Source organism: Streptomyces seoulensis (assembly GCF_022846655.1).
GTDB lineage: Bacteria > Actinomycetota > Actinomycetes > Streptomycetales > Streptomycetaceae > Streptomyces.
Genome location: NZ_AP025667.1, coordinates 6,182,989 through 6,240,192, shown reverse-complemented (window position 1 = coordinate 6,240,192; position 57,204 = coordinate 6,182,989). Strand labels below are relative to the sequence as shown.

The window sequence follows — 57,204 nt, the reverse complement described above, 5'->3', positions numbered from 1 at the left end:
AACGCGAAAGCGAGAACCTGGAAAGCACCGAGGAAATCGGATCGGAAAACGATCTGATAGAGTCGGAAACACCGAAGGGAAGCCCGGAGGAAAGCCCGAGAGGGTGAGTACAAAGGAAGCGACCGTTCCTTGAGAACTCAACAGCGTGCCAAAAATCAACGCCAGATATGTTGATACCCCGTCTCCGGTCATCACGACCGGGACGAGGTTCCTTTGAAATAAACACAGCGAGGACGCTGTGAACCATCGGACTATTCCTCCGATGGTTCCGCTCTCGTGTGTGTGCACCGGATTACCGGTAAACATTCACGGAGAGTTTGATCCTGGCTCAGGACGAACGCTGGCGGCGTGCTTAACACATGCAAGTCGAACGATGAACCACTTCGGTGGGGATTAGTGGCGAACGGGTGAGTAACACGTGGGCAATCTGCCCTTCACTCTGGGACAAGCCCTGGAAACGGGGTCTAATACCGGATAACACTGCGGATCGCATGGTCTGCGGTTAAAAGCTCCGGCGGTGAAGGATGAGCCCGCGGCCTATCAGCTTGTTGGTGAGGTAATGGCTCACCAAGGCGACGACGGGTAGCCGGCCTGAGAGGGCGACCGGCCACACTGGGACTGAGACACGGCCCAGACTCCTACGGGAGGCAGCAGTGGGGAATATTGCACAATGGGCGAAAGCCTGATGCAGCGACGCCGCGTGAGGGATGACGGCCTTCGGGTTGTAAACCTCTTTCAGCAGGGAAGAAGCGAAAGTGACGGTACCTGCAGAAGAAGCGCCGGCTAACTACGTGCCAGCAGCCGCGGTAATACGTAGGGCGCAAGCGTTGTCCGGAATTATTGGGCGTAAAGAGCTCGTAGGCGGCTTGTCACGTCGATTGTGAAAGCCCGAGGCTTAACCTCGGGTCTGCAGTCGATACGGGCTAGCTAGAGTGTGGTAGGGGAGATCGGAATTCCTGGTGTAGCGGTGAAATGCGCAGATATCAGGAGGAACACCGGTGGCGAAGGCGGATCTCTGGGCCATTACTGACGCTGAGGAGCGAAAGCGTGGGGAGCGAACAGGATTAGATACCCTGGTAGTCCACGCCGTAAACGGTGGGAACTAGGTGTTGGCGACATTCCACGTCGTCGGTGCCGCAGCTAACGCATTAAGTTCCCCGCCTGGGGAGTACGGCCGCAAGGCTAAAACTCAAAGGAATTGACGGGGGCCCGCACAAGCAGCGGAGCATGTGGCTTAATTCGACGCAACGCGAAGAACCTTACCAAGGCTTGACATACACCGGAAAGCATCAGAGATGGTGCCCCCCTTGTGGTCGGTGTACAGGTGGTGCATGGCTGTCGTCAGCTCGTGTCGTGAGATGTTGGGTTAAGTCCCGCAACGAGCGCAACCCTTGTTCTGTGTTGCCAGCATGCCCTTCGGGGTGATGGGGACTCACAGGAGACTGCCGGGGTCAACTCGGAGGAAGGTGGGGACGACGTCAAGTCATCATGCCCCTTATGTCTTGGGCTGCACACGTGCTACAATGGCAGGTACAATGAGCTGCGAAACCGTGAGGTAGAGCGAATCTCAAAAAGCCTGTCTCAGTTCGGATTGGGGTCTGCAACTCGACCCCATGAAGTCGGAGTTGCTAGTAATCGCAGATCAGCATTGCTGCGGTGAATACGTTCCCGGGCCTTGTACACACCGCCCGTCACGTCACGAAAGTCGGTAACACCCGAAGCCGGTGGCCCAACCCCTTGTGGGAGGGAGCTGTCGAAGGTGGGACTGGCGATTGGGACGAAGTCGTAACAAGGTAGCCGTACCGGAAGGTGCGGCTGGATCACCTCCTTTCTAAGGAGCACTTCTTACCAGCCACGGTTGGTCAGAGGCCAGTACATCGGCGAATGTTCGATGCTGGTTGCTCATGGGTGGAACGTTGATTATTCGGCACACTTCACTGACTTTCTCCTAGTACTGCTTCGGCGTGGAACGGAAAGGGCAGGGGGAGTGCCGGGCACGCTGTTGGGTGTCTGAGGGAATGGATTTCCTCAGTCGCCGGCCCCAGTGCACTCGAACCGTAAGGGTTCGGGGTGATGGGTGGCTGGTCGTTGTTTGAGAACTGCACAGTGGACGCGAGCATCTGTGGCCAAGTTTTTAAGGGCGCACGGTGGATGCCTTGGCACCAGGAACCGATGAAGGACGTGGGAGGCCACGATAGTCCCCGGGGAGCCGTCAACCAGGCTTTGATCCGGGGGTTTCCGAATGGGGAAACCCGGCAGTCGTCATGGGCTGTCACCCACTGCTGAACACATAGGCAGTGTGGAGGGAACGAGGGGAAGTGAAACATCTCAGTACCCTCAGGAAGAGAAAACAACCGTGATTCCGGGAGTAGTGGCGAGCGAAACCGGATGAGGCCAAACCGTATACGTGTGAGACCCGGCAGGGGTTGCGTGTACGGGGTTGTGGGATCTCTCTTCTGTCGTCTGCCGGCGACAGGACGAGTCAGAAACCGTTGATGTAGGCGAAGGACATGCGAAAGGTCCGGCGTAGAGGGTAAGACCCCCGTAGTCGAAACATCAGCGGCTCGTTTGAGAGACACCCAAGTAGCACGGGGCCCGAGAAATCCCGTGTGAATCTGGCGGGACCACCCGCTAAGCCTAAATATTCCCTGGTGACCGATAGCGGATAGTACCGTGAGGGAATGGTGAAAAGTACCGCGGGAGCGGAGTGAAATAGTACCTGAAACCGTGTGCCTACAAGCCGTGGGAGCGTCGGATATGTGCTTGCACATATCTCGTGACTGCGTGCCTTTTGAAGAATGAGCCTGCGAGTTTGCGGTGTGTTGCGAGGTTAACCCGTGTGGGGAAGCCGTAGCGAAAGCGAGTCCGAATAGGGCGATTCAGTAGCACGCTCAAGACCCGAAGCGGAGTGATCTAGCCATGGGCAGGTTGAAGCGGAGGTAAGACTTCGTGGAGGACCGAACCCACCAGGGTTGAAAACCTGGGGGATGACCTGTGGTTAGGGGTGAAAGGCCAATCAAACTCCGTGATAGCTGGTTCTCCCCGAAATGCATTTAGGTGCAGCGTCGTGTGTTTCTTGCCGGAGGTAGAGCACTGGATAGGCGATGGGCCCTACCGGGTTACTGACCTTAGCCAAACTCCGAATGCCGGTAAGTGAGAGCACGGCAGTGAGACTGTGGGGGATAAGCTCCATGGTCGAGAGGGAAACAGCCCAGAGCATCGACTAAGGCCCCTAAGCGTACGCTAAGTGGGAAAGGATGTGGAGTCGCAGAGACAACCAGGAGGTTGGCTTAGAAGCAGCCACCCTTGAAAGAGTGCGTAATAGCTCACTGGTCTAGTGATTCCGCGCCGACAATGTAGCGGGGCTCAAGCGTACCGCCGAAGTCGTGTCATTGCAGCAATAAGCCCCAACGGGTGCTGTGATGGGTAGGGGAGCGTCGTGTGCCGGGTGAAGCAGCCGCGGAAGCGAGTTGTGGACGGTTCACGAGTGAGAATGCAGGCATGAGTAGCGATACACACGTGAGAAACGTGTGCGCCGATTGACTAAGGGTTCCTGGGTCAAGCTGATCTGCCCAGGGTAAGTCGGGACCTAAGGCGAGGCCGACAGGCGTAGTCGATGGATAACCGGTTGATATTCCGGTACCCGCTGTGAAGCGTCAAACATCGAGCATCGTGATGCTAAGGCCGTGAAGCCGTTCCGGACCCTTCGGGGAAAGGAAAGTGGTGGAGCCGCCGGCCCAAGCGGTTAGTAGGTGAGTGATGGGGTGACGCAGGAAGGTAGTCCAGCCCAGGCGATGGTAGTCCTGGGGTAAGGGTGTAGCCCGAGTGGTAGGCAAATCCGCCACTCATTAAGGGTGAGACCTGATGCCGAGCCGATTGTGGTGAAGTGGATGATCCTATGCTGTCGAGAAAAGCCTCTAGCGAGTTTCATGGCGGCCCGTACCCTAAACCGACTCAGGTGGTCAGGTAGAGAATACCGAGGCGTTCGGGTGAACTATGGTTAAGGAACTCGGCAAAATGCCCCCGTAACTTCGGGAGAAGGGGGGCCATCACTGGTGATCCGATTTACTCGGTGAGCTGGGGGTGGCCGCAGAGACCAGCGAGAAGCGACTGTTTACTAAAAACACAGGTCCGTGCGAAGCCGTAAGGCGATGTATACGGACTGACGCCTGCCCGGTGCTGGAACGTTAAGGGGACCGGTTAGCTCTGTTTCGACAGGGCGAAGCTGAGAACTTAAGCGCCAGTAAACGGCGGTGGTAACTATAACCATCCTAAGGTAGCGAAATTCCTTGTCGGGTAAGTTCCGACCTGCACGAATGGCGTAACGACTTCTCGACTGTCTCAACCATAGGCCCGGTGAAATTGCACTACGAGTAAAGATGCTCGTTTCGCGCAGCAGGACGGAAAGACCCCGGGACCTTTACTACAGTTTGATATTGGTGTTCGGTTCGGCTTGTGTAGGATAGCTGGGAGACTGTGAACTCTGGACGCCAGTTCAGGGGGAGTCGTCGTTGAAATACCAGTCTGGTCGTGCTGGATGTCTAACCTGGGTCCGTGATCCGGATCAGGGACAGTGTCTGATGGGTAGTTTAACTGGGGCGGTTGCCTCCTAAAGAGTAACGGAGGCGCCCAAAGGTTCCCTCAGCCTGGTTGGCAATCAGGTGTTGAGTGTAAGTGCACAAGGGAGCTTGACTGTGAGACCGACGGGTCGAGCAGGGACGAAAGTCGGGACTAGTGATCCGGCGGTGGCTTGTGGAAGCGCCGTCGCTCAACGGATAAAAGGTACCCCGGGGATAACAGGCTGATCTTCCCCAAGAGTCCATATCGACGGGATGGTTTGGCACCTCGATGTCGGCTCGTCGCATCCTGGGGCTGGAGTCGGTCCCAAGGGTTGGGCTGTTCGCCCATTAAAGCGGTACGCGAGCTGGGTTTAGAACGTCGTGAGACAGTTCGGTCCCTATCCGCTGTGCGCGTAGGAATATTGAGAAGGGCTGTCCCTAGTACGAGAGGACCGGGACGGACGAACCTCTGGTGTGCCAGTTGTCCTGCCAAGGGCATGGCTGGTTGGCTACGTTCGGGAGGGATAACCGCTGAAAGCATCTAAGCGGGAAGCCTGCTTCGAGATGAGTATTCCCACCTCCTTGAGAGGGTAAGGCTCCCAGTAGACGACTGGGTTGATAGGCCAGATATGGAAGCCTGGTAACGGGTGAAGTTGACTGGTACTAATAGGCCGAGGGCTTGTCCTCAGTTGCTCGCGTCCACTGTGTTGGTTCTGAAACCACGAACAGCATCCATGTGCCACACATGGGTTTTGGCTGAAACAGTTTCATAGTGTTTCGGTGGTCATAGCGTGAGGGAAACGCCCGGTTACATTCCGAACCCGGAAGCTAAGCCTCACAGCGCCGATGGTACTGCAGGGGGGACCCTGTGGGAGAGTAGGACGCCGCCGAACAAATTTTATGGGAAACCCCCGCACCATTTGGTGCGGGGGTTTTCTGCGTTCAGGGTCATTTAGGGTCGGGGATATGCGCTATGACCTCATCCTCTTCGACAACGACGGCGTCCTGGTCGACAGCGAGCCGATCTCCAATCGGCATCTCGCCGCCTATCTGACCGAGCTGGGGCACCCGACGACGTACGACGACTCCATCCGGGACTACATGGGTGCCGCCATGCACCGGGTGCACGACCTGGTGCTGGAGCGGACGGGGGAGCGGTTGCCCGCGGACTTCGACGACGTCTTCCACGCGCGGGTGTTCGCGGCCTTCGAGCGGGAGCTGCGGCCCGTGGCCGGCGTCGAAGGGGTGCTGGAGAAGCTGGCCGCCGACGGGGTGCCGTACTGCGTGGCCTCCTCCGGGAGTCATGAGCGGATTCGCGTCGGACACCGGGCGACCGGGCTCGACCGGTGGTTCGGGGACGACCGCATCTTCAGCTCGCAGGACGTCGGCCGGGGCAAGCCCGACCCCGACCTCTTCCTGTACGCCGCCGAGCGGATGGGCGTCGCCCCCGAGCGGTGCCTCGTCGTGGAGGACTCCCCGCTGGGCGTGCGGGCGGCCGTGGCGGCCGGGATGGACGTGTACGGCTTCACCGCGATGACCCCGCCGGAGAAGCTCGCCGGTGCCACGCAACTCTTCTCCACCATGGGCGAGTTGGCTGACCTGCTGGTGTGACCGCCGCCACCGGGCGGACCTGACGGATGTCATGCCGAGCTCCGGACGATCGTTTCTGTCGGTGGGACCCCCTCGAGCGCGAAGCTGAGGGCATGACGAAGAACACGGGGAACCAGGGCCAGGACCAGCGGCGCCGGCCGGGCGCGCTGGACAACTTCAAGCCGCTGCTCATCGATGTGGCGCTGCCGCTCGGCTCGTACTACGTCTTCAAGGAAGCCTTCGGGATGAGCACCTTCGCGGCGCTCGCCTGGAGCAGCGTCGCGCCCGCCCTGCGGACCGTGTGGAGTCTGGTGCGGCAGCGGTCGGCAGGCGGGCTCGCGCTGCTCATCCTGACGGTGAACGTGGCCGGGCTGGGGCTCAGTTTCGTCTCCGGGGACCCGCGGCTGATGCTCGCCAAGGACGGGGCGGTCAGCAGCACGGTCGCCATCGGCATCCTGGTCTCCGTGGCGCTCGGGCGCCCGATGATGACCGAGGGGATGAAGCCCTTCCTGGTGAAGGGGGACGCTGCCAAGGAGGCCGCCTGGCGGCGGCTGTCCGACGGGACCGCGGCCGGGTCGGCCGACTTCCGTGGCAGGGAGCGGGTGTTCTCCCTGGTGTGGGGTGTGGCGCTGCTCGTCGAGTGCGTGGCTCGGGTGGTGGGGGCGTACACCGTTCCCGTCGACACCATGGTGTGGCTGGGCGGGGTGCTGATGGCCGTGGTGATGGTGGTGACCTTCGTCGTGAGCGGTGCCTTCGGGGCCGGGCCGATGGGACGGCTGCTGAGCGCCGAGGTCGCGGCCGAGGACTGCGGGCGGACCGGGGCCGGTTGCCGGGAACTCGCGGCCGCCGCCTGACCCGTCCCCCGGCCGAAGATGAGCCCAACTCATCTTTGGCCGGATCTGTTCAGCGCACCGCCGGGGCCCTACGCTCGCCGCCATGACTGAAGTGCTGCGGCGCGGCAGGGCCTCGTTGGCGTTCGGTTTCTTCACGCAGGGTGTCGCCTTCGCCCTGCTGGTGACGCGCATCCCGGCCGTGCAGGAGCGGTACGGGGTGTCCGACGCGTTGCTACCCGTCTTCCTGGCCGCGGTGCCGGTCCTGGCCGGGGTCGGGAGCGTGGCCACCGAGCGGCTGGTGCGGCGGGTACGGCCCAGCCGGCTGCTGCGCTGGTCCCAGCCCGTGGTGCTGCTGGCGCTGCTCGGAGTCGGCGCCGGGGATCAAGTGGCCGGGTTGGCTCTGGCGTTGGGGATCTTCGGGCTGTCCGTGGGGATGCTGGACGCCTCGATGAACATGCTCGGGGTGAGCCTCCAGCGGGCGTACGGGCGCAGCATCATGCTCAGCTTCCACGCGGCCTACAGCCTCGGCGGAATCCTCGGTGCCTCGCTCGCCTGGGTGGGCGCGCACGGGGAGTTGGCGCTGTGGGTGTCGTATCTCCCGGTCGTGGTCGTGCTGTTGCCGGTCGTGCTGGTGGCGAGCCGCTGGTACGTGGACGGGGAAGGTGAGCCGGAGGAGGCGGGCGAGGCCCAGGGGGTCGCGTTCCGGCTGCTGTTGCCGCTGTGTCTGGTGATGACGTTCGCGTACATCGGGGATTCGACGGTCTCCAACTGGAGCGCGAAGTACGTGAAGGACGTGCTGGGCGGGTCGGAGCAACTGGCGACTGTTCCCTACAACGTGTACATGGTGACCACGCTGGTGGGCCGGGCCGTGGGGGACGTCGGGGTGCGGCGGTTCGGGGCCGTGGCGGTGGTGCGGCTGGGGGCGCTGGTGGCGGCCTGCGGGTTCGCGGTGGTGGCGGTGGCGCCGGGGGCCTGGGTGGGGATGCTCGGGTTCACGCTGCTGGGGATCGGGCTGTGCGTGCTGGTGCCGCAGACGTTCGCGGCGGCGGGGCGGTTGTTCCCGGGGGCTTCCGATGCGGCCGTGGCGCGGCTCAACATCTTCAACTACGTGGGTTTCCTGGTCGGTTCGCCGCTCGTGGGGGCGCTCGGGGACGCCTGGAGCTATCGGGGCGCGATGCTCGTGCCGATGGCACTCGTGCTGGTGACGACGGTGTACGCCCGGTCGTTCGCGTCCGGGGCCGACCGATACGGTGGCGGGCATGAGCGGCCGCGCACAGTTGATGTGGGACGAGGCAGTAACGGGCTATGACTTCGGCCCGGACCATCCGATGGCTCCGGTGCGGCTGGAGCTGACCCGGAAGCTGGTGGCGGCTTTCGGTCTCGACCGTGAGCTGGAGATCGTCGCGGCCAAGGCGGCGGGGGAGTCGACGCTGCGGCTGGTGCACCGGGAGGACTACATCGACGCGGTGCGGGCCGCGTCGGCCGATCCGCGCGCGGCGGACGGCTCGTACGGGCTGGGTACGGTCGATGATCCGGCGTTCGCCGGGATGCACGAGGTGTCGGCGCTGATCGCGGGGCAGTCGGTGGCGGCGGCCGAGGCGGTGTGGCGGGGGGACGCCGACCACGCGGTGAACTTCGCGGGCGGCCTGCATCACGCGATGCCGGGCGGGGCGGCCGGGTTCTGTGTGTACAACGACGCCGCGCTGGCGATCGCGCGGCTGCTGGAGCTGGGCGTGGAGCGGGTCGCCTACGTGGACGTGGACGTGCATCACGGGGACGGGGTGCAGGCGGCGTTCTGGGAGGACCCGCGGGTGCTGACGATCTCGTTGCACGAGCATCCCCGGACGCTGTTCCCGGCGACCGGGTGGCCGCAGGAGACGGGCGCCGGTGCGGGCGAGGGCGCGGCGGTGAACGTGGCGCTGCCGGCCGGTACCGGGGACGCGGGGTGGCTGCGGGCGTTCCACGCGGTGGTGCCGGAGCTGCTGGCGGAGTTCCGGCCGCAGGTGCTGGTGTCGCAGCACGGTGCCGACACGCACTTCGAGGACCCGCTGGCGCATCTCGCGGTCTCGCTGGACGCGCAGCGGGCGGTGCAGGTGGCCTGCCACGAGTTCGCGCACGCCTACGCGGACGGCAAGTGGCTGGCGCTGGGCGGCGGCGGGTACGCGGTGGTGGACGTGGTGCCGAGGTCGTGGACGCATCTGGTGGGGATCGCGGCCGGGCGGGAGATCGCGCCGGAGACGGTGATCCCCGAGGGCTGGCGGCAGGAAGTGTACGCGCGGACCAGGCAGTTGGGGCCGCAGCGGATGACGGACGGGCGGTGGCCGGTGGGGTACGCGGCCTGGGAGTCGGGGTACGACCCGGCCGACCGGCTGGACCAGGCGGTGCTGGCCACCCGGCGCTCGGCGTTCCCGCTGCGGGGCCTGCTGGCCTGAGCGGGCGGCCGGTAAGCGCTACGCCAACCGTGCGGTCTTTGCCCGTTCCGCTTCCGGGCGGGCGAGGGATGGGCCACGATCGCAGCCGTGTCGGACACCGGTGCCCTGCGCTCGCACCTGCTGGCGGCCCGTCTCGCCGGGGAGGTCGCCACCACGCGGGAGGACAGCCTCCGCAACTACCGGCTGTTCGCCGCGCGTGACCCCCGCGCGCTGATCGGGATCGATCCCGAGCGGTCCTGGGGACAGCGTGAACTGCTCGATCTGATGGCGGACCGGTGCGGTGTCTCGGCCGATCCGTCGCATACTTCGGGCCGGGACGTGATCGACCCGGAGCGGACCCTCGCCGCGCTGGACGCGTTCGCGGGGGTGATCGCCGGCGCGGCCCGGCGGGGGGTGCCGGTGCTGTTCGGTACCGGGCATCCGCGGCAGCTCCTCGGTTTCTACGCCGCGCTCGCGGACGCGGTGTCGGCGGCGGGATGTGAGGTTCTCACCCCGGCGCAGGGTCGTTGTGTCGACATATTGACCCGGTTCGGTCTACGCACGCACCACCTCGACTACGTACGAGGGGTTGCCCTGGTGCGGGAACCGGCGAGCGGGCGCCGGGGTGGTGAGCCGGGTGCGCACAGCCATTCCCCGCTCCCGGTTCGGCTCGCGCTGGCTGCCGCCGCGGAGTCCGGCGGGCCCTTGCCCGGGCTGGTGGTCGGGGATCACGGCTGGGTCTGCGGCGCAGGTCAGTTGGGGTTCGAGGCGATCGGTCTGGCCGACTCCGACGACCCGGCGCCCTTCGTCGGCCAGGCCGAGGGGACGGTGTCCGTCGTCGTTCCGCTTGATGACGCCGTGCGGTCTGGTCACTACCGCCCGCTCACCCGCTACGTACTCAAACGAGCGTGTCTGTCACAGTAGGACGCCGATGGGGACACCTCTTCCCCATTCGCATCACCCGCCCCTAGTCTGGGGAGTGAGCACGCAACGACGAAGAGTCACCGGAAGGGGAAGCCGGTGGCCGTCGAGTGCGGAAGGTTCAGGTGTGTCATGGCTGCTGGCGAAAGGCCTCTGAACGAGGTTCAGTTCCTTACCGTGGCGGAAGTCGCCTCGGTGATGCGAGTCTCGAAGATGACCGTGTACCGGCTGGTGCACAGCGGTCATCTGCCCGCGATCCGGGTGGGGCGGTCCTTCCGCGTCCCCGAGCAAGCGGTCCACGAGTATCTGCGCGAGAGCTACGTGGGGGTGGAAACGGCCTGACGGCGGTCCGGAAGATCCCGGAACAACCCCTCGATTACGACCACGGCGCTCGGGCGGGTAGGCTGACCCCTCGTAGGTCGTATGGGCCCATGGCGCCCAGCAACCGAGTCATGAGAAGTGAGCGAGGGTAGTCGTGGGCTCTGTTATCAAGAAGCGGCGCAAGCGGATGGCCAAGAAGAAGCACCGCAAGCTGCTGAAGCGCACGCGCGTTCAGCGCCGCAACAAGAAGTAAGCGGCACCGCGCGAAGACGCGTCACCGGTGGCCTCCCGTCCGATCAGGGCGGGGGGCCATCGGCATGTCCGGACCCGGGCCGGGCCGGCCGGTGTCTTCCGACCGGGCAGTTTCCGCCACTTCGGGCCTCGGCGGGACACCTCCCCGTGACCCCGACCCGATAGGTTGGCCGCACACGGGGAACGCGGACGAGGACGCGGTCCTGGTGCGCGCTCGCGCGAGGTCGGAAGGAAGGCGCTGGTCTTGGGAAAGGTCGTGCTCGTCACCGGAGTCGCCCGGCAGCTCGGCGGCCGGTTCGTGCGGCGCGTCCAGCGGGACCCGGAGGTGGACCGGGTGATCGCCGTGGACGCCGTACCGCCCGCGCACGACCTGGGGGGCGCGGAGTTCATCCAGGCCGACATCCGCCAGCCGACCGTCGCCCGTGTGCTCGCCGAGACCGGCGCCGACACGGTCGTCCACATGGACGTGACCGGCACCGCCCTCGGCGGCGGCAGCCGGGCCACGGTCAAGGAGACCAACGTCATCGGCACCATGCAGTTGCTCGGCGCGTGCCAGAAGTCGCCGACGGTCAAACGGCTGGTGGTGAAGTCCAGCACCAACGTCTACGGCTCCGCCCCGCGCGATCCGGCCGTCTTCACCGAGACCACCCCCGCCAAGTCGCTGCCCAGCGGCGGCTTCGCCAAGGACGCCGTCGAGGTCGAGGGGTACGTGCGCGGGTTCGCCCGGCGCCGCCCGGACGTCGCCGTGTGCGTGCTGCGGTTCGCCAACATCCTCGGCCCCACCGCGGACACCCCGCTCGCCTCCTACTTCGCGCTGCCCGTGCTGCCGACCGTGTTCGGCTACGACCCCCGGCTGCAGTTCGTGCACGAGGACGATGTGATCGAGGTGCTGCGGATCGCCTCGCACGAGCCGCGCCGGGGCACGCTCAACAGCGGCACCTTCAACATCGCCGGGGACGGTGTGCTGCTGCTCTCGCAGGCCTCGCGCCGGCTCGGCCGGCCCACCGTGCCGCTGCTGCTGCCCGCGGTCACCTGGGCCGGGTCGCTGGTGCGTACCCTCGGTATGACGGACTTCTCACCCGAGCAGATCCGGCTGCTCACCCATGGCCGGGTGGTCGACACCGGCCAGATGCGCGAGACCCTCGGGTTCGTGCCCACGTACACGACGGCTCAGACGTTCGCGGACTTCGCGCGCGGCCAGGGTCCGGGGCTGCTGCCGCCCGGGACCCTCGCGGAGGCCGTCGACCGGGTCGCCGCGCTGACCGCTGGGGGCGGCGCCCACATCCCGCAGCCCGGCGCCAATTGAGGAGCGCAGCAACCATGGCGGACGCCAAGGTCATTCCGTTCGACGACGACCGCTCCCGCGGGAGCGCGGGGCAGCGGCCGCAGCGCCGCCGGAGCACGGGTGACCGGCCCGGCGCGGTCCAGCCGCTGCCCATCAGAGGCGGGGCCCGCGACGACGAGCCGGTGACCGGGGAGGAGCCCGCGGCGGGCGACGCCCTGGAGCAGCGCGTCGCCCGCGGCCTCGCCTTCCTGCGCCGCAGGCTCACCGGGGACTACGACGTCGACGACTTCGGGTACGACGAGGAGCTGACCGACCAGGTCCTGATGTCCCTGCTGCGCCCGGTGTACGAGAAGTACTTCCGGGTCGAGGTGAAGGGCATCGAGAACATCCCGGCGGAGGGCGGCGCGCTGATCGTCGCCAACCACTCCGGGACGCTGCCGCTGGACGGGCTGATGATGCAGGTCGCCGTGCACGACCGGCATCCGGCCGGCCGGCATCTGCGGCTGCTCGCGGCCGACCTCGTCTTCGTGCTGCCGGTGGTGAACGAGCTGGCCCGCAAGCTGGGTCACACCCTCGCCTGCACCGAGGACGCCGAACGGCTGCTCGGCCAGGGCGAGCTGGTCGGGGTGATGCCGGAGGGGTTCAAGGGGATCGGCAAGCCGTTCGGGGAGCGGTACAAGCTCCAGCGGTTCGGCCGGGGCGGGTTCGTCTCCACCGCGCTCAGGCAGGGGGCGCCGATCATCCCGTGCTCGATCGTGGGCGCCGAGGAGATCTATCCGATGATCGGCAACTCCAAGACGCTCGCGCGGCTGCTGGGCTTCCCGTACTTCCCGCTGACGCCGACCTTCCCCTGGCTCGGCCCGCTCGGCGCGATCCCGCTGCCGACGAAGTGGACCATCCAGTTCGGCGAGCCGATCCCGACGGACGGCTATCCGCCGGAGGCGGCCGAGGACCCGATGCTGATGTTCAACCTGACCGACCAGGTCCGCGAACAGATCCAGCACACGCTGTACAAGCTGCTGGTGCAGCGGCGTTCGGTGTTCTTCTGAGCCAGCGCGTACGACGACGGGGCGCCCCTGCTCGGAGAGGGGCGCCCCGTCGTTCTTGTCGTACGGGCTACTCGGCGTCCTTGCTGTCGATGCCCAGGCCGGGCAGCAGGCCCGGCAGGAGCGGCGGCAGGGTGACGTCCGGCTTGCCCGGCGGGGTGGACGACTTGCCCGCGGAGGGTGAACCGCCCTCGGAGCCGGTCTTCGGCGGGTCGAGCAGGCCGCCCGTGCTGCCGCCGAGCAGTCCGTCACCGCTGTCACCGGTGGCCGAGCCGCTGGGGGTGCCGGGGCTGCTGTCCTTCTTGGCCGACGGGGTGCCACCGGTGCTCGGGGAGCCGGACCGGTGGCTGCGGGCGGAGCCGGTCGGGGCCACGCCGGGACGCTCGCCGCTGTGGCCGTCGTCGCCCTTGGTGGCGGGCGGCTTCGGCAGCAGCGACTCCAGCGGGGCGACCTCTTCGTCTATGGCGTCGAAGACCGAGGAGACCTCGTCCTTCACATCGCCGAGCTGGAGCGGGAGGCGGTCGCTCAGTGTGCTCCACACCTCGCGGTGCGAGCGGGAGAAGGCGGAGAGGGCCTGGATCGGGCCGAGGGAGCCGGGGTCCGCCTCGTAGGCAGCGTGGAGCAGGCGGTGGCCCTCGGTGACGTCGTTGCGCATGCCGGAGAGGGTGCGGCGGATCTCGCCGATGGACTCGTGGTCCAACTGGCCGCTCCGGTCGCGCTCCATCAGCCTGCGGGCCTCGTTGAGGCGGGTGGAGGCGTGGTCCAGATACGCCTGGCCGCGCTCGCCGTCGCCCTCGCTGAGGTAGTTGAGCTGGAAGTCCTCGATGCCGCGCTTGAGTCCGTACAGCGAATCGCCGGGCAGGGCCTCGGAGCTGGCGGCGGCCACTCCGCCGAAGGCACTGGCGGCCACGCCCACGCTGAGCCCGCCCGCGGTCAGTCCCTTGGCCAGCCGGGACCTCGGGCGCAGCTTGCTCAGCGGGCTCGCCCGGTGCGCGCCCCGGCCGGGGGAGCGCTGTTCGGGCACCGATGCAGCGGCCGCGCCGCCCAGGGTGCCCTCCTGGAGCATGGCCTCCATCGCGGCCACCAGTTGGGCCCGCTGGACGACCTTGACCTCCGGGTCGAGCTGCGGCTTGGGCAGCTCGGCGAGGCCGTCGGCCAGGGCCAGCAGCTCACCCTGCTCGGATCTGCCCTCGGTGGGCGGTGGTCCCGCCGGGTGCGCGTGCTCGGCCGCCGTGTCCCGGTCGGACTGCTCCTCCAGGGCCTGGGCGAAGGCGTTCGCCCGCCGGTGCGCCGATACGTTCGCAATCACTGGCGGCACCTCCTCTCGTCATGACGGTCGACTCCCCAGGGGGTCTCCTGAGGGTTGCACGCCCATGGCCACATCCACCCGATCGAGGGATCAAGATGGGCCAGGACGTGACCACAGGGAGCCTGTATCCCGCACAACGAGTGGCTCGGCACTTGGGTTACGGACGGCGGCCCGCCGGATCGCAAAACCAACTCACTTTCACCAAGCGTGAGTTGGTCATCGCTCTGCGTCGCGGGGCGGCGGCCCTCAGCGGGCGTCCTCGGGCAGGAGCCGGGCGAGGGTGCGCACGGCCCGGTACTGGAGGGTCTTGATGGCGCCCTCGTTCTTGCCCATCACCCGCGCGGTCTCGGCGACCGACAGTCCCTGGAGGAAGCGGAGCGTCACGCACTCCTGCTGCTGGGGGTTGAGCCGGCGCACCGCGTCGAGCAGTGCGGCGTTGGAGAGCGACTCCAGTACGGAGTCCTCGGGGGAGCGCGCGACCTCGTTGGCGTCGAGCATCTCCCCGGTGGTGACCTCCAGCCGGAAGCGGCTGGACTTGAAGTGGTCGGCGACGAGGTTGCGGGCGATCGTCACCAGCCAGGCGCCGAAGTCGCGGCCCTGCCAGGTGAAGGTGCCGATCCGGCGCAGGGCGCGCAGGAAGGTCTCGCTCGTCAGGTCCTCGGCGGTGGCCTTGCCGCCCACCCGGTAGTAGATGTACCGGTACACGGTGTCGCTGTACTGGTCGTAGAGGCGTCCGAAGGCGTCCGCCTCTCCTGCCTGGGCGCGTTCGACCAGGTCCATCATGCGGGCGCTGTCACTGTCCGCCGCCGGCCGTCGGGCGGCGGGCGCGCCCGTGGAACGGGCTCGTCTGCCGACCGCGGCGCTGCGTTCGGCCAGTGCGTAGCACGGACCGAGGGGCGCGGCGCCGGCGAAGGCGGGGACGGTGTGCGCGGTGGGGACAAGGCCGCGCAGCGTGTCTTTGACCGTTGCGACAGTTGCGCGCAGCGTAGCCAGGCCCGAGGCGTCAACCCCGACGTGTGGGTACACGGGACTCCCAGAGGCAGAGCTTCCATCACGTGCAGTACGGGCCCTTTCACCCGTCGTAGCGACGGAGGGGTACCGGTTTGCGTCTGAGGAGAATAACGCTTCGTGTAGACCCTGCTACACCCAGTTGCTCAAATCGTCGATTAGGTCGCCTGTGTTAGCGATTGACGACAGTTCAACTTGCCGAATGTGACCGGTTGTTGATCGAAACTGGGCTGATTTCTGTGAAAGCTGAGGCGTGTTCGAAGTCGAGATGCATAATTCGGGCGCGCGGGAGCCGTGCGGGGAGCCCGTGACCTTGCGGGGAGCCCGTGACCTCAGCGGCGGCGACGACTCAGAGCGATCGCCGCGGCCGTACCCCCGGCCACCGCGCCGACCCCGGCGGCCGCGGGGATGCCGACCTTCGCGGCCTTGCGGCCGGTGCGGTAATCGCGCAGCCGCCAGTCCTTCTCGCGGGCGTGCCGGCGCAGTTTGGCGTCCGGGTTGATCGCGTAGGGGTGGCCGACCAGGGAGAGCATCGGGATGTCGTTGTGGCTGTCGCTGTACGCGGCGCAGCGGGAGAGGTCCAGCCCCTCCGCGGCGGCCAGTGCCCGTACCGCCTCCGCCTTGGCCGGGCCGTGCAGCGGCTCGCCGACCAGCCGGCCGGTGTAGACGCCGTCGACCGACTCCGCGACCGTGCCCAGCGCGCCGGTGAGGCCGAGGCGGCGGGCGATGACCTGGGCGATCTCCACCGGGGCCGCCGTCACCAGCCACACCTTCTGGCCCGCGTCCAGGTGGGCCTGGGCGAGCGCGCGGGTGCCGGGCCAGATGCGGTCGGCCATGTACTCGTCGTAGATCTCCTCGCCGATCGTCTCCAGCTCGGCCACGCGGTGGCCCTTGACGATGGAGAGCGCCGAGTCGCGGGCGTCCTGCATGTGCTCGGGGTCCTCGACCCCGGCCAGCCGGAACCACGCCTGCTGCCAGGCGAACTTGGCGAGGTCGCGGGTCTCGAAGAACTTCCGCTTGTACAGACCGCGCCCGAAGTGGAACAGTGCGGCGCCCTGCATCACGGTGTTGTCGAGATCGAAGAAGGCGGCGGCCCGGTCGTCGCCGAGCACGGGGAACTCCGGTTCCCGCCCGGCGCCCTCGGGTTCCGGGTGTTCCTGCGAGGACTTGCGGGCGGCCTCCGCAGAAGCCTCGCCTGCCAACACGCTCCGCGCCGTGGCGGAGCGCCTACGGGGGGTGAGCCATCCAAGAGCGGCCATGGCGTGAGCATAGCCAGTCCGTTCGGTGGTTCCGGAGCCGAGAGGTTCGGAGGATGTGAACTCTCGGCGGCCGTGTCGCCACGGGTAAGGGGAGAGGCGTGGTGGCGGGGCGGGAGAATGGCCCGCATGAGTCCCCTCTTCCGGCGCAAGGCCGCCCCCCAGGAGCGGCAGGTCACCCTGATCCGCAAGCCCGGCTGCCATCTGTGCGACGACGCGCAGGCGGTGATCGAGAAGGTCTGCGGCGAACTCGGCGTGCCGTGGGAGGGCAAGGACATCACCGAGGACCGCGAGCTCCACGACCGGTACTGGGAGCAGATCCCGGTCGTCCTGGTCGACGGCGAGCAGCACACCTTCTGGCGGGTGGACGAGGGGCGGCTGCGCCGCGCGCTCATCGGCGGATGAGGGGTACGAAAGGGGCCTCAGGGGCGGGATTCGCGGGGAGTGTGTAGCTTTGCCCCCAGGTAGGGCCCCGCAACGGGCATGCGTGACCCCGGTCACGTTGGCCGGGCAAATCGGACACCATCTTTGTGCACACGTTCACAAAGACATAGCCTTCTTGTCGACGGGGCGGTCCGGGGAAGCATGACCGCTCGCAGCCCCGCTCTACCCGCAGGAGCACCGTGGCAACTGGCCGAACTCACCGACCGGCGACCCGCAGCCGAGGGATTCCCGAGGCCACCGTCGCCCGGCTTCCGCTGTACCTCCGAGCCCTGACGGCCCTGTCGGAGCGCTCGGTCCCCACGGTCTCCTCCGAGGAACTGGCCGCGGCGGCGGGAGTCAACTCCGCCAAGCTGCGCAAGGACTTCTCCTACCTGGGCTCCTACGGCACCCGCGGTGTCGGGTACGACGTGGAGTACCTCGTCTACCAGATCTCCCGCGAGCTGGGCCTCACCCAGGACTGGCCCGTCGTCATCGTCGGTATCGGAAACCTCGGCGCGGCCCTCGCCAACTACGGCGGCTTCGCCTCGCGCGGGTTCCGGGTCGCGGCGCTGATAGACGCCGATCCCGCGATGGCCGGCAAGCCGGTCGCGGGCATCCCGGTGCGGCACACCGACGAGCTCGAGAAGATCATCGAGGACAACGGGGTCTCCATCGGCGTCATCGCCACCCCCGCCGGTGCCGCCCAGCAGGTCTGCGACCGGCTCGTGGCCGCCGGGGTGACCTCCATCCTGAACTTCGCGCCGACCGTGCTGTCCGTCCCGGACGGCGTCGACGTGCGCAAGGTCGACCTCTCCATCGAGCTGCAGATCCTCGCCTTCCACGAGCAGCGCAAGGCCGGTGAGGAGACCGCCTCCGGCGACGGCGCCGTACCCGCGGCCGCCCCCGCCCGCACGGGCGCCGCCGACCAGGGACCCGACGGGGACGTGCCCGCCGTGATGCCGGCATGAGCCTCCTCGTCGTAGGGCTGAGCCACCGCAGTGCCCCCGTGAGCGTGCTGGAGCGGGCCGCGCTGAGCGCGGACGCCCAGGTCAAGCTGCTCCAGGACACCGTGGCCGCCGACCCGGCCACCGAGGCGGCGGTGCTCGCCACCTGCAACCGCATCGAGCTGTACGCCGACGTCGACAAGTTCCACGCCGGTGTCGCCGAGCTGTCCACGCTGCTCGCCCAGCACAGCGGGGTGGGCCTGGAGGAACTGACGCCGTTCCTCTACGTCCACTACGAGGACCGGGCCGTCCACCACCTGTTCTCGGTGGCCTGCGGGCTGGACTCCATGGTCGTCGGCGAGGGCCAGATCCTCGGCCAGATCAAGGACGCCCTCGCCCGCGCCCAGGAGCTGCACACCGCCGGACGGCTGCTGAACGATCTCTTCCAGCAGGCCCTCAGGGTCGGCAAGCGCGCCCACTCCGAGACCGGCATCGACCGTGCCGGGCAGTCCCTGGTCACCTTCGGCCTGGAGCAGCTCGCCGCGGGTGCGGACGTGCCGGGCTGGGCCAAGGGCCGTACCGCGCTGGTGATCGGCGCCGGGTCGATGTCCTCGCTGGCCGCCGCCACGCTGGCGCGGGCCGGGGTCACCGAGATCGTCGTCGCCAACCGCACCTTCGAGCGCGCCGAGCGGCTCGCGCAGATCCTCACCGAGGCCGAGGGCGGCACGACCACCGCCCGGGCGGTCCGGATGGACGCCGTGGCGGCGGAACTTACACGTGCCGACGTCGTCGTCTCCTGTACCGGTGCGACCGGGCTCGTGCTGACGGCCGACGCCGTCGCCGAGGCCGTCGCGGGCCGTACCGGCGAGAAGGCTGCCGACCTGGCGGACAGTGCCGCGGCTCCGGCCGCGCTGCCCCCGACCAGCGTCGGAACCGACGAGAACTGCCCGCTGGACCTGGCCGCCGTACAGGGCACGCCCGGCTTCTCCGTGCACGGCGAGGCCGCCGTCGCCGGGATGGACGCCGCGACCCTGGAGCAGCACGCCGCCTGGGTCGGTGAGGGCACCTCCCTGCTGGAGCAGGGCCGCGAGCACGACGCGGGCCGCTCCGGCCCCGAGGCCGACACCGAGCTGATCGCCGCGCTCGCGCAGGCCGTCGCCACCGCCGGACGCGTCCCCGAGTACCGCAGGCCCGAACCGGTCGCCGAGATCCCGCGCCCGGCCCCGGCCGTCTTCCTCCTCGACCTCGCCATGCCCCGCGACATCGACGCGGCCGTGCACCGGCTGGCCGGGGTGCGCCTGGTGGACATCGAGTCGCTGGCCGACGCCTCCGCCGACGCCCCGATGGCGTCCGACGTGGACCAGGTTCGGCGTATCGTCTCCGACGAGGTCGCGGCGTTCGGCGCGGCACTGCGCGCGGCGCACATCACGCCCACCGTGGTCGCGCTGCGCACCATGGCCGCCGATGTCGTCGCCGCCGAGATCGCGCGGCTCGACGGGCGCCTGCCCGGCCTGGACGACCGCCAGCGCGGCGAGATCCGGCAGACCGTGCACCGTGTCGTGGACAAGCTCCTGCACGCGCCGACCGTACGGGTCAAGCAGCTCGCGGCCGAGCCCGGAGGCACCGGGTACGCGGACGCGCTGCGGACCCTGTTCGACCTCGACCCGGAGACGGTCGCCGCCGTCTCGCGGGCCGTGGACAACACAGACGAGAAGGACCGACCGGCATGACTGAGAAGGCACTGCGACTGGGGACCAGGCGGAGCAAGCTCGCCATGGCCCAGTCCGGGCAGGTGGCGGACGCCGTGAGCCGGGTGACCGGCCGGCCCGTCGAGCTGGTCGAGATCACCACGTACGGCGACGTCTCCCGCGAGGCGCTGGCGCAGATCGGCGGCACCGGGGTGTTCGTCACGGCGCTGCGGGACGCGCTGGTGCGGGGCGAGGTGGACTTCGCGGTTCATTCGCTCAAGGACCTGCCGACCACGCAGCCCGAGGAACTGGCGCTCGCCGCCGTACCGGTGCGCGAGGACCCGCGGGACGTGATCGTCGCCCGCGACGCCCTGAAGTTCACCGACCTCCCGCGCGGCGCGCGCATCGGCACCGGTTCGCCGCGCCGCATGGCCCAGCTCAACGCGTACGCGCGGACCCACGGGCTGGACATCGAGACGGTGGCGATCCGCGGCAACGTGGACACCCGCATCGGGTACGTCCACGAGGGACGGCTCGACGCCGTCGTGCTCGCGGCCGCCGGACTCAACCGGATCGGCCGGATCGACGAGGTGACCGACTTCCTGTCGGTCGACACGGTCCTGCCCGCCCCCGGCCAGGGGGCCCTGGCGATCGAGTGCGCCGCCTTCGACGCGGACCTCGTCGCCGCCCTCGGCGAACTCGACGACCCGCACACGCGGGCCGCCGTCACCGCCGAGCGGTCACTGCTCGCCGCGCTGGAAGCCGGCTGCAGCGCCCCTGTGGGTGCGCTGGCCGACCTTCTGGTCGACGGGCCTGTTGTCAAGGAAATGCGCCTGCGTGGCGTCGTCGGCACGACCGACGGCTCGCGCACGGTGCAGCAGTCCACCACCGGTTCCGTGCCCCTGACGCACGACGGGGCGATGGCACTCGGGCGCGAACTCGCCGCCGAGATGCTCGCCCAGGGCGCGGCCGGTCTGATGGGGGAGCGAGCACATTGAGCCCCACCGCCTTTCCCGCCGGTCCCGAACACGGGCACGTCACCTTCCTGGGTGCCGGACCCGGAGATCCGGGACTGCTGACTCTGCGCGCCGTGGAGGCGCTGTCCCACGCGGACGTCCTGGTCGCCGAGCACGAGGTGCTCGACGTGATCCGGCCGCACGCACGGCAGGGCGTCTCCGTCGTGCCGACGGCGGCGGTCTCCTCCCCGGACGCGCTTCCGGGCGCACCGCAGCTCACGGTCGTTGACGGTGCGTCAACTCCCGCTGTGGCCCCGGCCGCTGCCCAGGATGCGGCTCATCTTGTCATGGAGGCCGCACGGGGCGGCAGGCGGGTGGTCCGTGCGGTCGCCGGTGATCCGGGACTGGACACGGACGCCGCCGACGAGATGCTGGCCTGCGCCGCGGCCGGGGTGCCCTTCGAGGTCGTCCCCGGTGTGGCGGCCGCGACCGGTGTGCCCGCGTACGCCGGTGTGCCGCTCCGGGACGCGCGGGGCGCGGACGTGCGTTTCGTGGACGCGCGTACCGCCTCCGACCGCTGCTGGACGGAGGTGGGCGCCTCGGACGGCACGGTGGTCGTCTCCACCTCGCTGGACTCCGTCGCGGCGGCCGCCGCCGAGCTGGTGTCCGCGGGCCGCAAGCCCGACACCCCGCTGACGGTGACGATCGCCGGTACGACGACCCGCCAGCGCACCTGGACGGCGACGCTGGGCACGATCGCGCAGACGCTGAAGCAGGCCAAGGTGCTGCCGTCCCCGGACGGCGGCCGCCCGGTCATAGCCGTGGTCGGTGAGCGGTCCGCCGCCGCCCGCCGCGACCAGCTCTCGTGGTTCGAGTCCAAGCCGCTGTTCGGCTGGAAGGTGCTCGTGCCGCGCACCAAGGAGCAGGCCGCCTCGCTCTCCGACCAGCTCCGCTCCTACGGCGCGGTGCCGCACGAGGTCCCGACGATCGCCGTCGAGCCGCCGCGCACCCCGCAGCAGATGGAGCGCGCGGTCAAGGGCCTGGTCACCGGCCGCTACGAGTGGATCGCCTTCACCTCGGTCAACGCGGTCAAGGCGGTGCGCGAGAAGTTCGAGGAGTACGGGCTCGACGCGCGTGCCTTCGCGGGCATCAAGGTGGCCGCGGTGGGCGAGCAGACCGCGAACGCTCTGATCGCCTTCGGTGTGAAGCCGGACCTGGTGCCGAGCGGTGAGCAGTCGGCCGCGGGTCTGCTGGAGGACTGGCCGCCCTACGACCCGGTCTTCGACCCGATCGACCGTGTCTTCCTGCCGCGTGCCGACATCGCCACCGAGACGCTGGTGGCCGGCCTGATCGAGCTGGGCTGGGAGGTGGACGACGTCACCGCGTACCGCACGGTCCGCGCCTCGCCGCCCCCGGCGGACACCCGTGAGGCGATCAAGGGCGGTGGCTTCGACGCCGTGCTCTTCACCTCGTCCTCCACGGTCCGTAACCTGGTCGGTATCGCGGGCAAGCCGCACAACGTGACGGTCATCGCCTGCATCGGCCCCGCCACGGCCAAGACGGCCGAGGAGCACGGGCTGCGCGTGGACGTGATGGCTCCGGAGCCGTCCGTGCACAAGCTGGCGGAGGCCCTGGCCGCGTTCGGCATGAAGCGGCGCGCGTCCGCGGTGGAGGCGGGCGACCCGGTGACCCGGCCGAGCGAGCGGCGGCCGGGGGCGCGCAGGCGTCGTACGACGACCTGAGGTCTGCCGAGGTGTGTGTGAGCGGGGTGTCCCTTCCGGGGGCACCCCGCTTCTCGTCCCCGGGGGCTTCACCGGCGTCCGGGATCACGTGTTCCGGTGGGATGAGGACCGGGGCCGCGGGACGTAAAAGAACCAAAGAACCGGGTGAAAGAACCTGCCTACCGGCCAAACCCCGAGTCGATCACTCGGCCGGGTGAAAAGGCGTGAACCGGCTGGCGCGGCGCAGCCGTTGGGGTGCACTCTCACACCGAGGCGTTGACGCGCCTCGACAACCCCACACATGCATCGGCCCCCGCCGGGACGGCAATCCCAGTGCGAGGGCCTGACCAACGAGGAAGAAAGACCCTTCCCCATGGCTGAGATGAAGCCTAACCCCGTCCCGCGCCGGATTCACGAGGTTCGCCGCACGGACACCCCGTCCGGTGTCACTCACGTACGGGCCCAGCAGCCGGACCGGTTCACGGTCGTCGGCAACCACCTCCTCCAGCACCCCGTGCTGTCGCTGACCGCCATCGGGCTGGCCGCGCACATCCTGTCGCTGCCCGAGGGCGCCCCCGTCGACATCCGCAGCCTCGCCGAGCGGTTCCCCGAGGGGCGGGACCGGATCGCCTTCGCCCTGCGGGAGCTGGAGACGCACGGGTATCTGCGCAGGGTGCGGGAGCGTACGGAGTCCGGGCGCATCGTCACCCGTACCTACGCACACCACCTCCCGCACCGGGTGCCCGCCGTGCCCGGCACCGGAGCGGCGCCGCGAGCCCGCAGGCCGGTGCCCCGGCCCTCACGCAACGCCCAGGCCGCGCCGCAGGAGGACGACCGGGGCGAGAACTGGGCTGAACCGGCGCCCCCGGCACCGCGGGTGTCCGAGGCACCCGCCGCCCCGGCGCGGGCGGACCAGCCCGACCCACCCGCCGACGACACCGCACCCCACCCCCGCGACGACCGGGCCGTCACGCTGCTCGCGGGCCTGCGCCGCACCGACGCCCGGCTCACGCTGTCCCGCCGGGACGTGCACCGGCTCGCGCCCGCCGTCACCGCCTGGTTCGACGTCGGCGCGGGCGCCTCCACCGTGATCCACACGCTGACGGCGGGCCTGCCCGCGGTCCTGGAGAGCCCGGCGGCGCTGATCTCCTACCGCCTGCGGAACCAGCTCCCGCCACCCCTGCCCGCGCCCACCGCGCCGCCCGCCCCGTCCGCCAGGGCCGCCCATCCCATGCGGAACTGCGACGGCTGCGACCGGGGATTCCGGGCGGCCGAGCCGGGGCGGTGCAGGGACTGCCGGTCCGCTCCCGCGCAGGTGTACGCGGCCTGACGCCGACCCAGCGGGCCGACTGCGCGTCGGTAAAGGCACGGGATGAGCGGGCGTAGCGTAGAAGGCATGTCGAAGTACGGTTCCTTTCCCGGTACGCGTCCGCGGCGGTTGCGGACCTCGCCCGTCATGCGGCGGATGGTCGCGGAGACGCGGCTGCATCCGGCCGACTTCATCCTTCCGGCGTTCGTCCGGGAGGGCGTGAGCGAGCCGGTGCCGGTCGCCGCGATGCCCGGTGTCGTGCAGCACACCCGCGACAGCCTGAAGAAGGCCGCGCTGGAGGCCGTCGAGGCGGGCGTCTCGGGGATCATGCTGTTCGGGGTGCCGGAGGAGTCGAAGAAGGACGGGCTCGGCACGCCGGGCACCGACCCGGACGGCATCCTCCAGGTCGCCCTGCGCGATGTGCGCGCCGAGGTCGGCGACGACCTGCTGATCATGTCCGACCTGTGCCTGGACGAGTTCACCGACCACGGGCACTGCGGTGTGCTGGACGCCGAGGGCCGCGTCGACAACGACGCCACCCTGGAGCGGTACGCCGAGATGGCCCAGGTCCAGGCCGACGCGGGCGCCCATGTGGTGGGCCCGAGCGGCATGATGGACGGCCAGATCGGTGTCGTCCGGGACGCGCTGGACCAGATCGGCCGCGAGGACGTGGCGATCCTCGCGTACACCGTGAAGTACTCCTCCGCCTTCTACGGCCCCTTCCGCGAGGCCGTCGGCTCCTCGCTGCAGGGTGACCGCAAGACGTACCAGCAGGACCCGGCCAACCTCCGCGAGTCCCTGCGGGAACTGGAGCTGGACCTCGCCGAGGGTGCGGACATGGTCATGGTGAAGCCGGCCGGGCCCTACCTGGACATCCTGGCGCGTGTCTCCGACGCGGTGGACGTGCCCGTGGCCGCCTACCAGATCTCCGGTGAGTACTCGATGATCGAGGCCGCCGCCGAGAAGGGCTGGATCGACCGCGACCGGGCCATCCTGGAGTCCCTGACGGGGATCAAGCGGGCCGGGGCGCGGAACATCCTCACGTACTGGGCGACCGAGGTGGCGCAGAAGCTGCGCTGAGGGGCGTCGGCGCCGCATGACGACGGGGCCGGTACCGCGGTGATCACCGCGGTACCGGCCCCGTTCCGTGGGCCCTCGGCTCAGCGCTTGATGTTGATGACGACGGTCTTGGTCTTCTCGTGGTTCTGGGCGTAGTCCACCGAACGGAACTTCAGCACGTGCTTGCCCTTGCCGTGCACCGTGATCTCCGACCTGTACTTCTTCCACCCGGCGCCGTCGAGCTTGTACTCGGTCCTGGCCACGCCGGACACGCGGTCCTTGGCGGTCAGGGTGACGCACACGTCCGAGTGGTGGTCGCCGTGCTTGTCGGGGCGCGGGGCGACATGGGCCTTGGTGACCGGCGGCTTGGTGTCCAGCGGGAGGTTCAGCGCGGCGTCGCTCGGGGTCAGCTCGTCCTCCCGGGTCGGGGGCGGCACATCGCCCGAGGCGCTGGTGCGGCCGACGGAGCCGACGCGCAGCAGCAGGTTGGCCCAGTCGTCGAAGCCGGTGAGCGTCGTGCGCTGTCCGTCGTTGTTGACGTCGAAGGTGACCGGCGTCTCCTCGATCAGGCCGTTGCAGTTCCAGTCGACCTGGCCCTGTGAGGCGGCCACGTCGACGAAGGAGCCGCCGTTGCTGCCCGGGCACCAGTGCCGGATGTCGTAGTTCCCGCTGCTGGCGGGGTACGACCGCTCGTTCAGGCTGTTCTCGTTCAGCGAGGTGTTCTGGCGGGAGAGGTCCGTGTTCCCGGTGCTGGTCCCGGTCGTCAGACCGAACTGGTACAGGTAGTTCATCACGCTGAAGTACTGCGGCTTGTTGTTGACGTTCTGGTCGCCGCCGTGCTCCAGGTTGAGGTTGTGGCCCAGCTCGTGCATGAACGTGCCGGCCTGCTCGGCGACCGTCCCCACCTGGCCCGTGAAGCTGCCCAGGCTGACGATGAGGTCACTGCCCGGGGTGGGGGCGATGCCGCTGGAGGGGGTGCCGGCCTGGAGGTTGTGGGCCGAGATGGCGTAGTGGAAGATCGGCGCCCGGCCGGTGCTGGTGAAGCCGCCGGTGTCGTTCTTGATCGTGTTGAAGGCGTTCCACTGGTACATGCCGTTGACCGCGGTGCCCAGGTTGGTCTGCTCCGTGAGCGGCCGGGCCTTGCTCAGGGTGCCCCACGTCGCGTTGGTAGCGAAGTTCATGATGCTGTTCGGCCCGGCGTCCACGTGCAGATTGATGCCGGTGGTCGGCGAGTGCCGTGAGTAGGGCGAGTTCGCGAAGGCGTCGACCACCTGCTTGATGGCCGCGGGGGCGAGCGCGTGGCTGTGGTTGTCGTTCGCCATCCAGTCGAGCTGGACGAAGACGTCCGGCTTGTTGACCGTGGCCCCCATCGCGGGCAGGTTGACGAACTGCAGACCCGGCGCGGGCGCGGTGTGGGCGCTGCCGTCGGCCGGGTTGATGTAGATGCCGTTCCGCTTCCAGCTGTCGGGGATGCCGTCGCAGGTCGTGGAGTTGCAGTCGAAGGTGAAGTCGACGGTCGGGTTGACGCCCTGGCCGCCGCTGCGGCTGATCACATAGCCGGCCGGGGCCGTCTGCGTGTAGGTGGCGTCGCCGACGACGGGTGCGTCCCAGCTGATCTGGGTCCGGTTGGGCTCCCGGTAGATGTTGAAGCTGACGGTCCCGAAGTTGCCGCGGGGGTCGCCGCAGGCGTCGAGGTTCCAGGTGGCGGTGGCGCCCGCGTTGATGCGCTCCGGCAGCGCTGCGGGGCATCCGTTGTAGCTGTTGGGCCCCAGGGTCAGGTCGCGGTCGCTGTTGTTGATGAACCTCACCGTCAGCAGCGTGCCGGCGCGCTGGGCGGCGGCCGACGCTCCGGCCGCCGCCAGGGTGAGCAGGGCCACGGCCAGGGCCAGGACGCCCAGTGCCGTGTTCCTGCCCGGTCGTGTGCGGGCTGCGGGGCCGCGCCCGCCCACCGCAGCACCGTGGTAACGCAGTGTGTTCATAACCGCACGGTAGGGCTACGCTCAGTGTCCGCCCGGTGCGGCTCGTCGCACTGTCACTCCGTCGGCCGTCCGCTGTCCGGCGCGGACGGTGCCGTGCGTGTGCGGGGCCCAAAGGCGGCTACTTCTCCTCGCCGGTCTTCCGCTCCGGTGCGGCCGGACCCTGGAGCTCCAGCCGGCCGTTGCTCTTCTCGGGGTGGTCGGCCGGCTGGGCGCCGCCCTGGCCGCCGAGGTTGTTGCGGACCGAGTCCAGGATCGTCAGTCCCTGGGCGACCAGGCCGGCCGCTATCTCGCCGAGGCCGTCCGCGCCGTTCAGGACATTGACGTTGGCCCCCTTGAGGCCGCCCGCGGCCTCCTTCACGATCAGCGGGAGCTGGTCGATCAGCATCCGGTCCAGGGCGACCCGGTCGTGCGAGGCCGCGGCCTCGGCCTGGATCTTCATCCGCTCGGCGTCCGCGATGGCGAGGACCCGGACCCGCTCGGCCTCGGCCTCCGCGGGCTTCACGATCTCCGCCACCAACTGCTGCTGGCGCAACTTGGCCTGACGCAGGGCGAGTTCGGTCTGCGCGGCCAGCACCTCCTGCTGCGCGTGCGCCTGCGCCAGCGGACCGGCCTGCGCGGCCTCGGCCTGGGCGCGGTCGACCTGCGCCGAGTACTCCGCCTGGACCACCGCGGTCTGCCGGGCGTACTCCGCCTGCTTGCGGGCCGCGACCTGCTCCGCCTCGGCGGCGGCCTGGTTGGCCTGGGCCTGGGCGATCTGGGCCTGCCGCCGGATGGCCGCCTTGTGCGGGGCGGACATCGCGTCGATGTAACCGGTGTTGCCGTCGTCGATCGACTGGATCTGGAGCGAGTCCACGGTCAGGCCGATCTTCGCCATCTCCGTCTTCGACGTGTCCAGCACCTCGGCCGCCAGCTTCTGCCGCTCGGTGACGATCTCCTCGACCGTCATGGAGCCGATGATCGCGCGCAGGTGGCCCGCGAAGATCCGGCCGGTCAGGACCGACATCTGTTCCTGGTCGGAGAGGAAGCGCTGGCCCGCGTTGATGATGCTCTCGGGGTCGTTGCCGACCTTGAACGCGATCACGGCGCGGACGTGCAGCGCGATGCCCTGCCTGGTCACACAGGTCTCGGTGACCTCGGCCTCGCACATCGACAGCGTGAGGAAGCGGACCTTGCGGAAGACGGGGAGTACGAACTTGCCGTGCCCCGTCACCACCCGGAACGGTGCGCCCCCCAGTCCCCGCCGGCCTCCCGAGATCAGCATCGCCTCGTCGGGGGCGGGAACGCGGTAACCGAACATACTGCTCGTCTCCTCAGTCGACGCCGGCGGACAGCCCGCCCAGCGTGTCCAATGGATCGCCCCACGCGATGACATCGACCTCACGGAACCCTCGTGACTCGATCACGAGCACGGTCGCCCCGCGCGGCAGCGGCTCCTGCGACCAGGCGAGGAAGGTCTCGGAGCCGCCTCTGACCCGCACCAGGATCTCGCCGGGACCGGCGGAGCCTCGCGTGCCGATGAGCAGTTCCCCCGTGCAGCCGATCACGGCTTCGTCCTGTGCCATCGCCCGGCTGCCTCCCGTCGTTTCTGGTCCTCCGGTCCGACGATAGACCCGCGGATGACGGGCGTACACCAAGGGTTTCTCTGGCTTTTGAAGGGCCGCCGGGATGCGGAACGGCCCGGTCCGCACATGGCGGGCCGGGCCGTTCTCACGTCGTACGGGTCAGAGCTTCCCGGGCGTCCTGATGCCCAGCAGCGCCATGCCCTCGTGCAGGGTGCGCGCGGTCAGGTCGACCAGGAAGAGGCGGTTCTCCACCTGCGCGGGGGAGTCGGCCTTCAGCACCGGGCACTGGTCGTAGAAGGTCGTCAGGAGCGAGGCGAGCTGGTAGAGGTAGGCGGCCATCTTGTGGGGCTCGCGGGCCGCCGCGACCTCCAGGACCGTCTCCGCGAACTGGTCCAGGTGCAGGCCCAGCGCGCGCTCGGCCGGGGCCAGCGCCAGCTCCGGGTGGGCGGCGGGGCGGGCCTCGCCGGCCTTGCGGAGGATGGACTGGACACGGGCGTACGCGTACTGGAGGTACACCGAGGTGTCGCCGTTGAGCGAGACCATCTGGTCCAGGTCGAACTTGTAGTCCCGCACGGCCGAGGTGGAGAGGTCCGCGTACTTCACGGCGCCGACGCCGACGTACCGGCCGTTCTCGACGATCTCGTCCTCGGTCAGGCCCACCTTCTCGGCCTTCTCCCGGACCACGGCGGTGGCCCGCTCGACGGCCTCGTCCAGCAGGTTCTCCAGCTTGACCGTCTCGCCCTCACGCGTCTTGAACGGCTTGCCGTCCTTGCCGAGGACCGTGCCGAAGGCCAGCTGGATCGCGGTCACGTCGTCGTTCAGCCAGCCCGCCCGGCGCGCGGTCTCGAAGACCATCCGGAAGTGCAGGGCCTGCCGGGCGTCCACCACGTACAGCAGGGTGGTCGCCTTGAGGTTGAAGACGCGGTCGCGGATCGCGGAGAGGTCGGTGGCCGCGTAGCCGTAGCCGCCGTCGGACTTCTGGACGATCAGCGGGACCGGGTTGCCCTCCGGGCCCTTGATGTCGTCGAAGAACACGCACAGCGCGCCCTCGGAGCGCACGGCGACGCCGGACTCCTCCAGGAGGCGGCAGGTCTCCGCGAGCATGTCGTTGTAGCCGGACTCGCCGACGATGTCGGGGTCGCGGACCTCCATGTCCAGCTTGTCGAAGACGGAGAAGAAGTAGATCTTCGACTCGTCCACGAACTTCTGCCAGATGGCGAGGGTCTTCTCGTCGCCCGCCTGGAGGTCGACCACCCGGCGCCGGGCGCGGGTCTTGAACTCCTCGTCGGAGTCGAACAGCCTGCGCGCGGTCTTGTAGAGGCGGTCCAGGTTGGACATCGCCTCCTCGCCGGACACCTCGGACTCCTTGTGGTCCAGCTCGTGCGGGTGCTCGTCCAGGTACTGGATGAGCATGCCGAACTGGGTGCCCCAGTCGCCGATGTGGTGCCGGCGGACCACGTTCTCGCCGGTGAACTCCAGCAGCCGCACCATCGCGTCGCCGATGACCGCCGAGCGCAGGTGGCCGACGTGCATCTCCTTGGCCACGTTCGGCTGCGCGTAGTCGATCACCGTGGTGCCGGGGTGCGCGGCGAACGGCACGCCGAGGCGGCCGGTGTCGTCCGCGTACCGGGCGGCCAGGTTCTCGGTGATCGCCTTGTCCGCGACGGTGATGTTGAGGAAGCCGGGGCCGGAGACCTCGACGTCCGCGATCACCTCGCCGGTGACGATGCCGGAGACGACCTGCGTGGCCAGCTCGCGCGGGTTGGCCTTGGCCTTCTTGGCGAGCGCGAGGATGCCGTTGGCCTGGTAGTCGGCCCGGTCACTTCGTCGCAGCAGCGGGTCCGCGTCCGCGGCCTGGGGCAGGGCGGCCGTGAGGGCGGAGGCGAGGTGCTGCTGGACGGAGTCGCGGAGGGACGTGACCGAGGCCATAGGTAAGGGTGCCGTTCTCCTCGTGGGAATGGATGGTCCCGGCCAGTATCCCACGGGGGGTAAAGCCGTTTTTTCCCGCGCGGGAGTGTCTGGGATTATGGGTGGAGGCCGACGGAGGACAACCGCCGGACCGGCACCCCGAACTGAAGGAGCACCGATCGTGGCTCAGAGCCCCGACACCGCCGACTGGGTCTCCCGTTTCGCGGATGACGTCATCCAGGAGTCGGAGCGTCGGGCTCCGGGCAAACCGGTCGTCGTCGCCTCGGGGCTCTCCCCGTCCGGCCCGATCCACCTCGGCAACCTGCGCGAGGTCATGACCCCGCACCTGGTCGCGGACGAGATCCGGCGGCGCGGGCACCAGGTCCGGCACCTGATCTCCTGGGACGACTACGACCGCTACCGCAAGGTCCCGGCCGGGATCGCGGGCGTCGACGAGTCCTGGGCCGAGCACATCGGCAAGCCGCTGACCTCGGTCCCGGCGCCGGAGGGCTCCTCGTACCCGAACTGGGCCGAGCACTTCAAGGCCGCCATGGTCGAGGCGCTGGCCGAGCTCGGTGTGGAGTTCGACGGGATCAGCCAGACCGCGCAGTACACGTCGGGCGTGTATCGCGAGCAGATCCTGCACGCGATGAAGCACCGCGGTGACATCGACGCGATCCTCGCCCAGTACCGGACCAAGAAGGCACCGGGGAAGAAGCCGCAGCAGAAGGCGGTGGACGAGGCCGAGCTGGAGGCCGAGGAGGGTTCCGGCGCGGCCGCCGAGGACGACGGCAGCTCCTCCGCCGGGTACTTCCCGTACAAGCCGTACTGCGGCGACTGCGGCAAGGACCTCACCACCGTCACCTCCTACGACGACGACTCCACCGAGCTGGCCTACACCTGCACCGCGTGCGGCTTCGGCGAGACGGTCCGGCTCAGCGAGTTCAACCGCGGCAAGCTGGTCTGGAAGGTCGACTGGCCGATGCGCTGGGCCTACGAGGGCGTGATCTTCGAGCCGTCCGGCGTCGACCACTCCTCGCCGGGCTCCTCCTTCCAGGTGGGCGGCCAGATCGTCGGCATCTTCGAGGGCGAGCAGCCCATCGGCCCGATGTACGCCTTCGTCGGCATCTCCGGCATGGCCAAGATGTCGTCCTCGCGCGGTGGCGTGCCCACCCCGGCCGACGCGCTGAAGATCATGGAGCCGCAGCTCCTGCGCTGGCTGTACGCCCGCCGCCGCCCCAACCAGTCCTTCAAGATCGCCTTCGACCAGGAGATCCAGCGGCTCTACGACGAGTGGGACAAGCTCGCCGGCAAGGTCGAGGACGGCTCGGCGCTTCCCGGTGACGTCGCCGCGTACACCCGTGCCGTCGGCACCGCCGCCGGTGAGCTGCCGAAGACCGCGCACCCGCTGCCGTACCGCACGCTGGCGTCGGTCGCGGACATCACCGCCGGCCACCAGGACCAGGCGCTGCGCATCCTGTCCGAGCTGGACCCGGCGAACCCGATCACCGACCTCGCCGACGCGCGCCCCCGGTACGACAAGGCCGAGGCGTGGATCAACACCTACGTCCCCGCCGACCAGCGCACCATCGTGCGCGAGGAGCCGGACGCGGAGCTGCTGAAGTCGCTGGACGACGAGGCCCGCGAGTCGCTGCGTCTGCTGGTCGACGGGCTCGCCGGCAACTGGTCGCTGGACGGCCTGACCCACCTCGTGTACGGCGTGCCGAAGGTGCGGGCGGGCTTCTCCGCCGACGCCACGGCCAAGGAGCTGCCGCCGGAGATCAAGACGGCCCAGCGGACCTTCTTCGCCCTGCTGTACCACCTGCTCGTCGGCCGGGACACCGGCCCGCGTCTGCCCACGCTGCTGCTGGCGGTCGGTCAGGACCGGGTGCGGGCCCTGCTCGGGGAGTAGGCCGCGCATACGAGGAGGGGGCGCCCGGTGTCATACCGGGCGCCCCCTCTTCCGTGGGTCAGTCTTCCGCGGGTCAGGCGGTGTGTTCCATCTCGGCGTTGTGGCGCTCCTGGAAGTGCTCCACGAGCTTCTTCGCGGAGTCCTTGTCCAGCGTGATGCCGTACGTCGCCCGGACGTCGTCGGTGAAGACGAGGGGCGTCGGGTAACTGCCGTCTATCGACTGCCGGAAGACCTGGTAGAGGTCCTCCTCGTCCGGCTCGGCGGGCCCGCCGCCCTCGCCCAGCTCGCGGGTGCGGCCCGGGCCGACGGGGATGGGGAAGCTGCCGGTCTCCTCCGGGGAGGGCTGCTGGAACTGCTCCGGGAGCTGCTCGTCGTACCAGTCCCCGTACTGCTCCTCGGGGAAGTACTGGGGGTCGGGGCCGGGGTCGAAGGCCGGGTCGTAGCCGCCGTGGTAGTCGACGTCACGCGGGGGCGTCTGGAACCACGGGCTGTTCTCGTCCTCGGTCTCCGGCGCCTGCGGGGGCGGCTGTTCGCCGGGGGTCCGCCGGGCCGGGGGCGCCTCGGCGGGAGCCGGCGCGGGCGCGGCCTGGAGCGCGGCGGGAGCCGGCTGGGGGAGTCCTGGTGCCGGTTCGGGTGCCGGGGGCAGCAGTACCGGCTCGATGCCCGCCGCCGCGAGGCCGGCCGGGGCGGTCTCGGCGAGCGGGACGCCGTAGCGGGCCAGGCGCAGCGGCATCAGGGACTCCACCGGGGCCTTGCGGCGCCAGGCGCGGCCGAAGCGGGAGCGCAGGCGGGCCTGGTAGACGAGACGTTCCTGCTCCAGCTTGATGACCTGCTCGTAGGAGCGCAGCTCCCACAGCTTCATGCGGCGCCACAGCAGGAACGTGGGCAGCGGGGAGAGCATCCAGCGGGTGAGCCGGACGCCCTCCATGTGCTTGTCGGCGGTGATGTCCGCGATCCGGCCGACCGCGTGCCGGGCCGCCTCGACGGAGACGACGAACAGGATCGGGATCACCGCGTGCATGCCGGTGCCCAGCGGGTCCGGCCAGGCGGCGGCGCCGTTGAAGGCGATCGTCGCGGCCGTGAGCAGCCAGGCCGTCTGGCGCAGCATCGGGAAGGGGATGCGCATCCAGGTCAGCAGCAGGTCGAGCGCGAGCAGTACGCAGATGCCCGCGTCGATGCCGATCGGGAACACGTACGAGAAATTCCCGAAGCCCTTCTGGATGGCCAGCTCCCGGACGGCCGCGTACGAACCGGCGAAGCCGATACCGGCGATGATCAGCGCGCCGGTGACGACCACGCCGATCAGAACGCGGTGCATCCGAGTCAACTGCATTGGCGCGGCCACTCGTACTCCCCTCCCTTGCGTGTTGTTGCGCGCAACAGAGTGGCACAGGTGTGCGCCGAACGTGGTGTCGGTCAGTCCTTCTTGGGGGTGGAACTCGACGCCGAGCCCTTGGGGGAGGGCGACTTGGAGGAGTTGCCGGAGGAGTTCCCGGACGCGGCGGCGGACGGGGCCGAGGGCGAAGTGCCCTCCTTCTCGCGGCCGTTGGCGCCGGCCACTGCGGCGACCACTTCCTTCGCCGCCTTCTTCGCGTCCGCCGTGAGGTCACCGGCGTCCGGGGTCTTCTCGCCCGCGAGACCGGCGCCGTTGTAGTCGAGGGTGACGACGACGTTCTCCACGCGCGCGACCACCGTCTGCTGCTTGAAGGCGCCTTCCTTCTTCTTCAGGTCGTAGCGCACCGCGGTGGCCTCGTCGCCGGTGCCGCCGAGCGCCTCCGTCTTGGTGTTCTTCGCCCCCGAGGCGCCCTTGGCGTCCTCGACCTGACGCGTGTAGTACGCGTGCGCCTGCTCGTTGCCGCTGCCGCGGGAGGTGTCGGAGTCGAAGCGCAGCAGGGAGACGTTCAGCCAGCGGAACTGCGAGCCCTTGACGCCGTTGTTGTCCAGGCTGGTCCAGGAGCAGGAGGAACGGCTCGCGGTGTTGTCGCTGGAGCCCTTCTTGCCCGACTTGCCCGCCTCCGGGACCAGGTCGCCCAGCGTCTTCTTCGAGAGCACCCCGCACGGCTCGGGCAGCTTGCGGAACACGGACGCCTGCACGGTCGGGGAGGCGCTCGCCGAGGGCTGCTCCGAGCCGCTGCCGGTGGACGGCGCGGCGGAGGCGCCGGACTTGCCCGGAGCGTCACCGGAGTCGGAGGAACAGGCCGCGGTGATCAGTACCGCGGGGACGGCTGCCGCGCACACAAGGGCACGGCTCAGACGCGTGGCTCGCGGTCCACGCTGGGCACGGTCGTCTCGCTGGGCTGCTCGCTGCATGGTTCCTTCACTCGTGACGCTCGGTGTTCATGCGGGTTCCTGCGGGGCCACCGTACGCGGTACGCGCGGCACGCGGTCGCCGTTCGAGCGCCCGGGGGAAGGGGGTCCGGGGCGGGCGAGTGGGCGTCAGCCGTCGAGGGTGTCGGCCAGTTGAGAGGCCAGATCCCGTGCCCTGTCCTGCATTTCCTTGCTGTCCGGGACCGCGCCGACGGCCATCGGCTGCTCCTCGTAGTCGATGGTGACGACGACGTTGGACGTGCGGAACACCACAGTCACCGTCCGGGGTTCGGCGGTCGAACCGGAGGAGGCGAGCCGGTCGTCCAGGTACGCCTCGTCACCGAGGTCGGGCAGGACGCGGGGCTGGAGGTCGGTGGGCGCGGCGCTGCCGGAACCGCCGGCCGCGGGGGCGGTGGAGGCGTCGGCCGAGGGGCTGCCCGAGGGGTCGGCGGACGGGGAGGGGCTGCCGCTCGGGCTGCCGCTGGGCGAGGCGGGGGCGGAGAGGGAGGGGGCCGGGAGGTCGGCGGCCTCGGCCATGCCCTGGAACAGCTTCTGCGCCTGCGTGTCGTCGCTGACCGCGTTGTCGTACGACACCACGCGCTCGAAGTCGACCGAGAGGCGGTCGGTGGCGAGGGTGGACTCGACCTTCCAACGGCAGCCCACCTTGCGGTCGGTGTCGTAGGTCAGCGCGGGCACGCCCCGGTACGCCTTGTCGCGCTGGTCGGGGTCGGTGAGCTGCTGGATGCCGGGGAGCATCGCGCCGAGGGTGTCGTTGCCGACGGCGCCGCAGGGCTCGGGCAGCGTGCGGTACCGGCCGGGCTGCGCGGCGGCGGTGGCCGAGGCGGCGTCGCCGGGGTTGGCGTCGTCGGTCGGGGTGGTGCCGCCCGAGCCTGAGCTGCAGCCTGCCAGCAAGGCCGCGAGGAGGGCGGCGGTGCCGGTGATGTACGCCTTCCGCTGCACGGTCGGGCTCCTTAAGGACGGTGTGCGACCCGACGGCGGTGCCCGGTCGATGCTCCAGTGTCCCCGCTGGTTAATCGCTTGCCGCGGCGGGGCGCCTGCTGGACACAATGTGTATCGCACGCACCGCCGTGGACGCCGGTCCCCTGTCCTATTTCACCGGCCCTGGCGCCGCTTTTGCGTTCTGCCGGTCCGGGTGACTTCCGTGAGCATCGACCCTTTCCCGGCATATCAACGGTTCTGTCCTTCATGGGGGATTGAGTAAGAGATGTCGTACGTGGAGATACCGGGCGCCCGCGTCCCGGTGCGGATGTGGACCGACCCCGCCACGGTCGAGGAGGGCGCGCTGCGCCAGCTCCAGAACGTGGCCACCCTGCCCTGGATCGAGGGCCTCGCCGTGATGCCGGACGTGCACTACGGCAAGGGCGCCACGGTCGGCTCCGTCATCGCCATGCGCGACGCGGTGTGCCCGGCCGCGGTGGGTGTCGACATCGGCTGCGGGATGTCGGCGGTGAAGACGTCACTGACGGCGAACGACCTGCCGGGGGACCTGTCCCGCCTGCGCTCCCGCATCGAGCAGGCGATCCCGGTGGGCCGCGGCCTGCACACCGACGCCGTCGACCCCGGCCGCTTCCACGCCCTGCCGACCGCGGGCTGGGACACCTTCTGGTCCCGCTTCGACTCGGTCGCCCAGCCGGTCCGCTTCCGCAGGGAGCGGGCGGCGTTGCAGATGGGGACGCTGGGGGGCGGCAACCACTACATCGAGCTTCTGCTCGATTCCGAGGGCGCGGTCTGGCTCACCCTGCACTCCGGTTCCCGGAACATCGGCAAGGAACTGGCCGAGCACCACATCGGCGTCGCGCAGAAACTCCCGCACAACCAGGGCCTGGTCGACCGCGACCTCGCCGTCTTCGTCGCGGACACCCCGCAGATGGCGGCCTACCGCAACGACCTGTTCTGGGCGCAGGAGTACGCCAAGTACAACCGCACGATCATGATGGCGCTCCTGAAGGACGTGATCCGCAAGGAGTTCAAGAAGGCGAAGCCCGCCTTCGAGCCGGAGATCTCCTGCCACCACAACTACGTGGCGGAGGAACGGTACGACGGCAAGGACCTGTTGGTGACCCGCAAGGGCGCGATCCGCGCGGGCGCCGGTGAGTACGGCATCATCCCCGGCTCCATGGGGACGAGTTCGTACATCGTCAAGGGCCTCGGCAACACCGCCGCCTTCAACTCCGCCTCGCACGGCGCCGGCCGGCGCATGAGCCGCAGCGCGGCCAAGCGCCGGTTCAGCACCCGGGACCTGGAGGAGCAGACGCGGGGCGTGGAGTGCCGCAAGGACTCCGGCGTGGTCGACGAGATCCCCGGCGCCTACAAGAACATCGACCAGGTGATGGAGCAGCAGCGCGACCTGGTCGAAGTGGTGGCCAAGCTCAAGCAGTTCGTCTGTGTGAAGGGGTGAGCCGGCCGCCTGCCCGGCCTCACAGCTCCCGGTGGACCTTGGTGTTGGACGCCTGGGCCCGGGGGCGCAGGACCATGAGGTCCACGTTGACGTGGCTGGGGCGGGTCACCGCCCAGGTGATGGACTCGGCCACGTCGTCGGCCGTGAGGGGTTCGGCCACGCCCGCGTAGACCTTGGCCGCCTTCTCGGTGTCGCCGTCGAAGCGGGTCAGGGCGAACTCCTCGGTCTTGACCATGCCGGGGGCGATCTCCAGGACCCGGACCGGCTTGCCGACGATCTCCAGGCGGAGGGTCTCGGCGAGGACGTGCTCGGCGTGCTTGGCGGCGACGTAGCCCGCGCCGCCCTCGTAGGTGGCGAGCCCGGCGGTGGAGGAGACGACGACCACCGTGCCGTCGCCGCTCGCCTCCAGCTTGGGCAGCAGGGCCTGGGTGAGGTTGAGGGTGCCGAGGACGTTCGTCTCGAACATCGTGCGCCAGTGGTCCGGGTCGGCGGTGGCCACCGGGTCGGCGCCCAGCGCTCCGCCCGCGTTGTTGACCAGCACGCCGATGGTGCGGAAGGCACCGGCGAACTCGTCGACGGCCGCCCGGTCCGTCACGTCCAGCGGGTAGGCGGTGGCCGAGTGGCCCGCCTCGGTCAGTTCCTTCGCCAGCGCCTCGATGCGGTCGGCGCGGCGCGCGGTGAGCACCACCCGGTAGCCGGCCGCCGCGAGCTGCCGCGCGGTGGCCGCGCCGATACCGCTGCTCGCTCCCGTGACGACGGCGATACGGGACGCGGCGGAAGGGGCGCTGGCCATGGGCTGCTCCAGGAAGAGGGATCACTGACTCGCGTCCAGCCTAGGGCAGGCCCCGGGCGGGCCTCAGCCGCCGTTCCTCGGGGCCCACATGATCACGGCCATGCCGGCCAGGCAGATCAGGGCGCCGGTGATGTCGAAGCGGTCGGGGCGGTAGCCGTCGGCGACCACGCCCCACAGGATCGAGCCCGCCACGAAGATGCCGCCGTACGCGGCGAGGATGCGGCCGAAGTGGGCGTCCGGCTGGAAGGTGGCGACGAACCCGTACGCACCCAGCGCCAGCACCCCGCCGGTCGCCCACAGCCAGCCCCGGTGCTCGCGCACACCCTGCCAGACCAGCCAGGCGCCGCCGATCTCGAAGAGGGCGGCGACGACGAAGAGGGCGGCGGAACGCGCGATGAGCATGGGGGAAGCCTGGCACGCGGCCCCCGTTCACCTGTTGGAGGGCGCCTGCCGTCCGGCCGGCGTGGCATACATCGACAAGGCGGTCCGGCACTCGGGATCGGTGACGAAGGCGGAGTGGTGCGGCATGGGCGTGCGGACGAGGGCATGGCTGCTGCTGGGCGGCTGCGCGGGCGCGTTCCTGGGCGTCGGAGGACCGGCGCAGGCGGCCCCCGCGGCCGGGAGGCCGGGTCCGGATGCCCAGGCGACGGCTCCCGCGCCCCGCGCCGACCTGTCCTTCCACGGCAACGCGGTCATGGACGGCGACCGGGTGGAGGTCCGCCTCACCCCGCGGGACCACGGCCCCGCCGCCGTGCCGGAGGCGAGCGTGCGGCTGCGGTGGTCGGTGCCGCCCGCCGGGGCGCAGACGCTGCCCGAGGGGTGCGCGCGCACCGGCGAGCGGACGGTCGTGTGCGGCACCGGCGCGCTCGCGGCGGGAGGGGCCGGCCGGCAGATCCGGCTCGCCGTCCGGCTGCGCGCGCCCGCCTCGGAGGTGACCCTGGAGGTGGAGACCGCCTGGAACGGCGGGGTCGCCGACCCCGACCGCACCAACGACCGGCTGCGGGTGCTCGTCCTGGCCACCGGCGACGAGTACTGGTTCTGACCCGCGTACGGGCGCGGTGCCACGCGGACGCGAGGAGGACGGCATGGCCGGGAACGACAGCGCGCGGCCCAGGCTGCTGGCGGAGCTGGACGCCGTGTCGCGCCGCTACATCGCCTCCTACGCCCTGTTCAACCAGGCCGTCGCCGACCGCATCGGACTGCACCCCACCGATCTGCAGTGCCTGAACCTGCTCACGCTGGAGCCCGAGCCCGTCACCACCGGCCATGTCGCCGCGCTGACCGGGCTCACCACCGGCTCCGCGACCCGCCTGGTGGACCGGCTGGAACGCGCCGGGTACGTCGTACGGCGCCGGGACGCGGGCGACCGGCGCCGGGTGCTGGTCGTCCCCGTGCCGGAGCGGATCGCCGAGTTCCGCCGCGCGTGGGAGGAGCTGTCCGGCGACTGGTCGCGCATCTTCGGTGAGCTGGACGACACCGAACTGGCCGTGATCATCGGGCACATGGAGCGGACCGTCCGGTTCACCGGCGAGCGGATCGCCCGGCTGCGCGAGGGCCGGGACGCCGACGGGGGAGGCGTGAGCGCGGGGGCGGCGCCGGTGAGAGCCGGGTAAAAAGGGCGCCCGCGCGCCCCTGGGCCCCGGCCGGAGCGCCGCCGCCCTTGGCAGACTGGGGGCGTGCCCCACACTGTGCTCCTCGCCGAAGACGACCGTGCCATCCGCCACGCCCTGGAGCGGGCCCTGACCCTGGAGGGCTACGAGGTGACGGCGGTCGCCGACGGCGTCGAGGCGCTCGCGCAGGCCCACCGCACCCCGCCGGACGTGCTGCTCCTGGACGTGATGATGCCGGGCATCGACGGCCTCCAGGTCTGCCGGGTGCTGCGGGCCGAGGGCGTCCGCACCCCCGTCCTGATGCTCACCGCGCTGGTGGAGACCGCCGACCGCATCGCGGGCCTGGACGCGGGCGCGGACGACTACGTGGTCAAGCCCTTCGACGTGGAGGAGGTCTTCGCCCGGCTGCGCGCCCTGCTGCGCCGCACCGCCCCGGCCCCGGCGGACGAGCCCGGCCCGGTCCGCGAGGGCCGGCACTCCGACCGGCAGATCGAGGGCGCGGGCATCCGCATGGACCTCCAGGCCCGCCGGGCCTGGCGCGGCAGCCGTGAACTGGAGCTGACCCGCACCGAGTTCGAGCTGCTGGAACTGCTGGTGCGCAACGCGGGCATCGTGCTCGACCACGCCACCATCTACGACCGCATCTGGGGCTACGACTTCGGCCCCGGCTCCAAGAACCTCGCCGTCTACGTCGGCTACCTGCGCCGCAAGCTGGACGCGCCCGGCGCCCCGCAGCTCATCCACACCGTGCGCGGTGTGGGCTACGTGCTGCGGGAGGAGTAGTGGGTCCCACCTGGCGGCTGCCGGGCCGGTCCCGCACCGGGCTGCGCTCGCTGCGCACCACGTTCGCCGTGTCGTTCGCGGCCGTCACCGCCGCCGTCACGATCCTGGTCGGCATCCTGTCCTACGGTTCGGCGGCGCGGCTGGTCCGGGTCGACCAGCAGTCGGTGTTCACCCAGGTCGTGCGGGACGTCCGGGCCGAGGTGCGGCAGCACGCGATGACCCCGGACGACTTCTCCTCCTCCCGGCCCGGCCATGACCTGGTGCGGCCCGCCCGTACCGATGTGCAGGTGCTCGGGGCGCGCGGGGAGGTCGTGGACCACGGCGCCCCCGGTCTGCCCGTCACCGCCCGCGACCGTGAGGTGGCCGGCGCGCGGAGCGCGGGGGAGCTGGCCCAGCACAAGGACGTACGGGTGGGTGAGGACCTGTTCCGGGTGGCCACCGTCTCGCTGGGCCGGGGCGAGGGCGCGGTGCAGGTGGCGCAGGAGTTCAGCGACACCGAGGACCTGCTGCGTGCCCTGCAGCGGCGCACGCTGATCCTGATGGCGGCGGTGGTGGTGGGGGCCGGGCTGTTCGGCTGGTGGCTGGCCCGCCGCATCACCCGGCGCCTGGTGCTGCTGACCTCGGCCGCCGAGGACGTGGCCCGCACCCGCCGTCTGGGCATCCAGGTGCCGGTCACCGGGCCGGACGAGGTGGGGCGCCTGGGCCGCGCGTTCGACCGGATGCTGGGCCGGCTCGCCCAGTCCGAGGAGGATCAGCGGCGGCTGGTGCAGGACGCGGGGCACGAGCTGCGTACCCCGCTGACCTCGTTGCGGACGAACATCTCGCTGCTGCGCCGGATCGACGAACTGCCGCCGGGGACGCGGGAGGACCTGGTGGCGGACCTCACGCTGGAGGCGCGGGAGCTGACCGACCTGGTCAACGAGCTGGTGGATCTGGCCGCCGGGCAGTCCGACTCCGAGCCGCCGCAGCGGGTGGACCTCGCGGACATCGCGGAGGACGTGGTGGGGCTCACGGGGCGGCGTACCGGGCGGGAGATCGTGCTGACGGTGAGCGGGGACACGTACGCCGAGGGCCGTCCGGGGCTGCTGCAGCGGGCGCTGTCGAACCTGGTGGAGAACGCGGCCAAGTTCGACCGGGAGGGTACGGCGCCCATCGAGGTCCGGGTCTCGGGGGCGGCGCGGGCGGGGACGGTCCGGGTGGAGGTGCTGGACCGGGGGCCGGGTATCGCCGAGGGCGACCTGCTGCGGATCTTCGACCGCTTCTACCGGGCCGCCGACGCCCGCTCCCAGCCCGGCTCGGGGCTCGGGCTGTCCATCGTCCGCGAGATCGCCATGTCCCACGGCGGCGCGCCCTTCGCCAGCCGCCGGGAGGGCGGGGGCGCGGTGATCGGGTTCACGGTGGGCGGGGGTGTCGTGGGGGACTCGGACTAGGGCCTTTCTTCCGGATCAGGCCGACTCGGACCTACGGCGCCTTCTGGCCGACCCGAGCGGGGTCTGGCGCGTGCAGCTGCAAGGCGGAGGAGGGAGTCGACGCGGAGCGTCGGCGAGTGACGACAACGCCGCAGATGTGCGTGCCAGACCCCGCGACTGCGGCAAGATCCGGAAGACAGGCCCTAGGAGCGGCGCTCTTCCTCGGGGCCTCTGCGGGCCGCCGAGAGGGTCCAGGCCAGGTTGCCGACCGCCGCCCCGGCCGCGACCACGGCGACGATCACCCCGCCGGTGGTCAGCCCGTCGCTGAACAGGTGCGGACGCTGGTCGAGGCTGTGCAGGCCGAAGCCGCACAGTTCGTAGACCCCGACGGCCGCGATGGCGAGGCTGACGAAGAGCAGGGTCAGCGTGGGAGTGAGGTCGCGCACATCGGCGACCGGCGTCGAGGCGGTCCCCGCCGGTTCGGTCTCGGATCGTGTCTGGTGCATGTCTCCCCGATGAACTGGCTTGTGGCCGGAGGCGGTTGAAAACCTACGATACGTAGGGTCGGCCCGGTGCGGGCGTGCTTGCCGTGCGGTTGCTCCCTGGGTGTGGACAACGACGGCCGGCCCCTCCGGGCGACGGCTCTGGCGTCCGGACGGGCGAGCGGGGCCGCGCGCGCGGCCCCCTCCATCATGGCCGACGGCTCAGTGCCGCAGCGCCGTCCCCACGTCGGCCCGTATGTCGCCGGTCAGCTTGCGGTGGCTGCGGGCGGTGGCCCGGCCGGTGGCGCCGGCCGCCACGTCGTCGACGCTCACGACCACGGTGTCCTCGAGATCGCCCTTGGCGTTCTTGAAGTTGACCTGGACGACGAAGGACTTCCCGTCGCCGGTGGTGTTCTTCGCGGACACCTCGGTCGTCGGCACGCCGTCGGAGCCGGTGGTGACCTTGCCCAGCGACACGTCCTGCTTCGCGTTCACCCCGCCCTTGACCTTGTCCAGCTTCCGCTTGGCCTCCGCCGTGGCCGAGGCCACCGTGCCGGACGCGCGCGAGGCGAGGGAGGAGGCGGCGGACGCGGCCTTGCTGGCCTGGCCGGACGGGCTGGAGCCGTCCGAGCAGCCGGTCACCGCGACCCCGAGCGCCATCACCAGGGCCGTACCCGCGACTCGTCGCGTCCCGTGCGCTGCCATGCCGGCCTCCTGTGCGCTCGCCGTTCCTGCCTCACAGTGAAGAGGCCGTCGCCCCCGCCCGCACGCCGGGTGCGGCACGCGTGCGGTGCGGACACCTGAACGGCCCACCGTCGCTCGCGCCCGCGCCGGGGCCGGGGTCTGCTGCTCCCAGGGCACTGAGGGCCCCGGCGGAAGGTGGAGCGGCATGGCCGAGCGGCAGCCGAGCGACGATCTGGCCCGGCTCAGGGAGCGGGTCGACGCGCTGGAGGGCCGACCGGCGCCCGTACGGCACCGGGTGCGTTCGGCGTGCGCGGCCCTGCTGATCGTCCTCGGCTGTCTGCTCGCCCCGCTGGGCCTGGTCGCCGCGTGGACGGCCGACCTGGCGGACGACACCGACCGCTACGTCGCCACCGTCGCTCCGCTCGCCGGTGACCCGGCCGTCCAGGACGCCGCTGCCGACCGGATCACCAGCGCCCTGATGAGCCACCTCGACCTGGCCGACCTGCTCAAGGACGTCGCGCCCGCCGACCGCCCCCTGATCGAGAAGGGGCTCGGTCTCCTGGGCGGCTCGCTGGAGGACGCGCTGTCCGGCTTCGTGCGGGACAAGGCGCGCGAGGTCGTCGCCTCCGAGACCTTCGCGCGGTTCTGGACCGAGGCCAACCGGCGGCTCCACACGACCGTGGACAAGGCGCTGACCGGCAGTGGCGGGGGCGCGGTGCGGATCGAGGGCGACGCGGTCACCGTCGACCTCGCGCCCGTCATCGAGCAGGTCAAGGACAAGCTGGCCGACTCCGGGCTCAAGGCGGCGGAGAAGATCCCGGACGTGCACACCGACTTCACGGTTCTGCGCACCGAGAAGGTCGCCGACCTCCAGTCGTACTTCCGGCTGCTGCAACTGGCCGGGGTGTGGCTGCCGGTCGTGGCCGCGCTGCTGCTCGTGGCCGGGGTGCTGCTCGCCGTACGCCGCCGCCGGGCGCTGGTGGCGGCCGCGCTCGGTTTCGCCTTCACCGCCCTGCTCCTCGGTCTGGGCCTCACCGTCTTCCGCGCCTTCTACCTGGACGCGCTGCCCGCCTCGGTGTCCCAGCCCGCCGCCGGTGCCGTCTACGACACCCTGACCCGCTTCCTGCGCACGGCGGTGCGGGCCGTGATCGCGCTCGGCGTGGTCCTCGCCCTGGCCGCCTGGCTCAGCGGTCCCGGCCGCCGGGCGAGTGCCGTCCGGCAGATCTGGCACGCGGGCATCGGCGCGGCCCGCGCCCAGACCGACCGCCTCGGCCTGCGCACGGGCCCGGTCGGCCCCTTCGTCCACCGCCACCGGCACTGGATCGGCTGGCTGCTGGTGGCGGGGGCGGTGGTCGCGTTCGTCCTGTGGCCGCATCCCACGGGGTGGGTCGTACTCGGCCTCGCGCTGGCGCTGCTGTTCGCGCTGGCGGTGGTGGACTTCGTGGGGGCGGAGAGAGCGGAGGGGGTGGAGGGGGCGCGCTGAGACACAGCCTCAGCTCACACTCATCCCCCGCTCCGGCCAACTCCCGCGCTCCGCGTGGAGCGCGTGGCGGTGTCCACGGAGAGGGCGCGGTGCATCTCCGCCGGATCATCACCGAAGACGTACCGAACAGATCCCGACCCCTCGAACTCTTTCCTGAAGTACACGATCGCTGCCACTACCAGTCACCCCGAGCTGGCTGCCGTCTCCACGACCGTAGTCCACGGCTCTGTCGGCGAATCGGGCAGGTGATGAAGGCGAGATCGGGGCGTCGCTGAACTGGCAGCTACCCCGAAGTGTCCCGGCCTACGGCCACACGAGGCAGTACGGCTGGTGGCCCGCCTCGTGCAGGCGGTGGCTGAAGTCCTGCCATTCGTGCAGGAGTTGGTAGACGTTGAAGGCGTCGCGGGGGCCGCCGCGGTCCGGGACCGTGGACCAGATGAAGGCTGCCGCGCCGACCGCTTCCTCGCCGATGTCGCGCAGGGGGTCCACCACGGTCATGGGGAGCTTGACGACCGCGTAGTCGGGGTGCAGGACGACGAGTTCGAGCGGCGGCACCTTGTGCAGGGGCACGCCCTCGATGCCGGTCAGCACCATCGCGGCCATCGTCTCCGGCTTGATCTTGGTGAACATGCCGTTCATGCCCAGCTCGTCGCCGCCGAGTTCCTCGGGACGCATGGAGATGGGGACGCGGGCCGCGGTCGCACCGTCCGGCGCACCGAAGTATTTGTACGTCACCCCCACCCGACCACCATTTCTGCTCCCCGCCCCGAGGCGGGCCGCCCGGTCGTCGGACGGGGGGCCTGCCGGCAGGTCCGGACCGTGGTCCGGGAGGTCCAACTGCCGGTCCAGCCGCCGGTCGCCGCGCTCGGGCTCACTCGGTAGACCCTGTGCCTGACGTGCGTCAGCCTGACGTGTTTCGGTCGCTTCCTCCGCTTCGCGCCGGTGCCTTCCCCGCCGGGCTCGCCGAGGACCCAGGTCATCAGTCCCCTCGCCCAGTCCGCCACCGCGATGCATATCTCCACCCGAGTGCTTTTCTAGGACGCGTGGCCCCCGCCGCGCAACCCGATCATCGTGTCAGTGACCTCCCCCACGGCCGCCCGCCGAAACGTGCGGTGAAACCGAAGTCCGCAGGATCTTCCCGGTCCCTGATCAGTACGTGCCGTATGAGGTGTGTGTATCAGGTGTCAGTCTCGCAGATCGGCAAAGACCGGCCAGGGAGGTCGGCCGGATCGGCTCCACGAGTGCCCGGACACCCCGCCCCGCCCCGCCCGGACGGGCCACGGCACCGCCGCCGGGCGGCTCCGCCTACCCTGAGGGGGTCACCACCCAACCGGAGTCCGAGAAGTCGGAGAAGCCGCACGTCATGAGTGCCCAGAGCGAAACGCCCTATCCCTACGACGCGCCCGCCTCGCAGGCGCTCTTCGACCGAGCCTCCGTCGTCACACCGGGCGGCGTGAACTCCCCGGTGCGCGCCTTCCGCGCCGTCGGCGGCACGCCCCGGTTCATGGTCTCGGGCAGCGGGCCCTACCTGACCGACGCCGACGGGCGGGAGTACGTCGACCTGGTGTGCTCCTGGGGTCCGATGATCCTCGGGCACTCGCACCCCGAGGTCATCGCCGCCGTCCAGGAGGCGGTCGCGCGGGGCACGTCCTTCGGCACGCCCGGCGAGGGCGAGGTCGCGCTCGCCGAGGAGATCGTCGCCCGCGTCGAGCCCGTGGAGCAGGTGCGGCTCGTCAGCAGCGGCACCGAGGCGACCATGTCGGCGATCCGGCTGGCCCGCGGCTTCACCCGCCGCGCCAAGGTGATCAAGTTCGCGGGCTGCTACCACGGCCACGTCGACTCCCTGCTGGCCGCGGCCGGTTCGGGCCTCGCCACCTTCGCGCTGCCCGACACCCCCGGTGTCACCGGCGCGCAGGCCGGCGACACCATCGTGCTGCCGTACAACGACCTCGAAGCGGTGCAGGAGGCGTTCCACCGGTACCCCGGCGAGATCGCCTGCGTGATCACCGAGGCGTCGCCGGGCAACATGGGCGTCGTCCCGCCGGAGCCCGGTTTCAACCAGGGCCTGAAGGACGCCTGCGCCAAGAACGGCGCGCTGTACATCTCCGACGAGGTGATGACCGGCTTCCGTACGAGCAAGGCCGGCTGGTACGGCGTCGACGGCGTCAAGCCCGACCTGATGACCTTCGGCAAGGTGATGGGCGGCGGCTTCCCCGCGGCGGCGTTCGGCGGGCGGGCCGACGTCATGGCGCACCTCGCCCCCGCCGGCCCGGTGTACCAGGCGGGCACCCTGTCCGGTAACCCGGTCGCCACCGCCGCCGGCCTCGCGCAGCTCCGGCTGCTGGACGACGCGGCCTACGACAAGGTCGACGCGGTCTCCGCGCAGATCCAGTCGCTGGTCACCGAGGCGCTCACCAAGGAGGGCGTGGCCCACCGGCTGCAGAACGCCTCCAACATGTTCTCGGTGTTCTTCACCGACCGGCAGGTGCGCACCTACGAGGACGCCAAGCGGCAGGAGTCGTTCCGCTTCACCGCGTTCTTCCACTCGCTGCTGGCGAACGGCGTGTACCTCCCGCCGTCGTCCTTCGAGTCCTGGTTCGTGTCCACGGCCCATGACGAGCGGGCCATCCAGAAGATCGCCGACGCCCTCCCGGCGGCGGCCCGAGCCGCCGCGGAGGCGACCGCGTGAGCACCCCCAGCGAGAAGAAGGCCGGCGACAAGGACGTCACCGTCGTCCACCTGATGCGCCACGGCGAGGTGCACAACCCCGACGGCCTGCTGTACGGGCGGCTGCCCGGCTACCACCTCTCCGAGCTGGGCCGGAAGATGGCCGAGCGGGTCGCCGAGCACCTGGCCCCGCGGGACATCACGCGGGTCGTCGCCTCCCCGCTGGAGCGGGCGCAGGAGACGGCCACCCCGATCGCCAAGGCGCACGGTCTCGACCTCGCGACCGACGCCCGGCTCATCGAGGCCGACAACGTCTTCCAGGGCAAGGCCTTCGGTGTCGGGGACGGCGCGCTGCGCAACCCGGACAACTGGAAGCACCTGGTCAACCCGTTCCGGCCGTCCTGGGGCGAGCCGTACATCGACCAGGTGGTGCGCATGATGGGCGCGCTGGACGCGGCCAAGGACGCGGCGCGCGGGCACGAGGCGGTGCTGGTGAGCCATCAGCTCCCGATCTGGATCGTGCGCTCCTACGTCGAGCGGCGCCGGCTCTGGCACGACCCGCGCAAGCGGCAGTGCACGCTGGCCTCGCTGACGTCCTTCACCTACCTCGGTGACAAGATCGTCTCTGTCGGCTACAGCGAGCCCGCGATCGACCTGGTCCCGGCGCATCTGCGGGCCGGTGCGAAGCCGCAGAAGGGCGCCGACGTGCAGGGCAAGGCCTTCGGGGCCTGAATCGGCTCCGGAATCCGCACATTCGGTGTACTAAGTGTGACTTTGCCGTGTCCGCCGCGAAAGAGCGGCGGATCATGGAACCTCCCCGTTCGTCACATCATCTGACTGGGTGACACCAGTGGGCGTGACGAATCGGGGAGCTTCATGCAGACCATCACCCGGAGGGGAATACTCGGCCTCGGCGCGGGTGCGGCGGCGGCCGGACTCGTCGGCTGCGGCACCTCCGCATCCGTGGACGGCGGCAAGCACCCGGGCGGCTCCGGCCGCAGCGGCAAGCCCTCGCCCAGCGGCAGCGCGCGCCCCGAGGCCCGCCCCATCGGTGACGGCTCCACGTCCTTCACCGGCAAGCAGCCCCACCAGCCCGCCCGTCCCGTGCCGCTGGAGCCGGGTCAGACCCCGCCGCAGTTCGTGGTCTTCTCCTGGGACGGCGCCGGCGAGGTCGGCAACGGCCTCTTCCCGCGCTTCCTGGACCTGGCCAAGGAGCACGGCGCGAGCATGACCTTCTTCCTCTCCGGGCTGTATCTGCTGCCCGAGTCGAAGAAGCGGCTCTACGACCCGCCGAACAACCCGCGCGGCGCCTCCGACATCGGCTACCTCACCGACGAGCACGTCAAGGCCACGCTCACCAACGTCCGCCGGGCGTGGCTCGAGGGCCACGAGATCGGCACCCACTTCAACGGGCACTTCTGCGGCGGCTCCGGCACGGTCGGCAACTGGACGGCCGCCCAGTGGCGCAGTGAGATCGACCAGGCCAAGTCGTTCGTCAAGCAGTGGCGCACCAACACCGGCTGGACCGACCTGCCCGCGCTGCCCTTCGACTACGACAAGGAACTGGTCGGCGGCCGCACCCCCTGTCTGCTCGGCCAGGACAACCTGCTGCCCACCGCCCGCGAGCTGGGCTGGCGCTACGACGCCTCCTCGCCCGGCGGCCGCCAGATGTGGCCGGTCAAGAGGAAGGGCATCTGGGACCTGCCGTTGCAGCAGATACCTTTCCCCGGACACTCCTTCGAGGTGCTGTCCATGGACTACAACATGCTGGCCAACCAGTCGGTCAACTCGACCAAGGCTCCCTCGTACAACTACCCGGGCTGGCGCAAGCAGTCGGCGCAGGCGTACATCAGCGGCTTCCGGCGGGCCTACGAGACGAACCGGGCGCCGTTCTTCGTCGGCAACCACTTCGAGGAGTGGAACGGCGGCATCTACATGGACTCCGTCGAGGAGGCGTTCAAGCACATCGCGCGCGAGAAGGAGAAGGGCGCCGACGTGCGGCTGGTCTCCTTCCGGCAGTTCACGGACTGGCTGGGCGTCCAGCGGCCCGAGGTGCTGGAGAAGCTGCGCACGCTGGACGTCGGCCAGAAGCCGGCCGGAGGCTGGAAGGGGTTCCTCGCAGACGCGGGGAACGGCGCGGGGAGCGGCACGGGCGGCAAGGGCGGCAAGGGTGCCGACCCGGACGCGGCGTGACGATACGTCCGTAATGCCCTGTGTAAATACGCCCTGAAAGGCGCTTTTCCGCCCGGTAGGGGGGCGGGCGAAACCGCCGGAACAGCCATGCGAAACTTTTCACATGAGTACCCGTAGCCGCGCCGCCCTGCTCGGTGCCGTGGCCGCCGCCGCGGCCCTGACCCTGTCCGCGTGCGGCAGCGGCGGGACCTCCGGCGGTGGCGGCGACACCAACTTCGTCACCGGCCACAACGGCATCGACACCGCGTCCAGGGGTGACCGCGCCCAGGCCCCCGACCTGTCCGGCCGGACCATCGACGGCAAGACCCTCGATGTCGCCGACTACAAGGGCAAGGTCGTCGTCCTCAACGTCTGGGGCTCCTGGTGCGGGCCGTGCCGGGAGGAGGCCAAGTACTTCTCCAAGGTCTCCAAGGCGTACGCGGACAAGGGCGTGCAGTTCGTCGGGATCAACACCCGCGACACCAGCACCACCCCCGCGCTCGCCTTCGAGAAGGCCAACGGGATCTCGTACCCGAGCCTGTACGACCCGACCGGCAAGCTGATGCTCCGCTTCGAGAAGGGGACGCTCAACCCGCAGCTCATCCCCTCCACGCTGATCCTCGACCGGGACGGCAAGGTGGCCGCGCGGGCGCTGGAGGCGCTCGACGACACGGCCCTGCTGAAGATGCTCCAGCCGGTCCTCGCGGAGAAGTGACGTGAGCGCCCTGCTGACGCTCGCCGCCGTGACGAGCCGCAACGAGACCGTGCTCAACGGCGCCCTGCTGCTCGCCCTGCCCGTCGCGGTGCTCGGCGGACTCGTCTCCTTCTTCTCGCCCTGCGTGCTCCCGCTGGTCCCCGGCTACCTCTCCTACGTGACCGGCGTCACCGGCACCGACCTGGCGGATGCCCGGCGCGGCCGGATGGCCACCGGCGCCATCCTGTTCGTGCTCGGCTTCACCGTGGTCTTCGTCTCCGGCGGCGCCCTGTTCGGCTACTTCGGGCAGACCCTCCAGGGCTACAAGGACGTCCTGACGAACGTGCTCGGCGTCCTGATGATCCTGCTCGGCGTCTTCTTCATGGGCCTGATGCCCTGGCTGACCCAGCGCGAGTTCCGCTTCCACAAGCGTCCGGCCACCGGGCTGGTGGGCGCGCCCGTGCTCGGCGCCCTGTTCGGGATCGGCTGGACGCCCTGCATCGGCCCGACCCTCGCCTCCGTCGTCGCGCTCTCCTCCCAGCAGGCGAGCGCGGGCCGGGGCGCGATACTGACCGTCGCGTACTGCCTCGGGCTCGGCGTGCCCTTCGTGCTCACCGCGATCGCCTTCCGTAAGGCGCTCGGTGCCTTCGGCTGGGTCAAACGCCACTATGTCTGGGTGATGCGGGCCGGCGGCACGATGATGATCGTGACCGGCGTGCTGCTGCTGACCGGCGCCTGGGACCACCTGGTGCAGGAGATGCAGACCTGGTCCGACGGCTTCTCTGTGGGGATCTGAACGATGAGCGACACCGAAACCGACAAGAGCCGGGACCAGGAAGGACTGGGCGCGGCCGGCTCACAGCTCTCCACCGCTCCCCAGGAGGACACGGCGACCCAGCCGGGCCTCGGCGTCATCGGCTGGGCCCGCTGGTTCTGGCGGCAGCTCACCTCGATGCGGGTCGCGCTGCTGCTGCTCCTGCTGCTCTCCCTCGGCGCGATCCCCGGCTCGCTGATCCCGCAGACCGGCGCCGACGCGAGCAAGGTCGAGGCGTTCCGCGCGACCCACACCACGCTCGCGCCCGTCTACGACAAGCTCGGGCTGTTCCACGTCTACAGCTCGGTGTGGTTCTCCGCGATCTACATCCTGCTGTTCGTCTCCCTGATCGGCTGCATCGTCCCGCGCACCTGGCAGTTCGTCGGCCAGCTCCGCGGCCGGCCGCCGGGTGCCCCGCGCCGTCTGGACCGGCTGCCCGCCTACACCACCTGGCGCACCACCGCCGAGCCCGAGCAGGTCCGCGAGGCCGCGCTCGCCCTGCTGAAGAAGCGCCGCTTCCGCGCCCACACCGCCGGTGACGCGGTCGCCGCCGAGAAGGGGTACGTGCGCGAGCTGGGCAACCTGGCCTTCCACATCTCGCTGATCGTCCTGCTGGTCGCCTTCGCCTCCGGCCAGTTGTTCAAGTCCGACGGCACCAAGCTGATGGTCGAGGGCGACGGCTTCTCCAACGCGCTGCCGATGTACGACGACTTCAAGTCCGGCAGCCTGTTCCACAACGACGACCTGGTGCCGTTCAGCTTCGACCTGCTGGACTTCAAGGGCACCTACGAGCTAACCGGACCCAGCCGCGGCACCCCGCGCACCTTCGAGGCGAAGGTCGACTACAGCGAGGGGGCGTACGGCAGGACGCGCTCCAAGCTCGTCCAGGTCAACGAGCCGCTGAAGATCGACGACGCCAAGGTCTACCTGGTCAGCCACGGCTACGCGCCCGTCATCACCGTCCGCGACAGCAAGGGCGAGGTCGTCTACCAGGACGCGGTACCGCTGCTCCCGCTGGACGGCAACGTCACCTCGCAGGGCGTCGTCAAGGTCATGGACGGCTACCACGACGCCAAGGGCAAGCGCGAGCAGCTCGGCATCCGGGCCTTCTTCCTGCCGACCTACGGCGGCGGCGCCTCCGTCCTCTCCGAGTTCCCGGCGCTGCTGAACCCGGTGCTCAACCTGGAGCCGTACCACGGCGACCTCGGCGTCGACTCGGGCCTGCCGCAGAGCGTGTACCAGCTCGACAAGAAGCACATGAAGGGCTTCAAGGACGCCCAGGGCAAGCAGCTCCGGGTCAACCTCAAGCCGGGGCAGACCATGAAGCTGCCCGGCGGCGCCGGGACCGTCACCTTCGGGAAGGACGTCAAGGAGTGGGCGGGCTTCCAGATCGTCCAGGAGCCGGGCGGTGCCTGGGCCCTGGGCGGCGCGCTCACCGCCATCCTCGGCCTCGCCGCTTCCCTGTTCATCCAGCGCCGCCGCGTCTGGGTGCGGGCGGTGCCCGGCGCCGACGGCGTCACGGTGGTCGAGATGGGCGGGCTCGGCCGCAGCGAGTCCGCGAAGGTCCCCGAGGAACTGGGCGACCTCGCCGGAATCCTCTACGACCAGGCGCCCGGCGCCCCCGACACCCACGAAGACACATCCCGCGCAGTACCTGCCGAAGGGGCTGAGAAGTGACTCTCGCCGCCGCGACCGAACTCGCCACCGCGACCAACGAGCATCTGGCGAGCATCAGCAACACGCTGATCTACTCCTCGATGGCCGTGTACACGCTGGCCTTCTTCGCCTACATCGCCGAATGGCTCTTCGGCAGCCGCAGCAAGGTCGGCCGCACGGCCGCCGCGCTCACCGCCGACGCCAAGCCGGCCGGGAGCGCGCCCGCCGTCACCGTGAAGCAGGCGGGCGGCACCACGGTGCTGGAGCGCCCGAAGGTCGTCGTGCGCTCCGCCGCCGGAGCCCGCGACGTGCCCGACGGCCCCGGCGCCCACGGCGGTGACGTCCAGGGCGACATGTACGGCCGGATCGCGGTCTCCCTCACCGTGCTCGCCTTCCTGGTGGAGCTGGCCGGTGTGGTCGCCCGCGCGGCCTCCGTGCAGCGCGCCCCCTGGGGCAACATGTACGAGTTCAACCTGACCTTCTCCACCGTCGCGGTCGGCGTCTACCTGGGCCTGCTCGCGCTGAAGAAGAACGTCCGCTGGCTCGGCCTGTTCCTGATCACCACCGTCCTGCTGGACCTGGGCCTCGCCGTCACCGTGCTCTACACCGCCAGCGACCAGTTGGTCCCGGCGCTGCACTCGTACTGGCTGTACATCCACGTCTCCACCGCGATCTTCTGCGGCGCGGTGTTCTACGTCGGCGCGGTCGCCACGATCCTGTACCTCTTCAAGGACTCCTACGAGAGCAAGCTGGAGAGCGGCGGCACGCCGGGCACCTTCGCCCGCTCCGTGCTGGAGCGGCTGCCCGCCTCCGCCTCGCTGGACAAGTTCGCCTACCGGGTCAACGCGGCCGTCTTCCCGCTGTGGACGTTCACGATCATCGCGGGCGCGATCTGGGCGGGCGACGCCTGGGGCCGGTACTGGAACTGGGACCCCAAGGAGACCTGGTCCTTCATCACCTGGGTCGCCTACGCCTGCTACCTGCACGCCCGCGCCACGGCCGGCTGGAAGGGCCGCAAGGCCGCCTACCTGGCCCTGATCGCCTTCGGCTGCTGGCTGTTCAACTACTACGGCGTCAACATCTTCGTCAGCGGCAAGCACTCGTACGCGGGCGTGTGAGCGCCCCGTCGGCGACACTGGTGTCATGCACGGTTCCATCGAACAGGGCATGAGCCAGACCCACGGGAACACGCACATACGGCACTTCCTTGTGCGGCTGCCGAGGTCCATGGGGGAGGTCTGGCCCGCGGTGGCCGCCGCCGAGGGCCTGTCCGCCTGGTGCACCCCGGTCGACGTGCTCGAACCCCGCCTCGACGGCACGGTCGCGCTGCGCGACCTGGGCGCCGGGCGGGTCACCGCCTGGGACGTGGACCGGGTCGCGGAGTACACCGTCGAGGGCGGTGGCAGGCTCCGCTTCCACCTCGAACGGGACGGCGAGAACGGCAGCACCCTCCGCTTCACCCACGAGTACCAGGGCGAGGGCGCGTCGGAGGCCGAGTGGCGCGCCCGTTTCGAACGACTGATCGAATGCTGGGGGTCAGGCGAGCGGGGCGGTGAGCAGGTCCCGTAGCCGCTCCACGTACAGGCCCATGTTCTTCGCCGCCACGTCCGTGTCCGGGTGGCGGCTGGCCAGCCACAGGCCGTCGTGCAACCGGTTGACCCAGACGCACACCTGATCGCCGTACGACACCCGCAGCAGGGCGTGCGCGTTCTGCTCCGCCCAGCGGGCCGCGCCCGGGATGCCACGCGTGTCGACGAAGGAGACGATCGAGTACAGGTCCGGCGAGGTCGGCCGGAAGTCCGCGCCCAGCAGGCTCAGCACCCGGGCCAGCGGCATCCGGGCCAGCGTCCGGTTCGCCTGGAGCTCGGCGCGCACCGCCCGCAGCGTGGAGGCCAGGTCGGGCGTGTGGTCGAGGGGCACCTCGATGGGGGCGCCGCCCACGAACCAGCCCACCGAGTCGTTCCACTGGGACTTCACCCGCGTGTGGAACGGCACCACCGTCCGGTACACCGACTGCTGCCCCAGCTCCCGCACGATCAGCGCGGTCGCCGCCAGCAGCCCGACCAGGCTGCCCCCGTACGGCCGGCAGTACGCCTCGAACGCGGCCGCCGCCTCCGCGTCCACCAGCGGCTCGCAGATCATCCGCTGCTGCGGCAGCGGGCCGCCGGGCTCCACCCCCAGCTCGACCGGGAACGAGGGCAGCGTGCCGTCGCAGCGCCGGATGAACTCCCGCCAGCGGGCGACCGTCTCGTGCCCGCCGTCCAGCCGGTCGGCGTCCGCCCGCTCGATCTCGCAGAAGTCCACGTAACTGGCGGCCGGGGTCCGCACCACCGGCCCGCGCCCCTCCAAGCCCGCCGTGTACAGCTCCTCGATCTCGGCCGGGATGCCGTGCAGCGAGTACGCGTCCACATTGCTGTGGTCGAAGGCGAGGAAGACGGTGGCCGAGTCGTCCCGGACCACGGCCGCGTAGATCAGGTTCGGCCAGCGCAGCGCGTCCGCGACCGTGTCGAACCGGGCCTGGAGATGCGCGGTCAGCGCCTCCGCGTCCGTGAAGTCGCCGCCCGCCTCCCGGTGCAGGCTCACGTCCCCGGCGTCCAGGGTGAAGCGGCGCAGCTCCTCGCCGTCCTCGCCCGCCCAGCGGAAGCCGCTGCGCAGCGTCTCGTGCCGGACCGTCCAGGCCCGCAGGGACTCCTGGAGCACGTCGAGGTCGACCGGTCCGGGCAGGTCGAAGGAGGTGCCCAGCCAGGTCGGCACGAACAGGCCGTCCTCGCGGACGTGCCGGGCCGTCCGGATGTGCGACTCCTGGATGTAGGCGGGCGGGCGGGAGTCCTCCGGCAGGCCGTGCGCCGTGGCGACGGTCGCCGGACTCAGCGTCCACTCGACGAGCCGCCCCGGCCGGACCTCGCAGCGCTGGATGTCAGTGATTCGCACGCGTCTCCGATCGCAGAAGGGGACCCCGGTGTATGGGGCCCCCTTCCAAGGGAATGCCGTCGCACGCGGTGGAGACATGCCCGTGCGGGGCTTTTCAGCGGAACGGATGGCGGGCCGAACGCGTGACCGTGCGCCCTCAGACCCCGATGTCCTCGTTCCACAGCTCCGGGTCCCGGGCGACGAACTCCCGCATCAGCTCCGCGCAGTCGGGATCGTCCAGCAGCACGACCTCCACCCCGTGTCCGGCCAGCCACTCGTGCCCGCCGCTGAAGGTCCCCGCCTCCCCGACCACGACCCGCGAGATCCCGAACTGCCGCACCAGCCCGGAGCAGTACCAGCACGGCGACAGCGTGGTCACCATGGTCGTCCCCCGGTACGACCGCCGCCGCCCGGCGTCCCGGAAGGCGGCCGTCTCCGCGTGCGTGGCCGGGTCGCCGTCCTGCACGCGCCGGTTCCGCCCCCGCCCGAGCAGCTCCCCGTCCGGGCCGTAGAGCGCGGCTCCGATCGGGATGCCACCCTCCGCGCCCCCGGCGCGCGCCTCCTCGACGGCGGTACGCAGCCAGTCCCGCGCCACTTCCAGATCCATGGAGGCACTGTCCCCCGGCTCACGGGTCCGGGAAACGCCTCACTCCGTACCGGGCTCGTCCTTCCTCAGCGAGCGCAGGAAGTCCGGGTTGTCGTCCGGGGCCACCCAGGTGGGGGCGGCGGCCGCCGGACGGCGGACCTTGCCGGTGATCAGCCAGGCCAGGGGGCCGATCAGGACCTCGCCGAAGAGCAGGACGATGACCGCCCAGGCGAACTTGGGCAGATGGCGGACCTCGTCCTCGGGGGTGTTCAGGCAGTCCACGAAGGCATGGATCCACAGGGCGAGGACCAGCAGGAACGGCAGGTATCTGAGCATGGGCGCGCGATCTCCTCAGGGTGTGGACGGCCCCGGTGGCCGAGCCTTCGTATCCGGTGGCCGATACTGGGACACATGGCTTACGACGATCTTCGCTCCCTGCTGCGGGCGCTGGAGCGCGAGGGAGACCTCAAGCGCATCAAGGCCGAGGTCGACCCATACCTGGAGGTCGGTGAGATCGTCGACCGGGTGCAGAAGGCCGGCGGACCGGCGCTGCTCTTCGAGAACGTCAAGGGCTCCGCGATGCCCCTGGCGATGAACGTCTTCGGCACCGACCGCCGCCTGCTCAAGGCGCTGGGCCTGAAGTCGTACGCGGAGATCTCCGACAAGATCGGCGGTCTGCTGCGGCCCGAGCTGCCGCACGGCTTCGTCGGCGTCCGCGAGGCGTTCGGCAAGCTCGGCGCGATGGCGCACGTGCCGCCGAAGAAGGTCAAGGGCGACAACGCGCCCGTCCAGGAGGTCGTCCTCACCGGTGACGACGTGGACCTGGACGCGCTCCCGGCCCTGTTCACCTGGCCCAAGGACGGCGGCTCCTTCTTCAACCTCGGGCTGACCCACACCAAGGACCCCGAGACCGGCATCCGCAACCTCGGTCTCTACCGCCTCCAGCGGCACGACAAGCGCACCATCGGCATGCACTGGCAGATCCACAAGGACAGCCGCAACCACTACCAGGTGGCCGCCCGCCGCGGTGAGCGGCTGCCGGTCGCCATCGCCTTCGGCTGCCCGCCCGCCGTGTCGTACGCCTCCACGGCCCCGCTGCCCGGCGACATCGACGAGTACCTGTTCGCCGGGTTCATCGCGGGCAAGCGGATCGAGATGGTGGACTGCAAGACCGTCCCGCTCCAGGTCCCGGCCAATGCCGAGGTCGTCATCGAGGGCTGGCTGGAGCCCGGCGAGATGCTCCCCGAGGGCCCCTTCGGCGACCACACCGGCTTCTACACCCCGCAGGAACCGTTCCCCGCGCTGAAGATCGACTGCGTGACGATGCGGAAGCGGCCGCTGCTGCAGTCGATCGTCGTCGGCCGCCCGCCGACCGAGGACGGTCCGCTCGGCCGCGCCACGGAGCGGTTCTTCCTGCCGCTGCTGAAGATCATCGTCCCGGACATCGTGGACTACCACCTCCCCGAGGCGGGCGGCTTCCACA

The 57,204-nt window shown here is 70.1% G+C and carries 50 protein-coding genes and 3 rRNA genes (1 of these 53 only partly in view); 35 read left to right on the top strand and 18 right to left on the bottom strand.

Annotated features, from left to right (window positions below):
* Positions 1–305: 305 nt before the first annotated feature.
* The 12 genes from HEK131_RS28700 (at position 306) to HEK131_RS28645 (ending at position 13,221) form a co-directional block, all read left to right on the top strand.
* Positions 306–1,831 (top strand): 16S ribosomal RNA (locus HEK131_RS28700).
* Positions 1,832–2,124: 293 nt separating this feature from the next.
* Positions 2,125–5,246 (top strand): 23S ribosomal RNA (locus tag HEK131_RS28695).
* An 89-nt stretch (positions 5,247–5,335) separates the two neighbouring features.
* Positions 5,336–5,452, top strand: a 5S ribosomal RNA gene (gene rrf, locus HEK131_RS28690).
* The 16S, 23S and 5S rRNA genes sit together here, the layout of an rRNA operon.
* 73 nt (positions 5,453–5,525) lie before the next feature.
* On the top strand, positions 5,526–6,170 hold the full coding sequence (locus HEK131_RS28685; protein WP_217462890.1) for an HAD family hydrolase: 645 nt from the start codon (positions 5,526–5,528) through the stop codon (positions 6,168–6,170).
* A 92-nt stretch (positions 6,171–6,262) separates the two neighbouring features.
* The gene (locus HEK131_RS28680) at positions 6,263–7,003 is read left to right on the top strand and encodes a VC0807 family protein (RefSeq protein ID WP_244337713.1); all 741 of its coding nucleotides are present in this window, start codon (positions 6,263–6,265) and stop codon (positions 7,001–7,003) included.
* Between the two features lie 82 nt (positions 7,004–7,085).
* The gene (locus tag HEK131_RS28675; RefSeq protein WP_244337711.1) at positions 7,086–8,291 is read left to right on the top strand and encodes an MFS transporter; all 1,206 of its coding nucleotides are present in this window, start codon (positions 7,086–7,088) and stop codon (positions 8,289–8,291) included.
* On the top strand, positions 8,242–9,414 hold the full coding sequence (locus tag HEK131_RS28670; RefSeq protein ID WP_217462893.1) for an acetoin utilization protein AcuC: 1,173 nt from the start codon (positions 8,242–8,244) through the stop codon (positions 9,412–9,414). The genes HEK131_RS28675 and HEK131_RS28670 overlap by 50 nt, the downstream gene beginning before the upstream one ends.
* Before the next feature lie 87 nt (positions 9,415–9,501).
* A complete protein-coding gene (locus HEK131_RS28665) occupies positions 9,502–10,317 on the top strand; it encodes a phosphatase (protein WP_244337709.1) in 816 nt (271 codons plus the stop codon).
* A gap of 129 nt (positions 10,318–10,446) precedes the next feature.
* Positions 10,447–10,656 carry a helix-turn-helix domain-containing protein gene (locus tag HEK131_RS28660; protein ID WP_093781815.1) on the top strand — a complete coding sequence of 70 codons (210 nt, stop codon included), beginning with the start codon at positions 10,447–10,449 and terminating at the stop codon, positions 10,654–10,656.
* A 133-nt stretch (positions 10,657–10,789) separates the two neighbouring features.
* A complete protein-coding gene (locus HEK131_RS28655; protein WP_003948845.1) occupies positions 10,790–10,888 on the top strand; it encodes a 30S ribosomal protein bS22 in 99 nt (32 codons plus the stop codon).
* Positions 10,889–11,131: 243 nt separating this feature from the next.
* Positions 11,132–12,193, top strand: coding sequence for an NAD-dependent epimerase/dehydratase family protein (locus HEK131_RS28650; protein ID WP_217462895.1), 1,062 nt, complete (start codon positions 11,132–11,134; stop codon positions 12,191–12,193).
* 14 nt (positions 12,194–12,207) lie between these two features.
* A complete protein-coding gene (locus HEK131_RS28645; protein ID WP_244337707.1) occupies positions 12,208–13,221 on the top strand; it encodes a lysophospholipid acyltransferase family protein in 1,014 nt (337 codons plus the stop codon).
* Positions 13,222–13,288: 67 nt separating this feature from the next.
* Here the strand turns inward: HEK131_RS28645 and HEK131_RS28640 are convergent, their stop codons facing one another.
* From HEK131_RS28640 to HEK131_RS28630, 3 genes are all read right to left on the bottom strand, one after another.
* Positions 13,289–14,527 carry a DUF5667 domain-containing protein gene (locus HEK131_RS28640; RefSeq protein WP_244337705.1) on the bottom strand — a complete coding sequence of 413 codons (1,239 nt, stop codon included), beginning with the start codon at positions 14,525–14,527 and terminating at the stop codon, positions 13,289–13,291.
* A gap of 246 nt (positions 14,528–14,773) precedes the next feature.
* Complete coding sequence (locus tag HEK131_RS28635; protein WP_217462898.1) at positions 14,774–15,553, bottom strand: ECF subfamily RNA polymerase sigma factor, BldN family; 780 nt, start codon at positions 15,551–15,553, stop codon at positions 14,774–14,776.
* Positions 15,554–15,867: 314 nt separating this feature from the next.
* A complete protein-coding gene (locus tag HEK131_RS28630) occupies positions 15,868–16,794 on the bottom strand; it encodes an HAD family hydrolase (protein ID WP_217462899.1) in 927 nt (308 codons plus the stop codon).
* Between the two features lie 117 nt (positions 16,795–16,911).
* Between HEK131_RS28630 and HEK131_RS28625 the strand changes: the two genes are divergently transcribed.
* From HEK131_RS28625 to hemB, 7 genes are all read left to right on the top strand, one after another.
* Positions 16,912–17,196, top strand: coding sequence for a glutaredoxin family protein (locus HEK131_RS28625; RefSeq protein ID WP_244337703.1), 285 nt, complete (start codon positions 16,912–16,914; stop codon positions 17,194–17,196).
* Between the two features lie 218 nt (positions 17,197–17,414).
* Complete coding sequence (locus tag HEK131_RS28620; RefSeq protein ID WP_217462901.1) at positions 17,415–18,182, top strand: redox-sensing transcriptional repressor Rex; 768 nt, start codon at positions 17,415–17,417, stop codon at positions 18,180–18,182.
* Entirely contained in the window at positions 18,179–19,888 is a 1,710-nt protein-coding gene (locus HEK131_RS28615) for a glutamyl-tRNA reductase (protein ID WP_244337701.1), read from the top strand. The genes HEK131_RS28620 and HEK131_RS28615 overlap by 4 nt, the downstream gene beginning before the upstream one ends.
* Positions 19,885–20,844 carry a hydroxymethylbilane synthase gene (gene hemC / locus HEK131_RS28610; protein ID WP_217462903.1) on the top strand — a complete coding sequence of 320 codons (960 nt, stop codon included), beginning with the start codon at positions 19,885–19,887 and terminating at the stop codon, positions 20,842–20,844. Before HEK131_RS28615 ends, hemC begins: the two co-directional genes overlap by 4 nt.
* Positions 20,841–22,544, top strand: coding sequence for a uroporphyrinogen-III synthase (locus HEK131_RS28605; RefSeq protein ID WP_217462904.1), 1,704 nt, complete (start codon positions 20,841–20,843; stop codon positions 22,542–22,544). The genes hemC and HEK131_RS28605 overlap by 4 nt, the downstream gene beginning before the upstream one ends.
* A gap of 352 nt (positions 22,545–22,896) precedes the next feature.
* Positions 22,897–23,853: a helix-turn-helix domain-containing protein gene (locus HEK131_RS28600; RefSeq protein ID WP_244337699.1), complete on the top strand. Its 957-nt coding sequence runs from the start codon at positions 22,897–22,899 to the stop codon at positions 23,851–23,853.
* 66 nt (positions 23,854–23,919) lie between these two features.
* Positions 23,920–24,912 carry a porphobilinogen synthase gene (hemB, locus tag HEK131_RS28595; RefSeq protein ID WP_217462908.1) on the top strand — a complete coding sequence of 331 codons (993 nt, stop codon included), beginning with the start codon at positions 23,920–23,922 and terminating at the stop codon, positions 24,910–24,912.
* A gap of 80 nt (positions 24,913–24,992) precedes the next feature.
* Here the strand turns inward: hemB and HEK131_RS28590 are convergent, their stop codons facing one another.
* The 4 genes from HEK131_RS28590 to argS form a co-directional block, all read right to left on the bottom strand.
* The gene (locus HEK131_RS28590; protein WP_244337697.1) at positions 24,993–26,870 is read right to left on the bottom strand and encodes an OmpL47-type beta-barrel domain-containing protein; all 1,878 of its coding nucleotides are present in this window, start codon (positions 26,868–26,870) and stop codon (positions 24,993–24,995) included.
* 118 nt (positions 26,871–26,988) lie between these two features.
* Positions 26,989–28,167 (bottom strand): flotillin family protein, encoded by a 1,179-nt coding sequence (locus HEK131_RS28585; RefSeq protein WP_217462910.1) that lies wholly within the window; start codon positions 28,165–28,167, stop codon positions 26,989–26,991.
* 13 nt (positions 28,168–28,180) lie between these two features.
* The gene (locus HEK131_RS28580; protein ID WP_031183183.1) at positions 28,181–28,432 is read right to left on the bottom strand and encodes a hypothetical protein; all 252 of its coding nucleotides are present in this window, start codon (positions 28,430–28,432) and stop codon (positions 28,181–28,183) included.
* 159 nt (positions 28,433–28,591) lie between these two features.
* Complete coding sequence (gene argS, locus HEK131_RS28575) at positions 28,592–30,361, bottom strand: arginine--tRNA ligase (protein ID WP_244337695.1); 1,770 nt, start codon at positions 30,359–30,361, stop codon at positions 28,592–28,594.
* Positions 30,362–30,458: 97 nt separating this feature from the next.
* Here argS and lysS point away from each other — a divergent pair, with 97 nt between their 5' ends.
* Positions 30,459–32,252, top strand: a complete 1,794-nt coding sequence (lysS, locus tag HEK131_RS28570) for a lysine--tRNA ligase (protein ID WP_217462912.1) — start codon at positions 30,459–30,461, stop codon at positions 32,250–32,252.
* 73 nt (positions 32,253–32,325) lie between these two features.
* Here the strand turns inward: lysS and HEK131_RS28565 are convergent, their stop codons facing one another.
* From HEK131_RS28565 to HEK131_RS28555, 3 genes are all read right to left on the bottom strand, one after another.
* Positions 32,326–33,570, bottom strand: coding sequence for a DUF2637 domain-containing protein (locus HEK131_RS28565; protein ID WP_244337694.1), 1,245 nt, complete (start codon positions 33,568–33,570; stop codon positions 32,326–32,328).
* A gap of 98 nt (positions 33,571–33,668) precedes the next feature.
* Positions 33,669–34,562 (bottom strand): DUF3558 domain-containing protein, encoded by an 894-nt coding sequence (locus HEK131_RS28560; protein ID WP_244337692.1) that lies wholly within the window; start codon positions 34,560–34,562, stop codon positions 33,669–33,671.
* Between the two features lie 126 nt (positions 34,563–34,688).
* Positions 34,689–35,519 (bottom strand): DUF3558 domain-containing protein, encoded by an 831-nt coding sequence (locus tag HEK131_RS28555; RefSeq protein ID WP_244337690.1) that lies wholly within the window; start codon positions 35,517–35,519, stop codon positions 34,689–34,691.
* Between the two features lie 265 nt (positions 35,520–35,784).
* On the opposite strand from HEK131_RS28555, the gene HEK131_RS28550 reads away from it, so the two are divergent.
* Positions 35,785–36,978 carry an RtcB family protein gene (locus tag HEK131_RS28550; protein WP_244337688.1) on the top strand — a complete coding sequence of 398 codons (1,194 nt, stop codon included), beginning with the start codon at positions 35,785–35,787 and terminating at the stop codon, positions 36,976–36,978.
* A 19-nt stretch (positions 36,979–36,997) separates the two neighbouring features.
* Here the strand turns inward: HEK131_RS28550 and HEK131_RS28545 are convergent, their stop codons facing one another.
* Positions 36,998–37,771, bottom strand: coding sequence for an SDR family NAD(P)-dependent oxidoreductase (locus HEK131_RS28545; RefSeq protein WP_217462917.1), 774 nt, complete (start codon positions 37,769–37,771; stop codon positions 36,998–37,000).
* A gap of 63 nt (positions 37,772–37,834) precedes the next feature.
* Positions 37,835–38,173, bottom strand: coding sequence for a YnfA family protein (locus HEK131_RS28540; protein WP_244337686.1), 339 nt, complete (start codon positions 38,171–38,173; stop codon positions 37,835–37,837).
* Here HEK131_RS28540 and HEK131_RS28535 point away from each other — a divergent pair.
* The 4 genes from HEK131_RS28535 to HEK131_RS28520 all read left to right on the top strand — a co-directional run bounded on the left by HEK131_RS28535 (position 38,166) and on the right by HEK131_RS28520 (position 41,594).
* Complete coding sequence (locus HEK131_RS28535) at positions 38,166–38,813, top strand: hypothetical protein (protein WP_244337684.1); 648 nt, start codon at positions 38,166–38,168, stop codon at positions 38,811–38,813. The two genes, HEK131_RS28540 and HEK131_RS28535, sit on opposite strands and share 8 nt — an antisense overlap.
* A 43-nt stretch (positions 38,814–38,856) precedes the next feature.
* Positions 38,857–39,384: a MarR family winged helix-turn-helix transcriptional regulator gene (locus HEK131_RS28530; RefSeq protein ID WP_244337682.1), complete on the top strand. Its 528-nt coding sequence runs from the start codon at positions 38,857–38,859 to the stop codon at positions 39,382–39,384.
* A 63-nt stretch (positions 39,385–39,447) separates the two neighbouring features.
* Positions 39,448–40,164, top strand: a complete 717-nt coding sequence (locus HEK131_RS28525; RefSeq protein ID WP_217462920.1) for a response regulator transcription factor — start codon at positions 39,448–39,450, stop codon at positions 40,162–40,164.
* Positions 40,164–41,594, top strand: a complete 1,431-nt coding sequence (locus HEK131_RS28520) for a sensor histidine kinase (protein ID WP_244337680.1) — start codon at positions 40,164–40,166, stop codon at positions 41,592–41,594. The genes HEK131_RS28525 and HEK131_RS28520 overlap by 1 nt, the downstream gene beginning before the upstream one ends.
* Positions 41,595–41,776: 182 nt before the next feature.
* Here the strand turns inward: HEK131_RS28520 and HEK131_RS28515 are convergent, their stop codons facing one another.
* Both HEK131_RS28515 and HEK131_RS28510 read right to left on the bottom strand, forming a co-directional pair.
* Positions 41,777–42,079: a hypothetical protein gene (locus tag HEK131_RS28515; RefSeq protein ID WP_217462922.1), complete on the bottom strand. Its 303-nt coding sequence runs from the start codon at positions 42,077–42,079 to the stop codon at positions 41,777–41,779.
* 198 nt (positions 42,080–42,277) lie between these two features.
* Positions 42,278–42,760 (bottom strand): hypothetical protein, encoded by a 483-nt coding sequence (locus tag HEK131_RS28510; protein ID WP_217462923.1) that lies wholly within the window; start codon positions 42,758–42,760, stop codon positions 42,278–42,280.
* 184 nt (positions 42,761–42,944) lie between these two features.
* Between HEK131_RS28510 and HEK131_RS28505 the strand changes: the two genes are divergently transcribed.
* The gene (locus HEK131_RS28505) at positions 42,945–44,222 is read left to right on the top strand and encodes a hypothetical protein (RefSeq protein ID WP_244337678.1); all 1,278 of its coding nucleotides are present in this window, start codon (positions 42,945–42,947) and stop codon (positions 44,220–44,222) included.
* Positions 44,223–44,525: 303 nt separating this feature from the next.
* Here HEK131_RS28505 and HEK131_RS28500 read toward each other — a convergent pair whose 3' ends face one another.
* A complete protein-coding gene (locus HEK131_RS28500; RefSeq protein WP_010353923.1) occupies positions 44,526–44,963 on the bottom strand; it encodes a hypothetical protein in 438 nt (145 codons plus the stop codon).
* Between the two features lie 622 nt (positions 44,964–45,585).
* Here HEK131_RS28500 and hemL point away from each other — a divergent pair.
* The 8 genes from hemL (at position 45,586) to HEK131_RS28460 (ending at position 53,794) form a co-directional block, all read left to right on the top strand.
* Positions 45,586–46,911: a glutamate-1-semialdehyde 2,1-aminomutase gene (gene hemL / locus HEK131_RS28495; protein ID WP_217462928.1), complete on the top strand. Its 1,326-nt coding sequence runs from the start codon at positions 45,586–45,588 to the stop codon at positions 46,909–46,911.
* A 53-nt stretch (positions 46,912–46,964) separates the two neighbouring features.
* Complete coding sequence (locus HEK131_RS28490) at positions 46,965–47,621, top strand: histidine phosphatase family protein (protein ID WP_244452170.1); 657 nt, start codon at positions 46,965–46,967, stop codon at positions 47,619–47,621.
* Positions 47,622–47,765: 144 nt separating this feature from the next.
* Positions 47,766–49,082: a hypothetical protein gene (locus HEK131_RS28485; RefSeq protein ID WP_244337676.1), complete on the top strand. Its 1,317-nt coding sequence runs from the start codon at positions 47,766–47,768 to the stop codon at positions 49,080–49,082.
* Between the two features lie 103 nt (positions 49,083–49,185).
* Positions 49,186–49,776, top strand: coding sequence for a TlpA family protein disulfide reductase (locus HEK131_RS28480; protein WP_217462930.1), 591 nt, complete (start codon positions 49,186–49,188; stop codon positions 49,774–49,776).
* 1 nt (position 49,777) lies between these two features.
* A complete protein-coding gene (locus HEK131_RS28475; protein ID WP_217462931.1) occupies positions 49,778–50,551 on the top strand; it encodes a cytochrome c biogenesis CcdA family protein in 774 nt (257 codons plus the stop codon).
* A 3-nt stretch (positions 50,552–50,554) separates the two neighbouring features.
* A complete protein-coding gene (gene resB / locus HEK131_RS28470) occupies positions 50,555–52,246 on the top strand; it encodes a cytochrome c biogenesis protein ResB (RefSeq protein ID WP_244337674.1) in 1,692 nt (563 codons plus the stop codon).
* Positions 52,243–53,343 (top strand): c-type cytochrome biogenesis protein CcsB, encoded by a 1,101-nt coding sequence (gene ccsB / locus HEK131_RS28465; RefSeq protein ID WP_244337672.1) that lies wholly within the window; start codon positions 52,243–52,245, stop codon positions 53,341–53,343. The genes resB and ccsB overlap by 4 nt, the downstream gene beginning before the upstream one ends.
* A gap of 25 nt (positions 53,344–53,368) precedes the next feature.
* A complete protein-coding gene (locus HEK131_RS28460) occupies positions 53,369–53,794 on the top strand; it encodes a hypothetical protein (RefSeq protein ID WP_244337670.1) in 426 nt (141 codons plus the stop codon).
* Here the strand turns inward: HEK131_RS28460 and HEK131_RS28455 are convergent.
* The 3 genes from HEK131_RS28455 to HEK131_RS28445 all read right to left on the bottom strand — a co-directional run bounded on the left by HEK131_RS28455 (position 53,762) and on the right by HEK131_RS28445 (position 56,057).
* The gene (locus HEK131_RS28455) at positions 53,762–55,156 is read right to left on the bottom strand and encodes a condensation domain-containing protein (RefSeq protein WP_244337668.1); all 1,395 of its coding nucleotides are present in this window, start codon (positions 55,154–55,156) and stop codon (positions 53,762–53,764) included. The two genes, HEK131_RS28460 and HEK131_RS28455, sit on opposite strands and share 33 nt — an antisense overlap.
* Positions 55,157–55,292: 136 nt before the next feature.
* Entirely contained in the window at positions 55,293–55,742 is a 450-nt protein-coding gene (locus HEK131_RS28450; protein ID WP_244337666.1) for a nucleoside deaminase, read from the bottom strand.
* A 39-nt stretch (positions 55,743–55,781) separates the two neighbouring features.
* A complete protein-coding gene (locus tag HEK131_RS28445) occupies positions 55,782–56,057 on the bottom strand; it encodes a PLDc N-terminal domain-containing protein (RefSeq protein ID WP_244337664.1) in 276 nt (91 codons plus the stop codon).
* A 75-nt stretch (positions 56,058–56,132) separates the two neighbouring features.
* On the opposite strand from HEK131_RS28445, the gene HEK131_RS28440 reads away from it, so the two are divergent.
* Positions 56,133–57,204: the 5' portion of a menaquinone biosynthesis decarboxylase gene (locus tag HEK131_RS28440; protein ID WP_244337662.1), read on the top strand. It continues 386 nt past the right edge of the window; only the first 1,072 of its 1,458 coding nucleotides appear in the window; its start codon is at positions 56,133–56,135; its stop codon lies off the right edge, out of view.

Coding starts and splice junctions, on each gene's coding strand:
- HEK131_RS28685 (WP_217462890.1), top strand. CDS start 5,526: ATGCGCTATGACCTCATCCTCTTCGACAACGACGGCGTCCTGGTCGAC.
- HEK131_RS28680 (WP_244337713.1), top strand. CDS start 6,263: ATGACGAAGAACACGGGGAACCAGGGCCAGGACCAGCGGCGCCGGCCG.
- HEK131_RS28675 (WP_244337711.1), top strand. CDS start 7,086: ATGACTGAAGTGCTGCGGCGCGGCAGGGCCTCGTTGGCGTTCGGTTTC.
- HEK131_RS28670 (WP_217462893.1), top strand. CDS start 8,242: ATGAGCGGCCGCGCACAGTTGATGTGGGACGAGGCAGTAACGGGCTAT.
- HEK131_RS28660 (WP_093781815.1), top strand. CDS start 10,447: ATGGCTGCTGGCGAAAGGCCTCTGAACGAGGTTCAGTTCCTTACCGTG.
- HEK131_RS28645 (WP_244337707.1), top strand. CDS start 12,208: ATGGCGGACGCCAAGGTCATTCCGTTCGACGACGACCGCTCCCGCGGG.
- HEK131_RS28630 (WP_217462899.1), bottom strand. CDS start 16,794: ATGGCCGCTCTTGGATGGCTCACCCCCCGTAGGCGCTCCGCCACGGCG.
- HEK131_RS28625 (WP_244337703.1), top strand. CDS start 16,912: ATGGCCCGCATGAGTCCCCTCTTCCGGCGCAAGGCCGCCCCCCAGGAG.
- HEK131_RS28615 (WP_244337701.1), top strand. CDS start 18,179: ATGAGCCTCCTCGTCGTAGGGCTGAGCCACCGCAGTGCCCCCGTGAGC.
- hemC (WP_217462903.1), top strand. CDS start 19,885: ATGACTGAGAAGGCACTGCGACTGGGGACCAGGCGGAGCAAGCTCGCC.
- HEK131_RS28600 (WP_244337699.1), top strand. CDS start 22,897: ATGGCTGAGATGAAGCCTAACCCCGTCCCGCGCCGGATTCACGAGGTT.
- hemB (WP_217462908.1), top strand. CDS start 23,920: ATGTCGAAGTACGGTTCCTTTCCCGGTACGCGTCCGCGGCGGTTGCGG.
- HEK131_RS28590 (WP_244337697.1), bottom strand. CDS start 26,870: ATGAACACACTGCGTTACCACGGTGCTGCGGTGGGCGGGCGCGGCCCC.
- HEK131_RS28585 (WP_217462910.1), bottom strand. CDS start 28,167: ATGTTCGGTTACCGCGTTCCCGCCCCCGACGAGGCGATGCTGATCTCG.
- HEK131_RS28580 (WP_031183183.1), bottom strand. CDS start 28,432: ATGGCACAGGACGAAGCCGTGATCGGCTGCACGGGGGAACTGCTCATC.
- argS (WP_244337695.1), bottom strand. CDS start 30,361: ATGGCCTCGGTCACGTCCCTCCGCGACTCCGTCCAGCAGCACCTCGCC.
- lysS (WP_217462912.1), top strand. CDS start 30,459: ATGGGTGGAGGCCGACGGAGGACAACCGCCGGACCGGCACCCCGAACT.
- HEK131_RS28565 (WP_244337694.1), bottom strand. CDS start 33,570: ATGCACCGCGTTCTGATCGGCGTGGTCGTCACCGGCGCGCTGATCATC.
- HEK131_RS28560 (WP_244337692.1), bottom strand. CDS start 34,562: ATGCAGCGAGCAGCCCAGCGAGACGACCGTGCCCAGCGTGGACCGCGA.
- HEK131_RS28550 (WP_244337688.1), top strand. CDS start 35,785: ATGTCGTACGTGGAGATACCGGGCGCCCGCGTCCCGGTGCGGATGTGG.
- HEK131_RS28545 (WP_217462917.1), bottom strand. CDS start 37,771: ATGGCCAGCGCCCCTTCCGCCGCGTCCCGTATCGCCGTCGTCACGGGA.
- HEK131_RS28535 (WP_244337684.1), top strand. CDS start 38,166: ATGAGCATGGGGGAAGCCTGGCACGCGGCCCCCGTTCACCTGTTGGAG.
- HEK131_RS28540 (WP_244337686.1), bottom strand. CDS start 38,173: ATGCTCATCGCGCGTTCCGCCGCCCTCTTCGTCGTCGCCGCCCTCTTC.
- HEK131_RS28530 (WP_244337682.1), top strand. CDS start 38,857: ATGGCCGGGAACGACAGCGCGCGGCCCAGGCTGCTGGCGGAGCTGGAC.
- HEK131_RS28515 (WP_217462922.1), bottom strand. CDS start 42,079: ATGCACCAGACACGATCCGAGACCGAACCGGCGGGGACCGCCTCGACG.
- HEK131_RS28510 (WP_217462923.1), bottom strand. CDS start 42,760: ATGGCAGCGCACGGGACGCGACGAGTCGCGGGTACGGCCCTGGTGATG.
- HEK131_RS28505 (WP_244337678.1), top strand. CDS start 42,945: ATGGCCGAGCGGCAGCCGAGCGACGATCTGGCCCGGCTCAGGGAGCGG.
- hemL (WP_217462928.1), top strand. CDS start 45,586: ATGAGTGCCCAGAGCGAAACGCCCTATCCCTACGACGCGCCCGCCTCG.
- HEK131_RS28490 (WP_244452170.1), top strand. CDS start 46,965: ATGCGCCACGGCGAGGTGCACAACCCCGACGGCCTGCTGTACGGGCGG.
- HEK131_RS28485 (WP_244337676.1), top strand. CDS start 47,766: ATGCAGACCATCACCCGGAGGGGAATACTCGGCCTCGGCGCGGGTGCG.
- HEK131_RS28480 (WP_217462930.1), top strand. CDS start 49,186: ATGAGTACCCGTAGCCGCGCCGCCCTGCTCGGTGCCGTGGCCGCCGCC.
- resB (WP_244337674.1), top strand. CDS start 50,555: ATGAGCGACACCGAAACCGACAAGAGCCGGGACCAGGAAGGACTGGGC.
- HEK131_RS28460 (WP_244337670.1), top strand. CDS start 53,369: ATGCACGGTTCCATCGAACAGGGCATGAGCCAGACCCACGGGAACACG.
- HEK131_RS28450 (WP_244337666.1), bottom strand. CDS start 55,742: ATGGATCTGGAAGTGGCGCGGGACTGGCTGCGTACCGCCGTCGAGGAG.
- HEK131_RS28445 (WP_244337664.1), bottom strand. CDS start 56,057: ATGCTCAGATACCTGCCGTTCCTGCTGGTCCTCGCCCTGTGGATCCAT.